Consider the following 52,953-nt stretch of genomic DNA (forward strand, 5'->3'; position numbering starts at 1 on the left):
AGACCCTGGAGCTGATGCGCGGCATGGTGGCCGCCGGCGAGGCCGATGCGCTGGTGGCGGAGCGGGTCTGGCAGGAGCTGGCGCGCGGCCTGATGGAGCACCGCCCCTCGCGCATGTTCGAGGTGCTGCGCGAATGCGGCGCGCTCGAGCGCCTGCTGCCGGAGGTCGACCGCCTCTGGGGCGTGCCGCAGCGGGCCGACTACCACCCGGAGGTGGACACCGGCGTGCACCTGATGATGGTGCTGGACATGAGCGCGCGCCTGCAGGCCCGGCTGCCCGTGCGTTTCGCCTGCCTCACGCACGACCTGGGCAAGGGCACCACGCCGGCGTCGGTGCTGCCCAGGCACATCGGCCACGAGGAACGCAGCGCCCGCCTGCTGAAGAAACTGGCGCAGCGCCTGCGCGTGCCCACCGAGTGCAGCGAACTGGCCGAGGTGGTCGCGCGCGAGCACGGCAACATCCACCGCAGCGGCGATTTCGGTGCGGCGGCCGTGGTGCGCCTGCTGGAGCGCTGCGACGCGTTCCGCAAGCCGCAGCGCTTTGCCGACGTGCTGCTGGCCTGCGAATGCGATGCCCGCGGGCGGCTGGGGCTGGAGGAAAGCGCCTATCCGCAGGCGCCGCGGCTGCAGGCCGCCCTGGACGCCGCCCTGGCGGTCAGCACGCGCGAGGTCGCCGAAGCCGCGCACGCGCAGGGGATCACCGGCGTGCAGGTCGGCGAGCGCATCCACAAGGCGCGCGTGCAGGCGGTCGGGGAGTTCCTGGCCGAAGCTCAGTCCAGCAACGCCAGCGCGGCGTAGTCGCCGACGCGGTCGCCCAGGCCGGCGGGCACCAGTTCGCAGCCGGCCGTCAGCGCCTTCAGGTGGCCGCCGACCTGCGCCTGCAGGCGCGGCAGCAGGTACTCGCGGTTGTGCCAGAACACGCTGCCGCCGAGGCTGATGCGCTGCAGGTCCAGCGCCGCCACCAGGTTGTAGAGGCCGCGCCCCATCACCCGGCACAGCTCGTCGACGCTGGCCACCGCCTGCACGTCACCCTCGCGCGCGCGCTGCATCAGCAGGGCCGCATCGAGGCCGAAGCGGCGCTCCACCGACGTGCCCGCCACCAGTGCCTCGAGGTCGCCCAGGTTGCCGCAGCCGCACAGGGCCTGGTTGTCGTCGCTGACGAACATGTGGCCGGCGTGGCCCGCGTTGCCGTTCTTGCCGCGCAGCACGCGGCCGCCGACGCACAGCCCGGTGCCGACGCCGGTGCTCCAGGTCACGTAGGCACAGTCGTCGACGCCCTGCAGCGCACCCCAGCGCCGCTCGGCCTCCAGCGCCGCGATGCCGTCGTTCTCGACCCGCAGGCGCGCGAAGCGGCCGGCCAGCGGCGCCTCCAGCAGGGCGGTCTTCCAGTCGTTCGGCAGGCCGCGCGCGGGACCCGCCAGTCCGCCGCAGATGTTGGGGGCCGCCAGCTCGACGCGGCCGTCCACCAGCACGAAGGGGCCGCAGGACGCGACGCCGGCGGCCTGCACCGACGCGGGCGCGACGCCGGCCTCGGCGCAGGCCTCGTCGACCAGGCGCAGGATCTGCCAGGCGAGCGCGTCATTGCGGCCGGTCTTTGCCGTGGGTTCGTACCGCAGGGCCAGCAGGTCGCGGCTGCGGCCGTCGTTCAGGCTGACCGAGACCTTGGTGCCGCCGACGTCGATGCAGGCTCTCATGCGCTCAGAACAGCCGGGAGATGCCCGCTGCCGCCATGCTCAGCAGCACCGTGGACGCGAGCGGAATGTTCCAGTCGCGGCCGAACAGCTTGAACCGCAGGTCGCCCGGCAGCCTGCCGAAGCCCAGCCGCTGCAGCAGCGGCGTGAGCCAGCTGATCAGCATCAGCGCGAGGAAGACGACGATGAACCACCGGATCATGCGGTCAGTGTAGGCCCGGCCCCGGCTGCGCGGGCGACCTCACAGGCGGCCCGTGCGGTCGCCGCGCGCGAAGCCCATCGCATCCCGGAAATCGCCGGCGGCCAGGCCGATCACCTTGAACAGCTCGCCCATCTCGTGCTCGTTCACCAGCTTCTGCATCGCGGCGTGCTGCGCCGGGCCGGCGTCCGCAGCCAGTTCGAGCAGGCCGCAGTTGAACAGGAAGCGGGCCTGGCTGGTGTAGCCCAGCACGCCCAGCCCGGCTTCCTGCGCAGCCAGCGCGATGCCGGTGAAATCCACGTGCGCCGTGATGTCCTTGGTGCCGACGTCCTGCAGCGGATCGGGGTCGGACCGGTGGCCGCGGTGGCACATGAGCGTGCCCATGTGCCGCTGCGGGTGCCAGTACTCGTGCTCGGGATAGCCGTAGTCGAGGAAGAAGGCCGCCCCGGCCTCCAGCCGGTCGGCCAGGGTGCGGATGAAGGCCTGGGCTTGCGGGTGGATTTCGGTCAGGTAGTCGTGCGTGCCTTCCACCGCGACCGGCGGGCGCAGCCCGGTGGGCCGGTCTTCGAACCGGAAGCCGCCCCCCGCGCCCCCGGCGGCCGCCACCCCCCTTTCCTGCCACGCGCCCTGCACGCGGTGCAGCAGCTTGACCGGCATCGCGTCCAGCACCTCGTTGCCGACCACCACGCCGCTGAAGCGCTGCGGCAGTTCGGACACCCAGCGCACCGTGCCGGCGTGGGCCTTCAGGCGTTCCTGCTGCCGCTCGCGCAGGCTGCCGGAGAGGTCGACGATGGTGTAGCAGGCCACCGCGGGCCCGAGCGCCTCCAGCAGCTGCTGCGCCAGCGCGCCGGAGCCGGCGCCGAACTCCCAGACCTGGTCGGTGCCGGTCGCCTGCAAGGCCTGCCCGACCTGCCGGCCCAGCGTCCGGCCGAACAGGGGCGTCAACTCCGGCGCGGTCACGAAATCGCTGCCGGTGGACGGCAGCGCACCGAACTTGCGCGAGGCGTTCGCGTAATAGCCCAGGCCGGGCGCGTACAGCGCCAGCGCCATGAAGCGATCGAAGGGCAGCCAGCCGCCGTCGCGGGCGATCGCCTTGGCGATCAGCGCCGCGAGGGCGCTCGTTACACTCGGCTCCTCGTCACTCATCAGTGACTATTCCTTGGAAGCGTGGCGGGAAGGCCGAGGTAGGGGTTGGCTGCATCTGAAGAATCCGGCTTGGCTGCATCGAACGAGCTCATCCGATGGTTGCGCCTGTTGGCGCTGCCCGTGTGGGCCCGGGCGGCCATTCTGCTCCTGGTGGTCATTGTCGTTCTTGGCGGCACCGCGCTTCTGTTCGGAGGCGCCTTGCGCCGTGACGCCGAGCAGGCATCCTCGGCCATTGCGCTGCTGACCGTCTCGATGCCCGTCCTGCTGCTGGTCGTCGCTCTTGTGTTCGGCCAGAACAGCGACAGTCGGCTGCGCCAGCTCACGGCGGGAGTCCTGACCCGGGACGTTCCGCGGGCGATGCGGGAGAACCTCGGCGCCATGGGCGCGCAGGACCCGGATGTCCGCCTGCGGGGCTGCTGCGCCGACTACACGCTTCGATTGTCCGGACCCGGTCCCGGCGAGACGCTGCGCTTCAGCCTCGAGCTGAACGTGTTCAAGGTCAACGTCTGCTTCTGGCTCGAGGGCATTTCGCTGCCCGGCAAGGCCGGCGTGGACAGCACGGAACTGGCCGCGTTCCGCCATGTATTCCTGGGCGCTGTTGCAGAGGGATACCAGCTGAACGAGGAGCCGGCGCACTATGCCGATTCGAACCATGGTATTGGTCTGATCTTCTTTCGGACCCTGGCCCCGGACTTCCTGTTGCATCCCGAGCAGCGCCTTTACTTCGTTCAGGACCTGTCCTTCTTCGTGCGTGGCGTGATCGAGGCGCAGCGTCGCGCGAGGCTTGCCCCATGACCCGGTGGGCCCTCGTCACCGGTGGCTCCCGCCGCCTCGGGCGCGAGATCTGCACGGTCTTCGCGCAACGGGGCTGGAGCATCGTCTGCCACTACCGCGATTCGGAAGCGCAAGCGCAGGAAGTGGTCGAACAGGCGAGGACGCTCGGGGTTCAGGCCCTGGCCCTGCAGGGACCGCTCGACAGCGGAAGCGACGCCGAGTCGCTGTTCCAGCGGGCCTGCGCCAGCATCGGCGAAGCGCCCTCCTGCATCGTCAACAACGCCTCGAGCTTTCTTCCCGACGCCGCCACCGATTTCGTCGCGCAGTCATTCCTGCGGCAGTTGCAGACCAATCTCCTGGTGCCGCTGGTGCTGGGAAAGCTCCTGCACGCCGGCTGGTCGCAGGCCGCCCACGCGAGCGGGGTCGCCAGCGTGGTCAACGTGCTCGACCAGAAGGTCTACAACCTGAATCCGGACTACTACTCGTACACCCTCTCCAAGCTGGCCCTGGAACGGGCCACGGTCCAGCAAGCCCAGGCCCTGGCCCCCACGCTGCGCATCAACTCGGTGGTTCCCGGGTTGATGTACCCGAGCGGCCCCCAGTCGGTCGAGAACTTCGAGCTCGCGGCGAACGCGAACCTGCTGCGGCGCCCGGTCGACCCCGCCCGTGTCGCGGAAGCCGTCTTCTTCCTGGCGGCCAACGAATGCGTCACCGGGACGAGCGTCTGCGTGGACAATGGGCAGCACCTCGTACCCCTGCCGCGCGACATCATGTTCGTCGTCGACGACCTGCTGCGAAAGAACGCATGAACCCGACCGAACGGCTTCTGGCCTGTCGTCGAATCTTCCTGCGCGGGCTCCAGGTCGATGCGGTGATCGGTGTGCACGAGTTCGAGAAGGACCGGGCGCAGCGGGTACTCGTCGACGTGGACCTGTACGTCTCCCCGGCATCGCCCGCCCGCGACTCGATCGAAGAGGTCGTCGATTACGACTTCGTTCGCGACCTGGTGCTGGAGCGGGTTGCGAGGGGCCCGATCGCTCTCCAGGAGACACTGTGCGACGACATCCTCCGCAGCGTGCTCGCGCATCCCGAGGTCGAAGCCGCCCGGGTCAGCACGCGCAAGCCGGACGTCTATCCGGATTGCGAGGCGGTCGGCGTCGAAGTGTTCCGGTTCAAGCCGATGGACCCATGAACCCTGACGGCGGCAAGGAAGTCCTCACCCTCACCGGGCTGCGCTTCGACGCCAACCTCGGCATCCTGGCGCACGAGAAGGCAAGCCCGCAGCCGATCCGGGTGGACGCCGAACTGAACCTGGGCACCCAGCCGCTGCTGCCGCGCGACGACGAGATCCTGCACGTGCTGGACTACCGCAAGGTGCGCAAGATCATCATCGAGGAGTGCACCGCCGAGCACGTCAACCTGCTGGAGAGCCTGATCGGCAAGCTCGCGCTGCGGCTGATGCAGTTGCCCGGCGTGCTGGGCGTGCGGGTGAAGATCGCCAAGCTGGCCATCTTCGACGACTGCGAGGTCGCGATCCGGATCGAGACCGGGCTCTGGTGAGCATCGCGGGCGGGCCGCGTGCCCAGCCCGGCCGATCCGTCGCTAGCGGCTGCGCTCGGGCGCCGGCGCCGGCGTGCCCATCACCTGCACGATCTTCACGCGCGTGCCGTCCTGCGCGCCGCGCTGGATCGCCAGGGCGGCGCCCTGGGCCGACTGCCGCCGGGTATCGAGGGCGAACGACATGGCAGACAGCTCGCGCGAAAAGCGCAGGCTGTCCGGGTCGATGCCGGGCGTCCTGCGCGCCGCTGCCTTCAGCCGGGCCGCGTCCCACGGCCCCGCAACCTCGCAGAACACCATCACGCGTCCCTGCCGGGCCGCGCGCTGCAGCAGGGCGTGGTCGTAGGTCGCGGCGACCTTGTCCTCGGCGCAGGTGCCGCACGCCCAGGCGACCGGCGCGGCCAGCGCCAGGGCCACGGCGCAGCAGGCAGCGCGCCGCATCACTTGTGCTCCGCGGGACCGGAAGCCGCCGGCGCCGGCCGGGCCGGCATCGGGACCGCCGAGCGCGTCTGCGACGGCGGCAGCGCCGCCCCCTCGGCCGCCGGCTGCGGCTGGCGCTTGCCCTCCTGCCGGATGTTGGCATCGGCCCACTTGAAGTACGCGATGTACTCCTTGACCTCGGCGTCGCTCAGGCCCTGGTTGGGCATCGGGACCTTGTACTTGTCCAGCATGGCCTTGGCGGTCGCATCGCTCTTGAGCATCTGGTCGGGCGACTTCAGCCAGCGCGCCAGCCAGGCCTCGTCGCGGCGCTGGGTGACCCCCAGCACGTCCGGGCCCATGCGGTCGCCGCCGCCGATGGTGTGGCAGGCCAGGCACTTCTGCTCGAAGTCCTGCTTGCCGCGCAAGGCGACCGGGTCGGTGGGCGCCCCGGTCGCCGGGATGTTGTGGTGCTCCGGATCGGTGCCCGGCGCCGTGCCGGCGTCGATGATGCCGACGGCACCCTGCGAGGCATTGGCGAAATGGTGGTCCACCATCGCGTAGCCGCCGGCCTCCGGCACGATGAACTCGACGATCGCGCCGCTGGACGAGCCCAGCAGCACGGTCTGCATGCCGCGGAACTGGTTGTCCGGGTTGCCGTCGATCCAGACGCGGTCGAAGATGGTGCCCACCACGTGGAAGCTGGAGGTGTTGGACGGGCCCACGTTCAGCACGAACAGGCGGATCTTCTCCAGCGGCTTGGCCGGCAGCGGCTTGTCGATCATGCCGTTGTAGCGGCCGTTGAACACGGTGTAGGTGGGGGCCTTGGAGCGCACCCGGTCGCCGTCCAGCACGTACAGCGGCGCGCCGTCGACCTTGCGACGCTCCGGATCGAGCTTGGTATAGAACTCGCTTTGCAGCACCGCGTACTCGCGGTCCACCTTCGTCGGGTAGCCGCCGCGCGGCTCGACGATCATCATCCCGTACATGCCCGAGGCGATGTGCTCCAGCACCATGGGCGTGCCGCAGTGGTACATGAAGACGCCGGGGTAGTTGGCGGTGAACTCGAAGGAGATGGTCTGCCCCGGGGCGATCGAGCGGTACTTGTCGTTGGGCGCCACCATCGCCGAGTGGAAGTCCATCGAGTGCATCATGGGCGCCGTGGTCACGCGCGGCCCCGGCATCGCCTCGTCCGACCGGTTGCTCATGACGAAGCGGATGCGGTCGCCGACCTTGGCGCGCACCACCGGCCCGGGAACCATGTCGCCGAAGGTCCAGGCGCTGTACTTCACGCCGGGCGCGATCTCGATGATCTTGTGCGTGATGTCCAGCCGGATCTCCTTGACCGGCGCCGGGTCCAGCGGCTTGAGCGCCGCTTCCATGCTGAGCGCGCTGCCGGCGGCGAAGGGCCCGGTGTGGCGCTCGCTCGTGACCACCGCGGTGGGCGAGCCGAAAGCCATGTGCTTGTGGTCGTAGGGGTCGCCGGAAGCTGCGGCGCCGTTGTCGGTTGCCCGGGCCGCGGCGGGCGCGGCGGCGCCGGACGCCGCCGTGTTGCGGTCGCAGCCGGCCAGCGCGAGGGCCAGCAAGGTGCAGAAGATGGCCCCGCGTAGCGAACGGCCCGTGACGAATGGCATGCGCTCTTCTCCTTGGTTTTCGAGTTGGTCTTGACCAAAGTCTAGGAGATTGCCACGGCGACGTGACGAAAGTCGCACCCGCCCGGTCGGGTGGGACGGAGTCGGCGCTCCGGCATCGCGAAGGACGGCAGGGCCCGCCCGGATCCGGCCGGGTGAGAAAATCGGCCGCACCATGTCCGCCGTCTGGATCGAACCCGAACCCGCCCCCGCCCCGTCGCGCGCCCTGAAGATCGAGCGCGAGGCGCACAAGCTGGAGAAGCGCCTGTGCCGCCAAGTCGGCCAGGCCATCGCCGACTACCGCATGATCGAGTCGGGCGACCGGGTCATGGTGTGCCTGTCCGGCGGCAAGGACAGCTACGGGCTGCTGGACATCCTGCTCAAGCTGCGCAGCCGCGCGCCGGTCTCCTTCGACATCGTCGCGGTCAACCTCGACCAGAAGCAGCCCGGCTTCCCGGAGCACGTGCTGCCGGACTACCTGGAGGCGCTCGGCATCCCCTTCCACATCGAGGAGCAGGACACCTACTCCATCGTCAAGGACAAGATCCCGGAGGGCCGGACGATGTGCAGCCTGTGCTCGCGGCTGCGCCGGGGCATCCTGTACCGGGTGGCCGACGAACTGGGCGCCACCAAGATCGCGCTGGGCCACCACCGCGACGACATGCTGCAGACCCTGTTCCTCAACATGTTCTTCGGCGGCAAGCTCAAGGGCATGCCGCCCAAGCTGGTGAGCGACAACGGGCGGCACGTCGTGATCCGCCCGCTCGCCTACGTGCCCGAGAAGGACCTGGTGCGCTGGGCCGCGCACCGGCAGTTCCCGCTCATTCCGTGCACGCTGTGCGGCAGCCAGGAGAACATGCAGCGCAAGCAGGTGGGCGCGATGCTGCGCGAATGGGACAAGCAGCACCCGGGCCGGCTGGAGAACATGGCCCATGCGTTACAGAATGTGGTGCCGTCCCACCTGGCCGATGGAACGCTCTACGATTTCCAGGGTCTGAAAGCGACCGGCGTGGCCAGCGAAGACGGCGACAAGGCCTTCGACCCCGAGGATTTCGGCCCGCTGCCCGCGCTGCCGGGCCTGTCGGTCGTCAAGTCCTGATCGCCTTTCTTCGCGAAGGTCCCCGCCATGCTGCGCTGCTGGCCGCGCTCGCTGTCCCTGGCCGTCCTGGCCGCCCTGCTGCTGGCCGGCTGCGCCTCCGGCTACCTGCTGGACAACCGGGTCCAGAGCTTCTCCGGCCTGCCGTCCGGCCTGCCCGCCCACCCCACCTACACCTTCGAGCGCCTGCCCTCGCAGGCCAACCAGCCGGCGCAGGCACAGCTCGAGGCGCTGGCCGACCCGGCGCTGTTCGCCGCCGGGTTCCGCCGCGACGATGCCTCCCCGCGCTATACCGTGCAGGTCACGGGCCGCGTGCAGCGGGTGATCTCGCCCTGGGCCGACCCCTGGGATCCCTGGTGGGGCTGGGGCGGCTTCGGCTACCACGGGCTGCACCCCGGCCTGGGCTACGGCTGGGCCGGTCCCTTCCCGCGGATGGAGCAGGCCTGGTTCGAGCGCGAGGTCGGCATCCTGGTGCGCGAGAAGGCCAGCGGCCGCGTGGTGTACGAAACCCGTGCCAGCAGCGACGGGCCCTGGCTCGACCCCTCGGTGGTGCTGCCGGCCATGTTCCAGGCCGCCCTGCAGGGCTTCCCCAACCCGCCGCCGGGGCCGCGCCGGGTCGACATCCAGATCGGCGGGCAGGCGCAGGCCGCGGCGGCGCCCGCCGCATCGGCCGCTCCGCAGGCCAGCCCATCGGCCGGCAGCGCGCCGGCCGCGCCGCCCGCGCGGTGACATTTGGCTACGGTTGGGGTGCTGGGCAGCCTCAGGGGGCATGCCTAGAATCTCGGCGATGGAATCCACCCGCATCATCGCCGTGCGCCACGGCGAGACGTCCTGGAACGTGGATGCGAGGATCCAGGGCCAGACCGACATCGGCCTGAACGACACCGGCCGCTGGCAGGCCCGCCGCGTCGGGCAGGCGCTGGCCGGCGAGGCCATCAGCGCCATCTATTCCAGCGACCTGGGCCGCGCCCGCGAAACCGCCGTCTCCATTGCCGAGGTGGCGGGCGCCGTTGTCATCGCGCACCAGGGCCTGCGCGAGCGCAGCTTCGGCATGTTCGAGGGCCGGACCTTCGACGAAATCCACCGCCAGTGGCCGGACGAGGCCCACAGCTGGCGCAAGCGCATCCCCGAGTGGCGGCCGCCCGAGGGCGGCGAATCGCTGCTGCAGTTGCGCGAGCGCGTCACCCGCACGCTGGAAACGCTGGCCTCGCGCCACCTCGGCCAGCAGATCGTGGTGGTCGCGCACGGCGGCGTGCTGGACGCGATCTACCGCGTGGCCACCGGCCAGGAAGTGAATTCACCACGCACCTGGGAGCTGCCCAACGGTGCGATCAACCGGCTGCTCTGGACTCCGCAAGGCTTCACGCTGGTGGGCTGGTCCGACACGCAGCACCTCGACGATGCCCATGCTCCGGCCGACGAAACGACCGCTTAGCGACACCCTCCGGCAACTGGTCGGCCGCCCCGCCGACGCCATCGATACCCCGGCCCTCGTGGTCGACCTCGATGCCATGCAGCGCAACCTGAACCGCATGGCCGAGTTCGCGAAGAAGCACGACATCCGCTGGCGCCCGCACGCCAAGATGCACAAGAGCTCGGCCATCGCCCGGCTGCAGATGCACGCCGGCGCCGCCGGCATCTGCGTGCAGAAGACCGCCGAGGCGGAAGCGATGGCCGTGGGCGGCCTGAAGGACATCTTCATCAGCAACGAGGTGATCGCGCCGCACAAGCTGGCGCGGGTGGCGAAGCTGGCCCACCGGCTGGCCGCCGACGACGGCCAGCTCGCCATCGCCGTGGACAGCCGCGAGGGCATCAGCCGGCTGGGCCACGCCATGAACGAGGCCCGGCGCAGCAGCGGCAGGGCGGCGGTGATCGACGTGTTCGTCGAGATCGACGTCGGCCAGGGCCGCTGCGGCGTGCCGCCCGGCCGCTGCGCCGTGGAGCTGGTCCACGAGATCCGCAAGCACCCGGCGCTGCGCTTCATGGGCCTGCAGGCCTACCACGGCCGGGCCCAGCACGTGCGCAGCGCGCACGAGCGGCGCGAGCTGATCGCCCAGGTGGCGCGCGACGCCGACGCCACCCGCAAGCTGATCCAGGACGAGGGCGTGGCGGTCAGCCTGGTCACCGGAGCCGGCACCGGCAGCATGGTGTGCGAGGCAGCCAGCGGCGTGTACGGCGAACTGCAGGCCGGCTCCTTCCTGTTCATGGATGCCGACTACGCGCAGAACGAGCGCGATCCGGCGCAGCCGCAGTTCGAGCATGCGCTGTTCGTCAAGACCCAGGTGATCAGCAGCGGCCTGGCGCATGCGGTCTGCGACGCCGGCCACAAGAGCCACGCGATCGACTCGGGCCTGCCCCGGGTGCACCGCTTCGGCAGCGAACCCGAGCTGGCGTACGCCAACGGCGGCGACGAGCACGGCATCCTGCGGCCGGTGGGCGGCGGCCCGCTGCCGGCGATCGGCGACATCCTCTGGCTGATCCCCGGCCATTGCGACCCGACTGTCAACCTGCACGACCACCTCATCGGCGTGAAGGGCGGCCTGCAGCACGGGCGCATCGACCGGGTGATCCGGGTGGACGCGCGCGGCGCGCTGACCTGAACCGGCTCAGGGTTCGCGCGGAAGCGGCCCGCGGCGGCGCTGCCGGACAATTTCCGGCATGTCCCCCAGCCAAGTCATCGTCCTCGCGACGCCCGTCTTCCTGCTGCTGATCGCGATCGAGTTCGCCTGGGGCTGGGCCAGGGGCCGCAACACCTACCGGCTGAACGACGCGGTCACCAGCATCGGGCTGGGCATGCTCAGCCAGATCAGCGCGGTCTTCACCCGCCTGTTCCGGGTCGGCATCTACACCGCGGTGTACGGCTACGTGTCCGTCTGGCACAACGACGCCTTCTGGATGTCGTGGTACGGCTGGCTGCTGGCGCTGCTGTTCTACGACTTGTGCTACTACTGGCTGCACCGCGCCGGCCACGAAAGCGCGATCTTCTGGGCCGCGCACGTGGTGCATCACCAGAGCCAGGACTACAACCTGTCCACGGCGCTGCGCCAGACCTCCAGCGGCGCGCTGCTCGGCTGGATCTTCTACCTGCCGATGGCCATCGCCGGCGTGCCGCCGCTGGTGTTCGGGGTGGTGGCGCTGATCGACCTGCTCTACCAGTTCTGGGTCCACACCGAGCACGTGCCGAAACTGGGCTGGTTCGACCGCTGGTTCTGCTCGCCCTCCAACCACCGGGTGCACCACGCGGTGAACGACCGCTACCTCGATCGCAACTACGGCGGCGTGCTGATCGTCTGGGACCGCCTGTTCGGCAGCTTCGAGGAAGAAGGCGAGCCGTGCATCTACGGCACCCGCAGCCCGCTGGACAGCTGGGATCCGCTGTGGTCCAACGCCGAGGTCTACTGGGCGCTGGCGCGCGACAGCTGGCATGCGAAGCACTGGGCCGACAAGCTGCGCGTGTGGTTCAAGCCGCCCGGCTGGCGGCCGGCCGACGTGGCGGCGCTCTTTCCCAAGGCGCCGTTCGACATCGCGAAGGTCGAGCGCTACCACCCGCCCATGGCACGGGCGGTCGCCGGGTTCGGCGCGCTGCAGTTCGTGGCGCTGCTGGCCGGCGTGTCGCTGTTCCTGTGGCAGGCCGATCGCACGCCGCTGTCCACCAGCGCGATCTGGCTGGCCGTGCTGGCCGCCGTGCTGTGGTGCACCGGGGCCGTGATGCAGGGCCGCATCACGATCCTCGCGGCACTGATGATCGAAGCCGGCGCGCTGGCCACGGCGACCTCGGCCCTGGGGATGGTCGAACTGCATCGCCTGTTCAAGCCGCTGGCCATGGCGCTGGCGATCGCCCTCGTGGTCCTGCGCGCCCGCGGCCAGGGTGGACTGCGCCGGTTCGATGCGCTGCTGGTCGCGGGCCTGGCGTTCTCGCTGGCGGGCGACGTGCTGCTGATGCTGCCGGGCCACTTCATCGCCGGCCTGGTCGCCTTCCTGCTGGCCCACCTCTGCTACATCGTGCTGTTCCGCCAGGACGTGGGCTGGCTGCCGCGTCCCTGGGCACTGGCCGCCACGCTGGGCGTGGGCGCCGCCCTGTACGCGGTGCTGTTCGGGGGCCTGGGCCCGGTGCTCAGGCCCGCCGTCGCTGCCTATGTGGTGGTGATCGGCTTCATGGCCGCGCAGGCGATCGGCCGCGCTGCGGCGCTGAAGGACAAGGCCTCGCTCGCGGTGGCGATCGGCAGCGTGTGCTTCATGCTCAGCGACTCGCTGCTGGCGCTGAACCGCTTCCACCAGCCGCTGCCGATGGCGCAGGCCTGGGTGCTGTCGACCTACTACGCGGCGCAGGCGCTGATCGCGCTGCATGCGCGGCCGGGCGTGCCGGCGGGCGCCCCCGCGACCCGCGCCGGCACCCTGCCCGCCGGGGCGGCCTGAACAGCAGTCAGCGCCCGGCCGGCGCGTGCGCGCGGACGCGCTCGTCGCGTGCGATCCGCCCGTCCACCAGCTCCACCTGCCGGTCGCAGCGCGCCGCCAGCCGCGCGTCGTGGGTCACGACGATGAAGGAGGTGCCGCGCTCGGCGTGGATGCGCCGCAGCAGGCCGAACACCTCGTCGGAGGTGGCGGTGTCCAGGTTGCCGGTGGGCTCGTCGGCCAGCACCAGCGCCGGCTGCAGCACCAGCGCACGGGCGATCGCCACCCGCTGCTGCATGCCGCCGGACAACTGCGCCGGCCGCTTGTCCATGGCGGCAGCCAGTCCCACGGCCGCCAGCAGCTCGCGCGCATGCGCCAGCCGCTCGCCCCCGACCCGGCCCTCGGCCATCAGCACCGGCAAGGTGACGTTCTCCAGCGCACTGAAGGCCGGCAGCAGGTGGTGGAACTGGAACACGAAGCCGAGCGTACGGCGGCGCCGCAGCGTCAGCGCCGCATCGTCGAGGCCGCCGACCTCCTCGCCTTGCAGCCGGTAGCTGCCGGAGGTCATGCGCTCCAGCAGGCCGACGATGTTCAGCAGCGTGCTCTTGCCGGAGCCCGAGGGGCCCACCAGCGCCACGAACTCGCCCGCGTCCAGGCGCAGGTCGAGGCCGTGCAGCACCTCGGCCTCGCTGGGCTGGCCGATGTTGTAGCTCTTGCGCACCCCGGCGAGTTGCAGCAGCGCGTCGGACATCGTCAGAGCCGGATCGCCTGGGCCGGGTCCATCTGGGCCGCGCGCCGCGCCGGCCAGATCGCCGCCAGCACGCCGCAGCTGGTGGCGATCAGCGCCACCCGCAGTGCGGTTGCCGGCGCCAGCCCGATGTAGAACAGCGGCAGGCCGTCGGAGCCGCGCACGAAGTGGGTGAACAGGAACACCATCACGAAGGCCAGCACGACCCCCAGCAGCGAACCGAGGGCACCGACCACCGCCCCCTGCACCAGGAACACGCGCAGCACCTGGCCGCGGGTGGCGCCCATGGCGCGCAGGATGCCGATCTCGCGCCGCTTCTGCACCACCGACACCACCAGCACGCTGGCGATGCCCAGCACCACCACCGCCAGCACCACGCCCCGGATCAGCGTGGTGCTCACGTTCTGCGCGTTGAGCGCCGACACCAGCTGGGCGTTGTTCTCCTGCCAGCTCTCGATCTGGTAGGGATAGCGCCGGCGCAGCTCCTCGGCCACCGGCTGCGCGCGCCAGACGTCGTGCAGCGTGAGGTCCAGCCCGGTCGCGCCGCCCGGCAGTTCCAGCAGGTTCTGGGCGGCGCGCAGCGGCACGATCACGGTGCGGCGGTTCAGGTCCTTGATGCCGAAGTCGACCAGCGCGGTCACGCGCAGCGAATCGCCGGTGCTGGCCCCGGTCCGCACGGTGAGCCGGTCGCCGATGCGGATGCCCAGGTCGGCCGCCAGTTCGCGGCCGATGATGGCCTCCTCGGGGCCTAGCCGCGCACGCCCGCTGACCACCTTGCCGCGCAGGCCCACCACCTGGTCGTAGCGGTCGAGGTCCACCCCCATCAGCGCGATCGCCGGGGCCGCCTCGCCGCGCAGCGCCAGTCCGCTGCCCGAGACCAGCGGCGACACCGCGGCCACCGCCGGGTGTCGCTCCAGCACCGGCACCAGCGCCTGCCAGTTGGCCACCGAGCGCGGGCGCTGCGCGCGCGGCTGGGTGTCGGACAGCGCGGTCGTGCCGTCCTGCGGCGGCAGCGCCGGCGTGACCACCTCCTGCGGCGCGCGCAGGGTGACATGGGCCTGCGCGCCCAGCGTCTTGGACAGCGTGTTGCCCTGCAGGCCGTCGATCAGCGCCGAGATGTAGGCGACCACCGCGACGCCCGCCGCGACGCCGACCACGATCAGCAGCGTCTGCATGCGCCCTTCGCGCAGGAAGCGCAGCGCCACCTGCACTTCGAAGCCGAGCCAGGGCCAGCGCATGGTTCAGCGCCCCATCAGGTTGCCCAGGGTGCCGCCGGGATCGTCGCGGCTGGTGCCGCCCGACCAGCTGGAACCCGGCTTCCAGTCGGTGGGCTGCGCGCTCACCCGGTCACCCGCCCTGACGTCGGGCCCGAGCAGGGCCAGTTCGCCCGCCGACAGCCCCTGCACCACCTCGGCCGCATCCAGCGTGCGCATGCCCAGTCGCACCGTCCGTTCGCGGGCGACACCCTCCTGCGCGACCAGCACCGTGGCGCCGCCCTCCGTGCGCGGCTCGCCGCGCAAGGCCGCCAGCGGCAGCACCAGCGCCTGCTCGCGCCGGCCGGTCACCACCTCCACCGACAGCGTCATGTCCTCGCGCAGGAAGTCCGGCGCCGGCGGCACCAGGGCGAACTTCACCTCCAGCGCGCCGCGCTGGGCATCGACCGAGGGCGCCAGCGACAGCACCCGGGCGGCGAAGCGCTGCCCGGGAAACGCATCCGCCACCGCCGCCGCCGGCTGGCCGACCGCCAGCTGGTCGAGGAAACGCTCGTCCACCTGCGCCACCAGCTGCGTCGGCCCCGCCAGCGCGAGGCTCAGCAGCGCCTTGCCCGGCTGGACGATCTGGCCCGGCTCCACCTGGCGCACCAGCACGCGGGCATCGGCCGGCGCCACGATGTCGGCCTGCTCCAGCCGGGCCCGCGCGGCCAGCGTGGCGGCGCGGGCCACCGCGAGCTGGGCCTGCGCTTGCGTCACCTCGGTGCCGCTGTCGGCGTTGGCGCGCCGTTGCGCCTGCGCCGCCTGGTGCTGGGCCTGCGCGACCGCCACCGCGCGCCGCGCCTCATCCAGGCGCGAGGCGCTGATGAAACCGTCGTCCACCAGCTTCTGCGCCCGCGCCAGTTCGGCCCGCGCGTTGCGCAGCGTGGCCTCCGCCTGCGACAAGGCCGCATCGGCGCTGACCCGGCCGGTGCTGCGCAGGCCGGCCAGCCGCGCCTGCGCCTGCCGCTCGCCGGCTTCGGCCTGCGCCAGCGCGGCGCGCAATTCCCCGGACTCCAGCCGCACCAGCGCCTGTCCGGCACGGACCGCGTCGCCTTCGCGCACCCGTACCTCGGCCACGCGGCCGGTGATGGTGGCCCCCACGTCCACCCGCGACCGCGTGGCAACCCGGGCGGAGAACTGCAGCGTGCGCACCAGCGGCGCCGCCTGCACCTGCACCGCCGGCACGGCGGGCGCCCGCAGGCGCATCCAGGCGACGGCGGCGCCCAGCACCAGCGCGATGAGGACCGCTGCGATCACCCAGGGCCGTTTCGCGAAGGAGGGCATGGGCGATCCGTGCTGCGCGGCAGTCAGGAACGGGGATCGAACAGGCCGCCGGCCGCCTGCGGCGGCGCGACACCCAGGTGCCGGTAGGCCGCCAGCGTCGCCACCCGCCCGCGCGGCGTGCGCTGCAGGTAGCCCTGCTGGATCAGGTAGGGCTCGATCACGTCCTCGATGGTGCCCGGCTCCTCGCCGATCGACGCGGCGATGTTGTCCAGCCCGACCGGGCCGCCGTCGAAGCGGTGGATCACGGCCTCCAGCAGCTTGCGGTCCATCACGTCGAAGCCCTGCGGGTCGACATCCAGCATGGCCAGCGCCTTGTGCGCGATGGCCTGGTCGATGTGCCCGGTGCCTTTCACATCGGCGTAGTCGCGCACCCGGCGCAGCAGCCGGTTGGCGATGCGCGGCGTGCCGCGCGAGCGGCGCGCGATCTCGCCCGCGCCGTCCTCGTCGATCGGCGCTTCCAGCAAGGCGGCGCTGCGCTTGACGATGCGCGCCAGTTCTTCGGCGTTGTAGAACTCCAGCCGGGCCACGATGCCGAAGCGGTCGCGCAGCGGGTTGGTCAGCATGCCGGCGCGGGTGGTGGCGCCCACCAGCGTGAAGGGCTGCAGGTCCAGCTTGATCGAGCGCGCGGCCGGGCCCTCGCCGATCATGATGTCGATCTGGTAGTCCTCCAGCGCCGGGTACAGGATCTCCTCGACCACCGGCGACAGGCGGTGGATCTCGTCGATGAAGAGCACGTCGTTCTTCTCGAGGTTGGTCAGCAGCGCCGCCAGGTCCTTGGGCTTTTCCAGCACCGGCCCGGAGGTCTGGCGCAGGTTCACGCCCAGTTCGTGGGCAATGATGTGCGACAGCGTGGTCTTGCCCAGGCCGGGCGGGCCGAACAGCAACACGTGGTCGAGCGCCTCGCCGCGCTTCTTCGCCGCGCCGATGAAGATCTCCAGCTGCTCGCGCGCCCTGGCCTGGCCCACGTACTCGGCCAGCAGCCTGGGCCGCAGGGCGCGCTCGATCGCCTCCTCGTTGGGCGAGGCCGGCGCGGCCGACACCACCCGCTGGGGGGGCGGCAGGCCGAAGTCGTCGGTCTTGATGGTCATCTGCGCCTCACCGCGCGAGCTGCTTCAGCGCCAGCTTGATGCCTTCGCTCACGCCGACATCCTTGGGCAGCGCCTTGAGCGAGGCCTGCGCTTCCTTGTCGCTGTAGCCCAGGGCCACCAGCGCCTGCAGGATGTCGGCCTGCGCATCGGTGGCTGCGGCGCCGCCGGCGGCTGCACCGATGTCGGCGCCGATCTTGCCCTTCAATTCGAGCAGCAGGCGCTCGGCGGTCTTCTTGCCGATGCCGGGCACCTTGACCAGCCGTGAAGCGTCCTGCGCCGTCACCGCCTGCGCGATGTCGGCCACGCTCATGCCGCTGAGCACCGACAGCGCGGTGCGCGGGCCGACACCGGAAATGCGGATCAACTGGCGGAAGGCCTCGCGTTCGGCGGCGCTGCCGAAACCGAACAGCACCTGCGCGTCCTCGCGCACCACGAAGTGCGTCAGCAGCGTGACCGGCTCGCCCAGGCCCGGCAGGTTGTAGAAGGTGCTCATCGGAACGTCGACCTCGTAGCCCACGCCGTGGCAGTCCACCAGCACCTGCGGCGGGTTCTTGTCGGCCAGCGTTCCGTTCAATCTGCCTATCATTGACGAGTCCCGGGCCTGCGGCCCTTCCTGAGCTTCACGGATTATCAGCTTGATCCTTCGCCACGCCTTCGCGCCGCCCAACAACACCCGCCTCGCGCACCTGTGCGGTCCCATGGACGAACACCTGAGAACCATCGAGACGGCGCTGCAGGTCAGGATCACCCGCCGCCAGGAGCAGTTCAAGGTCGAAGGGCCCAAGGCCAGGGCCCAGCGCGCCATGGACGTGCTGCAGGCGATGTACGAGATGGCCGCGCGCCCGATCGCCGCCGACAAGGTGCAGCTGATGGTGGCCGGCGAGCAGGCCATGGACGAGGACGAGTCCGGCGCGCTGGTGCTGCACACGCGCCGCTCCGACCTGAAGGCGCGCACGCCCAACCAGAGCGTGTACCTGGACAACATCGCCAACCACGACATCACCTTCGGCATCGGCCCGGCCGGCACCGGCAAGACCTACCTGGCCGTGGCCTGCGCCGTCGATGCACTGGAGCGCAGCGGCGTGCAGCGCATCGTGCTGACACGGCCGGCGGTGGAGGCCGGCGAAAAGCTCGGCTTCCTGCCGGGCGACCTGACGCAGAAGGTCGATCCCTACCTGCGGCCGCTGTACGACGCCCTGTACGACCTGATGGGGTTCGAGCGCGTGACCAAGGCGTTCGAGCGCAACGCCCTGGAGATCGCGCCGCTGGCCTTCATGCGCGGGCGCACGCTGAACAACGCGTTCGTGATCCTGGACGAGGCGCAGAACACCACGCCCGAGCAGATGAAGATGTTCCTCACCCGCATCGGCTTCGGCAGCAAGTGCGTGGTGACCGGCGACATCAGCCAGATCGACCTGCCCAAGGGGCAGATGTCGGGGCTGGTGGAAGCCGAGCGCATCCTCAAGCGGGTCAAGGGGATCGCCCACACGCGCTTCACCAGCGCCGACGTGGTGCGGCACCCGCTGGTGGCCAGGATCGTCGATGCCTACGATGCCGCCAGAAAGAGCGATGCCCGCTGAGCTGGCGCTCGACCTGCAGTTCGGCGAGTTTGCCGGTGCGGCCGGGCACCGGGGCCTGCTCAAGCCGGCCAAGGTCCGGCGCTGGATGGCGGCAGCGCTGTGCGGGCCTGCCGACATCACGGTGCGCATCGTCGGCGAGGAGGAAGGCCGGGCGCTCAACCGCCAATACCGGCGCAAGGACTACGCCACCAACGTGCTGACCTTCGACTATTCGCGCGAGCCGGTGGTCAGCGCCGACCTGGTGCTGTGCGCGCCGGTGGTCGAGCGCGAGGCGCGCGAACAGGGCAAGCCGCTGGAGGCGCACTACGCGCACCTGCTGGTGCACGGCACCCTGCATGCGCAGGGCTACGACCACGAGACGAACGATCGCGATGCGCTGGAGATGGAGGCGCTGGAGATCCTGCTGCTGGCGTCGCTGGGATTTCCGAATCCCTATTGAATGCGCAGCGGGATCGTCACCGGCCCGTCGTTCACCAGTTGCACCTTCATGTCGGCCGCGAACTCACCGGTCGCCACGACCGGATGCGCTGCGCGGGCGCGCTCGACGAAGTAGTCGTACAGCCGCCGTCCTTCTTCGGGCGGCGCGGCGTTGCCGAAGCTGGGCCGGTTGCCCCCGCTGGTGTCGGCCGCCAGCGTGAACTGGCTCACCACCAGCAACCCGCCAGCCGCGTCCTGCACGCTGCGGTTCATCTTGCCCTCCGCGTCGCCGAAGATGCGCAGCTTCAGCAGCTTGGCCAGCAACTTGTCGGCCTGCGCCTCGCCGTCGCCGCGCTCGGCGCACAGCAGCAGGAGCAGCCCGGCGCCGATCTCGCCGACCACGCGGCCGTCCACCACCACCCGGGCTTCGCTGACCCGCTGCACCAGTCCGATCAAATCAGGTCCTCCTCGTCCGCTGCGTGGGTCTCCACGTCGCTGGGCAGCAGCTCGATGGTGGCGCGCAGGCCCGGCACCGCGCTCATCAGCGCCTGCTCGACCGAGCCGCGCACCGCGGCCGCCCGCTGCAGCGACCAGTTGCCCGGCATGTGCATGTGCAGGTCGACGAAGCGGCGCTGGCCGGACCGGCGGGTCGTGATGTGGTCGAAGCGGATGGCCGGATGCTCGAACGACTTCAGCACCTTGTCGATCTCGGCCTGCACCCCGCGCTCGACCCGCTTGTCCATCAGGCCTTGCGAGGACCGCCAGACCAGGTTGCCGCCTTCGCGCAGGATGTTGAGTGCGACCCCGATGGCGACCAGCGGGTCCAGCCACAGCCAGCCGGTGACCGCCACCAGCCCGATGCCGACCACCACGCCGGCCGAGGTCCAGACGTCGGTGAACAGGTGGCGGGCGTCGGCCTCCAGCGCCATCGAGCGGTGCCGCCGGGCCGACTGCAGCATGGCCCAGGCCAGCAGCCCGTTGAACACCGAACTGAGCACCGACAGCCCCAGGCCCAGGCCGAGCTGCTGCAGCCCTTGCGGATCCAGCAGGCGCAGGACGGCGGCCCAGATGATGGCCGCGGCCGCCACCATGATCGCCAGCCCCTCGAAGGCCGAGGAGAAGTACTCCGCCTTGTGGTGGCCGTAGGGGTGCTCCGCGTCCGGCGGCTGGGCGGCCACGCGGACCATCAGCAGCGCGAACGCCGCGCTGGCCAGGTTGACCAGCGACTCCGTCGCATCCGACAGCAGGCCGACCGAGCCGGTCAGCCACCAGGCGAGCGTCTTCAGCACGATGGTCAGCACGGCCACGACGATGGACACGCGCAACCAGGCCTGGGGCGGCACGGTGCTGGCGCGGTCGGCGAGGGTCATGGCGGCATTGTCGGGCACTGCCGGAGGCAGAATGGCCGGCCATGGAACCCACCCCGTGCTCCCATGCCCGGGCCGCGCCGCGCCTGCGGCGCGCGCTGGCCCACCTGGCCCTTGCGATCGGCACCGCATGGCCTGCGGGCGCCGCCATGGCGCAGGTCGCACCCACAGCCGCCGAGGTGGCCCGCTACGCCGGCCTGCACCGGGCGGCGCACCGGGGCGACGTGAAGGCGATCCTGGCGCTCACCGCTGCCGGCGCCGCCCTGAACGCCACCGACGGCCATGGCCGCACGCCGCTGCACGTGGCGACCTTCGCCCGGCGGCGCGACTCCATCCAGGCGCTGGCCCAGGCCGGGGCCGACCTGGGCCGGCTGGAGAACGACCGCTACGACGCGGTCACCATTGCGGCCGTGGCGGACGACGAGGAGACCCTGGGCCTGCTCCTGTCGCTGGGGGCGAGTGCGAAACAGGTCACCAGCCGCTACGACGGCACGGCCCTGATCGCGGCGGCGCACCTGGGGCACGACGGCGTGGTGCGCCAGCTGATCCGGGCGGGAGCGCCGCTCGACCATGTCAACAACCTGCACTGGACGGCGGTGATCGAGGCCATCGTGCTGGGCGACGGCGGGCCGCGCCACCAGGCCACCCTGAAGGCGCTGATCGACGCCGGCGCCAACCTGCAGCTGGCCGACCGCGAGGGCCGCACGCCGCTGCAGCTGGCGCGCTCGCGCGGGTATGCGGCGATGGCCGAGATGCTGGAGCAGGCCGGCGCGCGCTGAGGCTCAGGCGGCCAGCGTCACCCGCGCGAACTTGCGCTTGCCCACCTGCACCACGTAGGCACCGGCGCCCAGCTTCAGGCCCTTGTCGCTGACCACGGCGGAATCCACGCGCACGCCGCCGCCGTCGATCAGCCGGTTGGCCTCGCTGGTCGACGGCGCCAGGCCGGCCTGCTTGAGCAGCGCGCCGATCTGCAGCGGCGCGCCGGCCAGCGTCACCTGCGGGATCTCGTCCGGAATGCCGCCCTTGCTGCGGTTGACGAAGTCCTGCTCGGCCGCATCGGCCGCCGCCGGGTCGTGGAAGCGCGCCGCGATCTCCTTGGCCAGCATCACCTTGGCGTCGCGCGGGTTGCGCCCGGCCGCCACTTCGCCCCTGAGCCGCTCGATCCCGGCTTCGCTGGTGAAGCTCAGCAGCGTGTACCAGCGCCACATCAGCTCGTCGGAGATCGACATCACCTTGGCGAACATGGTGTTGGCGTCCTCGGTGATGCCGATGTAGTTGTTCTTGCTCTTGCTCATCTTCTCGACGCCGTCGAGGCCCTCGAGCAGGGGCATGGTCAGGATGCACTGCGGCTCCTGCCCGTATTCCTGCTGCAGGTGGCGCCCCATCAGCAGGTTGAACTTCTGGTCGGTGCCGCCCAGCTCCAGGTCGCTGCGGAGCGCGACCGAGTCGTAGCCCTGCATCAGCGGGTACAGGAACTCGTGGATGGAGATCGAGGTGCCGGCCTTGAAGCGCTCGTGGAAGTCGTTGCGCTCCATCATCCGGGCCACCGTGTACCGGGCGGCGAGCTGGATCATGCCGCGCGCGCCCAGCGGGTCGCTCCACTCGCTGTTGTAGCGCAGCTCGGTCCGGGCCGGGTCGAGGATGCGGTAGGCCTGGGCCCGGTAGGTCTCGGCGTTGGCCTCGATCTGCTCGCGCGTCAGCGGCGGCCGGGTGGTGTTGCGGCCCGAAGGGTCGCCGATCATCGAGGTGAAGTCGCCGATCAGGAAGATCACCGTGTGCCCCAGGTCCTGCAGCTGGCGCAGCTTGTTCAGCACCACCGTGTGGCCGACGTGGATGTCCGGCGCGGTCGGGTCAAGCCCCAACTTGATACGAAGTGGTACGCCGGTCGCTTCCGAACGCGCCAGCTTCTGCTGCCATTCTTCACGCGGAATCAACTCCTCGCAGCCCCGCAGCGACACCGCCATGGCTTCCCGCACGCGCTCGGTGACCGGGAAAGGTTTGGTAACAAGTGGTTGATTCATCACGGTTTTTTACTGATCGGACGGGATGTCACCGTCGCTATACTGGCGCCCGGAAGAGGCGGGGTGATTCTAAAGAGATGCCCGAAGGAGGCATTTCGCCCACCCATGGACAAGGGGCACACTGCCGGCGCCGGGCCGGCAGATTGACAAGGATCCGAGGAATTGAAAAAGAACGGCTGGATCACCGCTGCTGAAAATGCCCTGTCGGCAGCGGCGCGCACGCTGGAACACCACCCCCGCAAGCTGACGGCGCTGCTCGCGGCCGTCCTGCTGGGCGGCGGCGGCGGTGCCTTCGCGGTGGCGTCGTTCGGCCCCGATCCCGCCAGCCTGCCGGTGCGGGAGGTGCTGGAGGCGGTGCAGCCGCAAGGCCTGAGCGAGCAGGCCGAGGCGCTGGACGCGCACGCCTTCAACCTGTATCGCAGCGACATGGTGCGTCCCAGCGACACCGTCGAATCGCTGCTGGGCCGGCTGGGCATCAGCGATCCCGAAGCCGCGGCCTACCTGCGCCAGGATCCGACCGTGCGCACCCAGATGCTGGGCCGCCCGGGCCGGGCGGTGCGCGCCGAGGCCAGCGAAACCCACAGCCTGTTCCGGCTGACGGCGCGCTGGGTGGCCGACGACTCCGGCCAGTTCCGCCGGCTGGTGGTCGAGCGCGCCCCCGACGGCCGCTTCGCCAGCCGGATCGAGGCCGCCCCGCTGACGGCCGCCGTCCGCCTGGGCAGCGGCACCATCCGCAGCTCGCTGTATGCCGCGGTCGACGAGTCGCACATCCCCGACGAAGTCGCCATGCAGGTGGCCGACATCTTCTCGGCCGAGATCGACTTCCACCGTGGCCTGCGCAAGGGCGACCGCTTCAGCGTCGTCTACGAGGCGCTGGAAGCCGACGGCGAGCCGCTGCGCACCGGCCGCGTGCTGTCGGTCGAATTCGTCAACGACGGCAAGAACCACCACGCGGTCTGGTTCCAGGAAGCGGGCACCAAGGGCAGCTACTTCACGCTGGACGGCAAGAGCCTGACCAGCTCGTACCTGGCTTCGCCGATGCAGTTCTCGCGCGTGACCAGCGGCTTCGCCATGCGCTTCCACCCCATCCTGCAGAAGTGGCGCGCCCACCTCGGCGTCGACTACGGCGCGCCCACCGGCACGCCGGTGCGCACGGTGGGCGACGGCATCGTGGAGTTCGCCGGCTGGCAGAACGGCTTCGGCAATGTGGTGATCGTCAGGCACAACGCCAGCGACCAGACTTTGTATGCGCACCTCAGCCGCGTCTTCGTGAAGCCGCGGCAGGGCGTCGAGCAGGGCCAGCGCATCGGCGCGGTCGGCTCCACCGGCTGGGCCACCGGGCCGCACCTGCACTTCGAGTTCCGCGTCAATGGCGCGCACCAGAACCCGATCCAGGTGGCCCGGCGCAGCCAGGCCTACACCCTCAGCGCGGCGGCACGGCCGGCCTTCGACAAGCTGGCGCGCTCCATGCGCGCGCAACTCGCCGCGGCGTCGCTCGCCACCGTCGCCAGCGCGGAGTAGGCGCCGCGAGCGCGGCGGCCCCGCCGCATGCCCGAGCTCTACATCGGCCTGATGTCCGGGACCTCGCTCGACGGGGTCGACGGCGTGCTGGCCGACCTGGCCGGCGGCCTGCGCGTGCTGGCCCACGCGAGCGCGCCCTTCGAGTCGGGCCTGAAGGCCGAACTGCTTGCGCTCAACCGCAGCGGGCCCGACGAGATCCACCGCAGCCACCTGGCCGCCAATGCGCTCATGCGCGTCTACGCGCACGTGGTCCGTGAGCTGCTCCACCGCTCGGGCGTGCAACCGACCGGTGTGCGTGCCATCGGCGCCCATGGCCAGACCGTGCGCCACCGGCCGCAGGCCTTCGACGGCACGGGCTACACCGTGCAGCTGGCCAACCCGGCGCTGCTGGCCGAACTGACCGGGATCGACGTCGTGGCCGATTTCCGCAGCCGCGACGTCGCGGCCGGCGGCCAGGGCGCGCCGCTGGCGCCGTTCTTCCACCGGGCGCTGTTCGCGCGCCGCGGCGAAGCGGTGGGCGTGCTCAACATCGGCGGCATGTCCAACCTGACGGTGCTGCGGGCCGACGGCTCCCAGCTCGGCTTCGACTGCGGTCCGGGCAATGCGCTGATGGACGCCTGGTGCCTGCGCCACACCGGCCAGCCTTACGACGCCGGGGGCGCCTGGGCCGCCGGCGCGCAACCCGACGCAGCGTTGTTGCACGCCCTGCTGGCCGAGCCCTTCTTCGCCGCGCCGCCGCCCAAGAGCACCGGACGCGACCTGTTCGATGCCGACTGGCTGGCGCAGCGCCTGCGCGCCTGCCCCCCGCTCGATCCGCGGCAGGTCCAGGCCACCCTCGCGGAGCTCACCGCCACGGCCTGCGCGCGGGACGTGCAACGGCATGCCGCCGGCCTGCCCCGCCTGATCGCCTGCGGTGGCGGCGCGCTCAACACGCACCTGATGCGCCGCCTGCAGGAGCTGCTGCCCGGCACCCGGGTGTTGTCCAGCGCCGAGGCCGGCCTGCCGCCGCTGCAGGTGGAGGCGGCCGCCTTCGCCTGGCTGGCGCGCCAGGCGGTGCGGCGCGAACCGCTGGCCCTGGAAAGCACCACGGGCGCCGCAGGCGCCCGTGTGCTGGGGGGAATCTGGCCCGCGTAGGGCCGCCGGCTCAAGTGGAGAAGCTCGAGCCGCAGCCGCAGGTGCTGTTGGCGTTGGGGTTCTTGATCACGAACTGGGCGCCCTGCAGGTCTTCCTTGTAGTCGATCTCGGCACCGACCAGGTACTGGTAGCTCATCGCATCGATCAGCAGCGAAACGCCGTTCTTGCTCATCACGGTGTCGTCGTCGTTGGCCACTTCGTCGAAGGTGAAGCCGTACTGGAAGCCCGAGCAACCGCCGCCCTGCACAAACACGCGCAGCTTGAGATCGGGGTTGCCTTCCTCGGCGATGAGGTCGGCCACCTTGGCCGCGGCGCTGTCGGTGAAGACGAGCGGATCGGGCATGTCGGTCTGGGCGGTTTCGCTTGCGGCGCTCATGGGGTGCTTCCGGTGGTCAGGGGGAATGCTACGACAGATCGCCCGCAGGCGCCCGTCTACTGGTTGTTTGCCGCCAGCTTGAGCAAGGGCTTTTCCTCGCCGATGGCGAGCGGCTTCAACTGCCCGGAGATGACGGCGCCCTGGTGCATCTCAAGGGTGCGGTAGGACACGTCGCCCTCGATGTGGGCCTTGGGCTGCAGTTCCAGCAGCTCCCGCGCGTGGATGGGGCCGCGCACCGTGCCGTTGACGATGACGTGGTCGGCGTGGATCTCGCCCTGCACCACCGCCGCCTCGGAAATGACCAGCATGCTGGGCTCGTCGGTCAGCGCGCGGACCTCGCCGACCACCTCGCCGTCGACCCGCAGGCCCTCGGTGAACTTGAGGTTGCCTTCCACGCGGCTGCCGTGCGCGATCAGGCTCTTGATCGGTGGCTGGGCCTTCTTGCCGAACATCCCTTGACTCCTCGAGGGTTGTGCTTCGTGTGTCCTTCAAGCCCCCAGCTTGATGCTCTGCACCGCGCGGGTGGCCGATCCTTCCACCACTTTGGCGGAGACGTTTTGTACCACGGCCTGTTCAGGCAGGTCGACCATTCCCTCCAGGCGGCGGTATTGCCTGAACCGCAGGTCCTGGGCGCCGCCGGGCAGGTCCATGGACCAGGGCTTGCCGTCGAGCGTGCCGGCCAGGGTGAGCTGGAGCTGGCCCCGGAATTCCGGCGCGTTCCGCACCGGCTGGATCACCAGCACCTGCCACTTGAGCTGGGCACCGCCCAGCACCTCGGCCTGCAGGGCCCGGATCGCCAGGGTGTTGCCGCTGGCCGGCATGAGCTTCTCGAAGAAGCCCAGGTCGTCGCGCAAGGAGCGGTTTTCGGCCTCCAGCTGCCGCACCTGCGCAGCCAGGCGCTCCTGCGCCGCGCGCTCGGCGGTGATCAGGCTGCTGGAGGTATTGAAGACGGACTGGGCCTTGTCCCGCTCCTGGCGCAGCCGGTCGACCTCGGCGCGCAGCTGGACCAGCTCTTCCTTCGCCCCCTTGTCGAGGCCGGCGAGGCCCTTGCCCAGTTCGAATGCCCACAGGCCGATGGCGCCACAAAAGCCGAGCACCACCGCTGCCACCACCCAGCGCAGCGGCCACGGCATGGCGCTGCGCACCGCCACCCGCGGGGCGCTGATGGTGAGCCGGCGGCGAAGCAGCTTCCAACGCATGAGCTAGGCGCGAAGCATGCCTCAAATGAAAAAGCCGCCCAAGGACTCACTTGTGCGGCTTTGTAACGGAGCGGCATCTGATAGATGCCGCTCTCGCGGATCGCGCGGAATAGCATGCAGCGCGATCCCCTTCGCGGCCAGGATCCGGCTTTGCCGGCCCTGCCCGCACTGACTGGAGAGCACCGAGAATTCGCGCAGCGATCTCTCGGTGCGTCCTTTAGCGCTTGCTGAACTGCTTGCGGCGGCGGGCCGAGTGCAGGCCGACCTTCTTGCGCTCGACCTCGCGGGCGTCGCGCGTGACGTAGCCCGCAGCCGACAGTTGCGGCTTGAGCGCCGCGTCGTAGTCGATCAGCGCGCGGGTGATGCCGTGGCGCACCGCGCCGGCCTGGCCGGACTCGCCGCCGCCATGCACGTTGACCTGGATGTCGAAGGCCTCGACGTTGCCGGTCAGCACCAGCGGCTGCTTGGCGATCATGATCGAGGTCTGGCGGCCGAAGAACTGTTCGATGTCCTTGCCGTTGACCGTGATCCTGCCGCTGCCCTTCTTGAGGAAGACACGGGCCACGCTGCTCTTGCGGCGGCCGGTGCCGTTGTTCCATTCACCAATCATCGTCGGCTCCTCAGATTTCCAGCGGCTTGGGTTGCTGGGCGCTGTGCGGATGCTCCGCGCCGCCGTACACCTTGAGCTTCTTGATCATGGCGTAGCCGAGCGGGCCCTTGGGCAGCATGCCCTTGACGGCCTTCTCCAGCGCGCGGCCGGGGTGCTTGGCCTGCATGTCGCGGAAGCTGGTGGCGTAGATGCCGCCGGGATAGCCCGAGTGGCGGTAGTACATCTTGTCCAGTTCCTTCGCGCCGGTGACGCGGAGCTTGCTGGCATTGATGACGACGATGTAGTCGCCCGTGTCGACGTGAGGCGTGTAGATGGCCTTGTGCTTGCCGCGCAAACGGGCTGCTGCTTCGCTGGCAACACGCCCGAGCACCTTGTCGGTGGCGTCAATCACAAACCACTCGTGCGTCACGTCAGCGGGTTTGGCGCTGAACGTTTTCATGAGTTCTCTCTCGAGGTCGGTGGCTTGGGTGGGCCCTTTTCCACGGTCGGTGTTCCTCTGCCGGGAACCTCTTAGGTGGGTGCCGCAGGGCCCCGCAGGGCCTTGCGTTTCCGTCGCGGGGCCACTGAGGCGCTGCGGAAAAGCCCAAGATTCTAAGCCAGATCAAGCACTTACCGCAAGGCTGGGCGGCCGGCGGGTAGGATGCGGGCATGTTCAGTTACCGACACGCCTTCCACGCCGGCAACCACGCCGACGTGTTCAAGCACCTGGTGCTGATCGCCGTGCTGCGGCACCTGACCGGCAAGGAGACGCCGTTGTGGGTGGTGGACACGCACGCCGGGGCCGGCCTGTACCGGCTGGACGGCGACTACGCCGGGACCTCGGGCGAGGCGCAGGACGGCATCCTGAAGCTCGCCGACGCAGTGGGCACTCACAACGGCATCGATGGCGAGGCACTGGTGCCCGCCCTGGCCGACTACCTGGACATGGTGCGGGGCTTCAACCGGCCGGGCGACTGGCGGGTGTATCCCGGCTCGCCCTTCATCGCGCAGAAACTGCTGCGCACCGAGGTGCGCGACAAGCTCAAGCTGTTCGAGCTGCACCCCAGCGACAGCAAGGCATTGGCCGGCAACGTGGCCCAGCTGGGCGCCGGCCGGCAGGTCTCCGTTGCCCGCGAGGACGGCTTCGAGGCGCTCAAGGCGCTGTTGCCGCCGCCCTCGCGGCGGGCCCTGGTACTGCTCGACCCCAGCTACGAGATCAAGAGCGACTACGGCAAGGTGCTGGCCACGGTGCGCGACAGCCTGCAGCGCTTCGCCACCGGCACCTACGCCGTCTGGTATCCGGTCATCCCGCGGCCGGAAGCGCACGAACTGCCGCGCAAGCTCCGGACCCTGGCCGGCCAGCTGCGCAAGCCCTGGCTGCACGCGACCTTCTCGATCGGCCAGAAGCCTGCCGCGCCGGGCGAGCCGGCCGACGCGAGGCAGGGGCTCACCGCCAGCGGCATGTTCCTGGTCAACCCGCCGCACACCCTGAAGCCGGCGCTGGAGGCCGCCTTGCCGCAGCTGCTGCAGGTGCTCGGCCGCGGACGCGGCAAGGGCCATTCGATCGAAGTCGGCGGCGCCTGAGTCGCACGCCCCTCGGGGACTCAGCCCGGATCGGGCTCCACCAGCGTCAGCGCGACCCGCTTGACCCCGGGGCCCAGCAGGCCGATGGCCCGCGCGGCCGCATGGCTCAGGTCGATGATGCGCCCGCGCGCGAACGGCCCGCGGTCGTTGATCCTCACGATCACCTCGCGTCCGTTGACCAGGCTGCGCACCTTGACCCGGGTGCCGAACGGCAGGGTGGGATGGGCGGCGGTCAGCGCGTTCATGTCGAAGCGCTCGCCGCTGGCGGTGCGCCGCCCATGGAAGGACAAGCCGTACCAGGAGGCGACGCCCCGCTGGAACGGCTCGCCCGCAGCCGGGGCGGCCGTCTCGGACCCGGGTTCCGGCCCTTGTGCCTCGGGCGCGGTGCCGAATGGGACGGCGCAGCCCTGCAGCACGGCCGCCGCCGACAGCAACAGGGCGGCCCTGCGCAGCCGCATCCTCACAGCCCCAGCCGCCGGCCGATCTCCAGCGTGGCGTTGGCCTGGTTCATGGTGTAGAAGTGCAGCCCCGGCGCGCCCTCGCGGCGCAGGCGCTCGCACAGCGCCGTGACCACGTCCAGCCCGAACGCCTTGATCGACTCGCCGTCGTCGCCGTAGCCCTGCAGGCGCAGCCGGATCCAGCGCGGGATCTCGGCGCCGCACGCGTCGGAGAAGCGCAGCAGCTGGGTCGAGCTGGTGATCGGCATGATCCCCGGCACCACCGGCACGTCGATGCCGCGCTTGCGCAGTTCCTCGACGTAGCGCAGGTAGGCGTCCGCATTGAAGAAGTACTGCGTGATGCCCGAGTCGGCGCCCGCTTCCACCTTGGCGATGAAGGCCGTGAGGTCGCCTTCCGGCGACCGGGCCTGCGGATGCACCTCCGGGTAGGCGGCGACCTCGATGCGGAACTGGCGGCCGGTCTCGCTGCGGATGAAGGCGACCAGGTCGCTGGCGTAGCGGAACTCGCCGCCCAGGCCGTAGCCGCTGGGCAGGTCGCCGCGCAGCGCGACGACGCGCCGGATGCCGGCGGCGGCGTAGGCGGACAGGCGTTCGCGGATGCTCTCGTGGGTCTGGCCGATGCACGACAGGTGCGGCGCCGCGGCGACACCCTCGGCCATGATCTCGCGCACGGACTGCAGCGTGCCCTCCTGGGTGGAGCCGCCGGCGCCGAAGGTGACCGAGCAGAACTCGGGCTCGAGCGCGTACAGCTTCTGCCGCGCGGCGCGCAGCCTGGCGGCCCCTTCGTCGGTCTTGGGCGGGAAGAATTCGAGGCTGATCGGGAAGGTCATGTCGGTTTCCTCAGCAAGAGGTCAGGGCGGGCTGGACCCGCAATCCACGGCCCGCCTGCCCACATGATCCGCGACGGCCTGCGGGCGGCGGGAGATGGATCCCGGCGTTCGCCGGGATGACATGGCAGCGTGTCATTGCGGGCCTGACCCGCAATCCATCACCCGACCGCCGACTCAGCCCGCGGCTGAGTGCGAACGGCGGGAGGTGGATCCCGGCGTTCGCCGGGACGACATGGCGGTAGGTCATCGCGGGCTCGACGGAAGCGAAGCGGACATGAAGAACTCGCGGTTGCCGTCGCCGCCGCGGATGGGGCTGTCGAACCAGTGCTGCACGGCAAGCCCGCATTCGGTACAGGCGGCGCGGATGCGCTGCTCGACGCTGGCGTAGAGCGAAGCATCGCGCACGATGCCGCCCTTGCCCAGCTGGCCGGGCTGCAGCTCGAACTGCGGCTTGACCAGCATCAGCAGGCGGCCGCCCGGCTTCAGCAGCGGCGCGATGGCCGGCAGCACCAGCGCCTGCGAGATGAACGACAGGTCGCCGACGACGAGGTCGAAGCCGGGCTCCACGCCGGCGGCGCGCAGGCGGGCGGCGTCCAGTTCACGGGCGTTGCATTTCTCGATGCAGCTCACGCGCGGGTCGCCGCGCAGCCGGGGGTGCAGCTGCCCGTGGCCGACGTCGACACCCACCACCTGCGCGGCGCCATGCTGCAGCAGGCAATCGGTGAAGCCGCCGGTGGACTGGCCCACGTCCAGGCAGCGCAACCCGGGCGGAGCGATACCCGCCGCTTGCAGCGCACCCGCCAGCTTGATCCCGCCGCGCGAGACGTAGCGGGCCTCGGCGTCGTCGGCCAGCTCGAGCTCGGCGGTCTGCGGCACCTCGTCGCCGTTCTTGGCCACGTCGTGCCAGCCGCGCGCGTCCTGCCAGCGCATGCCGGCGGCGATCAGGCGCTGCGCCTGCGAGCGGGTGACGGCAAGGCCGCGTTCGACGAGGAGCTGGTCGGCTCGCATGGCTCTCAGGGCAGCGGAGGCATTGTCATTGCGGGCTGGACCGCCGGGGTGTCATGCCGGGTTCGACCCGGCATCCGCCTCCCGCGGCATGCGACGACCGGGAGGTGGATTGCGGGTCAAGCCCGCAATGACACCCCTGCGCGGCGCGCGTTGGGCCTCATGCCATCTCAGTACCGGTACGTATCCGGCTTGTACGGCCCCTGCTTGGGGACGCCGATGTAGCCGGCCTGTTCTTCCGACAGCTCGGTCAGCTGGGCACCCAGCTTCCTGAGCTGCAGCCGCGCGACCTTCTCGTCCAGGTGCTTGGGCAGCACGTAGACCTTGCCCACGTCGTAGGCATCGCGGTGGGTGAACAGCTCGATCTGCGCAATGGTCTGGTTGGCGAACGAGGAGCTCATCACGTAGCTGGGGTGGCCGGTGCCGCAGCCCAGGTTCACCAGCCGGCCCTTGGCCAGCAGGATGATGCGCTTGCCGTCCTCGAAGATCACGTGGTCGACCTGCGGCTTGATCTCCTCCCACTGGCACTTCGCTTCCAGCGAGGCGACGTCGATCTCGTTGTCGAAGTGGCCGATGTTGCAGACGATCGCCTGGTCCTTCATCTTCGCCATGTGGGCGTAGGTGATGACCGACTTGTTGCCGGTGGCGGTGACGAAGATGTCCGCCTTGTCGGCGGCGTCCTCCATGGTGACCACGCGGTAGCCTTCCATCGCCGCCTGCAGCGCGCAGATCGGGTCGATCTCGGTCACCCACACCTGGGCCGACAGCGCGCGCAGCGCCTGGGCCGAGCCCTTGCCGACGTCGCCGTAGCCGGCCACCACGGCGATCTTGCCGGCCACCATCACGTCGGTGGCGCGCTTGATGCCGTCCACCAGCGACTCGCGGCAGCCGTACAGGTTGTCGAACTTGCTCTTGGTGACCGAGTCGTTGACGTTGATCGCGCGGAACATCAGCGTGCCCTTGGCCGACATCTCCTTCAGGCGATGCACGCCGGTGGTGGTCTCCTCGGTCACGCCGATGATCTGGGCGCTCTTGCGGCTGTACCACGACGGGTCCTGGGCCAGCTTGGCCTTGATCGCGGCGAACAGCACGCGCTCTTCCTCGCTGCCGGGGTTGGCCAGCACCGACGCATCCTTCTCGGCGCGCTTGCCCAGGTGCATCAGCAGCGTGGCGTCGCCGCCGTCGTCCAGGATCATGTTGGGGCCTTCGGCCTCGCTGCCCTTGGCGCCGAAGTCGAAGATGCGGTGGGTGTAGTCCCAGTAGTCGGCCAGGGTCTCGCCCTTGACCGCGAACACCGGGGTGCCGGCGGCGGCAATGGCGGCGGCCGCGTGGTCCTGGGTCGAGAAGATGTTGCAGGAGGCCCAGCGCACCTTCGCGCCGAGCGCCTGCAGCGTCTCGATCAGCACCGCCGTCTGGATCGTCATGTGCAGCGAGCCGGTGATGCGCGCGCCCTCGAGCGGCCGGGCCTTGGCGAATTCCTCGCGGATCGCCATCAGGCCGGGCATCTCGGTCTCGGCGATGCGGATTTCCTTGCGGCCCCAGCCGGCCAGCGAGAGGTCGGCGATGACGCAGTCTTGCGCAGTCGTGGGCTTGAGAACGGCGTTCATGGGTGCTCCAAAAGCTGGTTTGGGTTCACCACGGGCCTGGGGGAACTCACCGCACAGGACCAGTGGGTGAGCGTCGTTGCATGCAGGTTCCGAGCCTCGCACCGTGCGGTGCTGCAACGCTCCTCGGATGGGGCGCGATTATACGGGCGGGGCACGGCCGGGCTTGGGGTGCGGGCCCCAGCGGTAATGGCCCCTTCGCCCCGAACGGAAGTGCCCCCTGGATTCGCCTGGGGGGCGCAGAAGGATTGATGAGTCGGAAGGAGGCGCAGCGCCTGGCGGGGTGGGCAAGATCGCTGGACCCGCCCGCTGACCGGCGCCTCGTAGCCGTTCGGGTGGAAGGTGCAGACCCTAGATGCCGCCTTCGAAGACCCGCCGCCGCGCGTTCTCGATGTGCCTGTGCATGGCCTGCCGCGCCTTGGACTCGTCCGCCGAGGCAATGGCGTTGTAGATCGCCTCGTGCTCCTTCATCACGGTGGCCACCCGCTGCCTGGGGCGTATCAGGGACAGGCCCCGGTTGATGTGGATGCCGGCCAGGATCTGCTCGCGGATGCCGGCCAGCGTCGCGCTGAAGAAGTGATTGCCGGTCGCGTCGGCAATGGCGTGATGGAACTCGAAGTCCTCGGCTTCGGCCGGCCGGCCGGCGGTGGTGGCGGCCTCCAGCGCCTTCAAGCCTGCCGCGATCCGCGCGATCGCCTCCCGGTCCTGCTGCCGCGCAGCGAGGGCCGCCGCCTCGCCTTCGACCGCGTAGCGGAAGACGAAGCAGCGCTGCACGTCCGCGATGCTGCTGATGGGCGCGAACGTCGCGATGGCACTGTCCGGCCGGCGCAGGACGACGGTCCCCGACCCCTGCCTGGAGACCAGCAGGCCCTCGTCCCGCATCCGCTGCAGCGCATCGCGAACGACCGGTCGGGACACGCCCAGCCGCTGCCCCAGTTCGAGTTCGGTCGGAATCCTCGCGCCGACCGGAAACGCCCCCGACACCAGCCGCTCGAGGATGTGCTCGTAGACGCGGTCGCTGAGTTTCCCTGATGGCCGTTGTTGCATGCGCTGAGTAGGTTGACCCCTTTGTCGAGCCCGATTGTCCACGGCAGGTGACCCCCTTCCGGCTGGAAAGAGACCCTGTGCTCGTCCGAAGTTTACAAATTTGTTTCCGAAATGTCTGATTGAGCCTCATACTCTGGCCGCGATTTCTCCAAGTACCTGGAGCCGCCAGAGGGCCAGACCTCCGCAAAGCAAGGACAAATTTGTTCTAACAATCCACTCACAATCAGGAGACATATGCTCGACCACACGTTTCAAACAGGCGTTCGCATCCGGGAGGAAGTACTCGGCTCGGAGCATTACAACCGCACCGTGGAGGCGCGCAACGCCTTCGACGACGAATTCCACGAATTCGTCTCCGAGTACTGCTGGGGGGCCGCCTGGGGCCGCGGGATCCTCAGTCGCCAGAAACGCAGCATCCTGAACCTCGGCATGCTCGCGGCGCTGGGCCGCAACCGCGAATTCGAGATCCACTTCCGGGCCGCGCTGCTGCGCAACAAGGTTCCGCTGGAGGAGTTGCGCGAGGTCCTGATGCAGGTGGCCGTGTACTGCGGCGTCCCGGCCGCCGTCGAGGCGTTCTCGATCGCCAAGAAGGTGCTGGCCGAGGAGAACATCGACCTCTCCGGCCTGCACCGCGTCACGCCGGTGAAGCCGGCCTGACCCGCCGCCGTCCCGCTGGAACGACCCTGCCGCCATCCGCCGCGGCCGCTGCCGCCCCACCCCCCCTTCCGCTCCTCTTGCGCGCCATGAAAGGATTTCCCATGACTCCTGCACGCTACCTGAAGTGCCTGCTGCTGGCCTGCTCGTCCTTGCTGCCGCTGGCCGCGCCCGCACAGGCGCCCTTCCCCCACGAACCGCTGAAATTCATCATCCCGTTCTCCGCCGGCAGCTCGACCGATACGTTCGCGCGCGCCGCGGCCCGGCACCTCTCCACCCAGTTCGGCCTGCCGGTGGTGGTGGAGAACGTGCCGGGGGCCCAGGGGCAGATCGCCGCCGCCAAGGCCGCCAAGGCGGCCCCGGACGGCCACACGGTGTTCGTGACCTCGACCACGACCCACGCGGCCAACGCCAGCATGTACAAGAAGCTCAGCTACGACCCGGTCGCCGACTTCGAGCCGGTCGCCAAGCTGGCCACGCTCTCGCTGGCGATGATCGTGCACCCCTCGGTGCCGGCGCAGAACGTGAAGGAGTTCATCGCCTATGCCAAGGCCAACCCGGGCAAGGTGACCTTCGGCAGCGGCGCCAGTTCGTCGCGCATCGCCGGCGAGCTGCTGCGCATCCGCACCGGCATCGACATGCTGCACGTGCCCTACAAGAGCAACCCGGAGGCGGTGCTGGGTCTCGTTTCCGGGCAGCTCTCGCTGGTGATCTCGGACCTCACGGTGACGATGCCGCAGGCGCGCGCCGGCCGGGCCCGGGCGCTCGCCCTCGGCGGAGCCGTGCGCTCGCCACTCGCTCCGGAACTGCCGACCATGAAGGAAGCCGGCGTGGCGAACTACGAGCTCGACGCCTGGCTGGCCGCCTTCGTACCGGCCAAGACGCCGGCGGCGGTGATCGAGAAACTCAACCTGGCCTTCAAGAAGGCGCTGGACGATCCGGAGATCGTGGCGGTGCTGCATCGCGCCGGCATCGTCCCGGCCTACAGCTCGCCGCAAGAGCTGCGGGCCTTCGCCGCCGGGGAAACCGCCAAGTGGGCCGAGATCGTCAAAGCATCGGGAATGCAGCCTGAATGACCGACTCGAGCGTCGCGGCTCCACCGGCTCCGGCGGCCAACAGCCCGGCCTGGCCGATCCTGCAGTTCCCCCACCTGTCGCGCGTGCAGCTGCCGCCGATGCACCGCGTGCGGCTGTCCCATCCGAAGGCCGAGCCGATCGCCTCGGTCGAAGCGGCGGTGGCCGGGGCCTTGCGCAGCTCGCGGCGGCTGCAGGCGCTGCCGGCCGGCAGCGAAGTCGCCGTCGCGGTGGGCAGCCGGGGGATCAGCGGTATCGTGCCCGTGGTGCGCGCCACCATCCAATTCCTGCGCTCGCGCAGGCTGGAGCCCTTCATCGTTCCCGCGATGGGCAGCCACGGAGGCGCCACGGCCGAGGGCCAGGCGGCGCTGCTGGCGAGCCTGGGGATCACGCACGAACAGACCGGCGCGCCGGTGCGGGCGACCATGGACACGGTGGTGTACGGCCGCACCCCGGAAGGCATCGACTGCCATTTCGATGCGCATGCCGCCGGCGCCGCCGGCATCGTCGTCATCAACCGGGTGAAGTCGCACACCACCTTCGACCGGCCGAACGAAAGCGGGCTGGTCAAGATGGTGGCGGTCGGCCTGGGCAAGGAGCAGGGCGCCAGGAACGTGCACCGGCTCGGGCCGGCGGGTCTGTCGCAGGTGCTGCCCGCGCTCGCGCGGATCGCGCTGGAGAAGGCGCCCATCGCCGTTGGCATCGCCCTGGTGGAGGACGCCGCCAAGCAGCTGGTGGCCATCGAAGGCGTGGAGCCGCAAGCCTTCTTCCAGGCCGATGCGCGCCTGCTCGAGTTCGCCAAGTCGCTGCTGGCGCGCCTGCCGTTCGAGACGATCGACGCGCTGGTGGTGGAGATGATCGGCAAGGACATCAGCGGCGCCGGCATGGACCACGCGGTCACCGGGCGCGCCGACATCCGGGGGGTCCCCAACCCGACCCGCCTCCTGGTGTCGAAGATCGCCGTGCTCGGCGTCTCGCCACGCTCGCACGGCAACGGGCTGGGCATCGGGCTGGCCGACTTCACCACGGTCGACGTGGTGCGCGGGCTCGACCTGCGCACCATCTACATGAATTCGCTGACCTCGACGCTGTGCGAGAAGGCGCGCATCCCGATCGCGCTGCCGACCGAGAAGGATGCGGTGAGCGCCGCGGTCGCCACCTCGTGGGCCGCCGGCACGGACGCCGCCCGCGTGTGCTTCATCCACTCCACGCTGCACCTGGACGAGATCCTGGTCTCGCCGGCCCTGCTGCAGGCGCATGCGGATGACGCCAGGCTGGCCGACGCCGGACCGCCCTTGCCGATCGAATTCAGCCCGGGCGGCACGCTGCTGACCCGATGCCGCTGACGCCGCCCGCGCCTTGCGCACGCAGCGCCGCACGAACAGACTGACAAACCAAGGAGTCAAGACCCAATGAGCCAACCCAAAGGAATGAAGAAGAACCTGGCGAACTACGGAGACACCGGCTTCTCGGTGTTCCTGCGCAAGGTCTTCCTGCGATCGATGGGGTATTCGGACGAGGCGGTCGACCGGCCCGTCATCGGCATCACCGACACCTCCAGCGGGTTCAATGCCTGCCACCGGATGGTGCCCGACATCATCGAGGCGATCAGCCGCGGCATCACGCAGGCCGGCGGCCTGCCGGTTCCGTTCCCGGTGATGTCGCTGCAGGAGAGCTTCATCAGCCCCAACTCGATGTACCTGCGCAACATGATGGCGATGGACACCGAGGAGCTGATCCGGGCGCAGCCGATGGACGCCGTTGTGCTGATCGGCGGCTGCGACAAGACCGTCCCCGCGCTCCTGATGGGCGCCGCCAGCGCCGGCGTCCCGGCGATCCAGGTGGTGTCGGGGCCGATGCTGGCGGGCTCCCACCGCGGCGAGCGGCTGGGCGCCTGCACCGACTGCCGCCGGTTCTGGGGCCGCTACCGCGCCGAGGAGATCGACCAGGCCGAGATCGCCGCCGTCTCCAACGAGCTGGCCCCCACCGCGGGCACCTGCATGGTGATGGGCACCGCCAGCTCGATGGCGTGCATCGCCGAAACGCTGGGGATGATGCTGCCGGGCGGCGCCGCGATCCCGTCGGTCTACGCCGCCCGCTTGCTGCACGCCGAGCAGACCGGCACGCAAGCGGTGCGCCTGGCCGCGTCCGGCGTGACGCCGGCGCAGATCATGACGCCGAAGGCATTCGAGAACGCGATGCGCGTGCTGCTGGCCATCGGCGGCTCCACCAACGCGATCATCCACCTGGCCGCCATCGCCGGGCGGCTGGGCATCCGGATCGACCTGCGCGGCTTCGACCGCCTGTCGCGCGAGACCCCGATGCTGCTGGACCTGCGCCCCTCCGGCGAGCACTTCATGGAGGATCTCTACAAGGCCGGCGGGCTGACGGCCGTGCTGCGGGAGCTCAAGCCGCTGCTGCACCTGGACGTGATGACGATCAACGGGCGCACCCTGGGCGAGAACCTGGAGGCCGCCGCGCCCGCCTGGAAGCAGCACGTGGTGCGGCCGCTGGCCGAGCCGCTCTACCCGCAGGGAGGGATGGCGGTGCTGTGGGGCAACCTGGCGCCGACCGGCGCCATCATCAAGCAGTCGGCCTGCTCGCAGGAGCTGATGCAGCACACCGGGCGCGCCGTCGTGTTCAGCTCGCTGGAGGACCTGGCGCGGCGCATCGACGATCCCGACCTGGACGTGACCGCCGACGACGTGCTGGTGCTGCAGGGCGGCGGCCCCCGGGGCGCGCCGGGCATGCCCGAAGCCGGCTACCTGCCGATCCCGAAGAAGCTGGCGGTGCAGGGCGTCAAGGACATGGTGCGGCTGTCCGACGCGCGCATGAGCGGCACCGCCTTCGGGACCATCGTGGTGCACGTCACGCCCGAGTCCGCCATCGGCGGCCCGCTGGGCCTGGTGCGCAATGGCGACCGGATCCGCCTGGATGTCCCCGGCCGCCAGCTCGAGTTGCTGGTGGACGACGCCGAACTGGCCCGGCGCCGGGCCGAAGGCACTCCGCGCGCCGCGCCCGTGCCCGAGCGCGGCTACGGCGCCCTGTTCGCCAAGGCGGTGATGCAGGCCGGCGACGGCTGCGACTTCGACTTCCTGGTGCCGCCGGCCACCCACACGGTACCCCGGGCATGAGCGCCGCCGGGATGCACCGGGTGCTGGTCACCGGCGCGGCCGGGGCGATCGGCCGTGTCCTGCGCGACGGCCTGGCGGGCCGCTACGGCGTGCTGCGGCTGAGCGACCGGGTCGAGCTGGGCCGCCTGCGCCCGGGCGAGGAGCACGTGCGCGCCGAGCTCGGCCAGTTCGACGAGGTGGTGCAGGCCACGCGCGACTGCGACGCCGTCGTCCACCTGGGCGGGATTCCGGAAGAAGCGGCCTGGGAGGACATCCACGCCGCCAACCTGCTGGGCACCTACCACCTCTACGAAGCGGCCCGGATCAATGGCGTGCGGCGCGTGGTGTTCGCCAGTTCCAACCATGTGGTGGGCTTCTACCGGCGCACCCGGAAGGTGGATCACCGGGCGCCGATGCGGCCCGACACCCGTTACGGGCTGAGCAAGGCCTGCGGCGAGATGATCGCCCGCTTCTACGCCGACAAGTTCGGGCTGCAATCGGTCTGCCTGCGCATCGGCTCGTTCCGGCCCCAGCCGCTGGATGCGCGCATGCTCAGCACCTGGATCAGCCCGCGCGACACGGTGCAGCTGGTGGCCCGCGCGCTGGAAGCGCCCGGCTTGCACTACGAAGTGGTGTACGGCGTGTCCGGCAACGACCGCGGCTGGTGGCTCAATCCGGCCGCCGACCGCATCGGCTTCCGGCCCGAGGACAACGCCGAGGCGTTCGCCGCCGAGTTCGACCGGCACCGCCCGGCCGCCGGCGACGTGGGCGAGCTGTTCCACGGCGGGCACTTCTGCAGCCAGGAGTTCGCCGGCGACCCCGGCCGGGTCGACTGAAGGCGGGCGGCACCATGTTCGCTGCGCCGATCGACATCCCCGCCGAGGTGTTCGCGGCGTTGCCGCAGCGGCTGCACCGCACCGGGCAGGCCGCACCCTGGCTGCGCGACCACCTGCGCGGCGCGCAGCGCCACTCGCTGCTGGAAGGCCCGGCGTTCGACCGCGAGGGGCGTCTCTACCTCGTCGACATCCCGTACGGCCGGGTGTTCCGCCTCTCGGCCGCGGCCGAGTGGGAGGTCGTGGCCGAGTACGGGGGCGAGCCCAACGGGCTGCGGATCCATCGCGACGGCCGCATCTTCATCGCCGACAACAGCCGCGGGCTGATGCAGCTCGACCCGCGGTCGGGCACGGTGCACTGCCTGTTCGAGGGCTTCCGCCACGAGCGCTTCAAGGGCCTCAACGACCTGGCCTTCGCCCCCGATGGAACGCTCTACTTCACCGACCAGGGCCAGAGCGGCCTGGACGACCCGAGCGGCTGCCTGTACCGGTGCACGACGGCCGGAGCGCTCGAGCGCCTGCTGGACAACATCCCCAGTCCGAACGGCGTGGCGGTGTCGGCCGACGGCGCCACGGTGTTCGTGGCGGCCACCCGCGCCAACGCGGTCTGGCGCGTGCCGCTGATGCAGGACGGCCGGCCGCACAAGGCTGGCGTGTTCGTCCAGCTGTCCGGCGGCGTCGGCCCCGACGGCATCGCCTTGACCGAGGACGGCGGCCTCGCCGTCGCGCACATCGGGCTGGGCAGCATCTGGATCTTCGATGCGCAGGGCGAGCCCCTGTTCCGGGTCCGCTCGCCGCTGGGGCGCTCGACCACCAACATCGCCTTCGGCGGGCCCCAGCGCCGCGACCTCTACATCACCGAGGCGGAGAGCGGCAGCGTGCTGCGCGCCCAGCTGCCGGTGGCCGGCCTGCGGCCGTTCTCCCACAGCTGAGGAAAGGCCGCCCCGCCATGCCCGCGCGCAGAATCCACCTGGACCCGATCGGCGGCTTCGCGGGCGACATGTTCGCGGCAGCGGTCGTCGATGCCAGGCCCGCGCTCGCCCTTCCGCTGCTCGCCATGCTGCGCGGGCTGGGGCTGCCCGATGGCGTGTCGGCCCGGTTCGACGAGAGCCGTGCCGGCGGCTTGAAGGGCCTGCGCTTCGTCGTCGAAGGCGCGCAGGAACTGCCGCAGCCGGGCCGCGCGCACGCGCACCGGCCGCACGCGGCGATCCGCGACTGGCTGCAGGCGAGCCCGCTGCCCGCCGGGGTCCGGCAGCATGCGCTGGGGCTGTTCGCGGTGCTGGCCCGGGCCGAAGCCGCGGTCCACGGCATCGATCCCGGCCAGGTGGCGTTCCACGAGGTCGGCGGCTGGGATTCGGTCTGCGACTTCGTGGCGGCGGCGTTCCTCCTCGATGCCGCCGGCGACGCGCGCTGGAGCTGGTCGCCGCTGCCGCTGGGCGGCGGCCGGGTCCGCTGTGCGCATGGCATCCTGCCCGTCCCGGCGCCGGCCACCGCCCGCCTGCTGGAGGGGCTGCGTGTGATCGACGACGGCGTCCCGGGCGAGCGGGTGACCCCCACCGGCGCCACCATCCTGCGGTACCTGCTGGATCTCGGGCGCGGAGCGCCGGACGCAACACCCGATGCCGAGGTCCTGCGCGGCAGCGGCACCGGGCACGGCACCCGGCTCCTGCCGGGCCTCCCCAACATCGTGCGCTGCCTCGTGTTCGAGCCGGCGCAGCAGGCGCCGCAACCCGGGCCGATCGCGTCGCTCCAGTTCGAGATCGACGACCAGTCGCCGGAGGACCTGGCCGTCGCCATCGAGCACCTGCGCGCGGTGCCCGGCGTGCTGGAGATCTACCAGGCTCCGCTGTTCGCGAAAAAGGGCCGCATGGCCGTCCAGCTGCAGCTGCTGCTGCAGGCCTGGGCGCTGGATGAGGTCTGCAGCGCCTGCTTTGCCGAGACCACGACGCTCGGCATCCGGCTGTCCCACGTCCAGCGGCGCACGCTCGGGCGCCATCAGGTGGAAGTGGCCGGCGACCGTCGGGTGCGCGTGAAGCTGGCCAGCCGCCCCGGCGGCGCCGCCACGGCCAAGGCCGAGATGGACGACCTGGCCGCCATGACCGGCCATGCAAACCGCGAGCAGGCCCGGCGCCAGGCCGAGCAGCTTGCACTCGAGAAGGACTGCGAATGACCCAGGCACTGCGTTCGATCGACCGGCTCCAGGACATCCTGCTGCGGCACCCGGCGGTCGCCGTCGCGGTCAGCGGGGGCGTCGACAGCATGACGCTGGCGACCGTCGCCGCCAGCACGCTCGGCCGTCGCGCCACCATGTACCACGCCGTGTCCCCCGCCGTCCCGCCCGAGGCAACCGGGCGCGTCAAGGCGCTGGCGGCCTCGGAAGCGTGGGCGCTGGAGCTGATCGACGCCGGGGAGTTCAGTCGGGATGACTACCTCAGCAACCCGGTGAACCGCTGCTTCTTCTGCAAGGAGTCCCTGTACTCGACCATCCGGCGCCATGTCGGGGCGGGCGCGCAGATTCTCTCGGGCACCAATCGCGACGACCTGTCCGACTACCGGCCCGGGCTGATCGCCGCCAGCCAGGCCGGGGTGCAGCACCCCTTCGTCGAGGCCGGCCTGCGCAAGGGCGACATTCGCGCCATGGCTGCCGCGCTCGGGCTCGGCGAGATCGCCGAGCTGCCGGCTTCGCCTTGCCTGTCCAGCCGCGTCGAGACCGGCATCCCGGTGTTGCCCGAACTGCTCGGGCTGGTGCAGCGGACGGAAGCCGGGCTGCGCCAGTTGCTGAATGTGGGGACCGTGCGCTGCCGCTACCGTGCCCGCGGCATCGTGCTGGAACTGGACGAGGCCGAGCTCGCCCAGCTCTCGCCGCAGCAGTCGGCCGACGCCCTGGCGCATGCGCGCGCCGTTTTCTCCGGCTCCGCCTTCGAAGGCCCCGTCACGATCGCGCCGTACCGCCGCGGCAGCGCCTTCCTGCGGGACACGCATGCGCAACGACGTCCTGCTTGACGACGACCGCCGCGAGCGGATCGGCATCGACGAGGCCGTGTTCTCGCAGACCAAGTCGGACGACCAGCTGCTCGCCATCGCGCGCCAGGCCGCCGCCAGCGGCAGCGGGCGGCTGTTCACCCGCCTGGCCGCCGGCCAGTTCGCCGCCATCGATGCGCAGCTGGCCGGTGCCATGGACTACGACCCGGTGTCGCGCACCGGAATCATCGGCCCCGTGATGCCGCGCCGCAACGGCGGCCGGGTGGCGATCGTGACCGCCGGCAGCTCCGACCTTCCGGTGGCGCGCGAAGCGGCCCGCACCCTCCTCTACCACGGCCAGGCAGCCACGGAGCTGCACGACGTGGGCGTGGCCGGCCTGTGGCGGCTGATGTCCCGGCTGGGCGAACTGTCCGGCGCGAACGGCCTGATCGTCGTCGCCGGCATGGAGGGCGCGCTGCCCACCGTGCTGGGCGGCCTGCTGCCACTGCCGATCGTTGCCGTCCCCACCTCGGTCGGCTACGGCGTCTCGGGCGGCGGCCGGGTCGCGCTCGAGTCCGCGCTGGCCAGCTGCGCGCCCGGGCTGACGGTGGTCAATATCGACAACGGCTACGGGGCGGCCTGCGCCATGCTTCGCATCCTGCCTGCCGTGACCGCGGCCGCAACCGCGCGGGCGCGCCCGCATGGGTGAACTGGCCGCGGGCCTGCTCGCCGGGCTGCTGCACGTCTGGCTCGGCGCCGACCACCTGGCGGCGCTCGCGCCGGCCGCTGCAGCGGCGGCCCGAAGGCCGTGGGCGCCCGCGCTGCGCTGGGCACTGGCCCACGCCGCCGGGACGGTGCTGCCGCTGTCCCTGTTGCTCGCCGGCCCGCCGCTGGCGGCGCGCGCGGCGGCCGGCGGCTGGGCAGCCGAGGCCGCCGGGGGTGCGCTGCTGGCCAGCGTCGGCCTGCAGCATCTGTGGCGCCAGCGGCGCCGGCACCCGCACGCGCGCGCAGCGGGTGGCCTGCATGCCACCCTGGATCCCGCCTCGTCCAGGCCGCTGCCTGCCGTTTTCGGATTCATGCACGGCTTGGCCGGGGCCGGCACGCTGGCTCCGCTGCTTCTGGGGCTGGCAGTGGCCGATCCGATGCGACCGGCCCGGGTCCTGTCCGGGTTCGTGCTCGGCAGCACCGGCGCGATGCTGCTTTTCTGCTCCGGCGTGCATCGTTTCCACGCGTGCTGCCGGTCGCGCAGCGAACACCAGGCGCACCTGTTTCAGGCCAGCCTGGGAGTCCTCTCGCTGTCGGTCGGCGCGTACTGGCTCGCCGACTCGATCCGGCCCTTGCTGGCCGGCTAGGGTCCCTGCAGCGGGCCCGTAGGGCCGGAAGCGCCCGCCGGCAGCCACTGCAGAGTGCTGCTTCAGGTACAAAGCCCCATGTCCGCTCCTCCACTCTTCTCCGCCCCCATCGAACCCATGCTCGCCAGGATCGCCGACGAGCTGCCGGCTGGCGAGGGCTTCCTGTTCGAGCCCAAGTGGGACGGCTTCCGCGCGATCGTGTTCCGCGACGGCGACGGCGTGCGCATCCAGAGCCGCGATCTCAAGCCATTGAACCGTTACTTCCCCGAGCTGGAGAAGGTGCTGGCCGAGCAGTTGCCCAAGGGCTGCATCCTGGACGGCGAGGTCGTGGTCGCCGGTCCGGATGGGCTGGACTTCGACGCGCTGCAGCAGCGCATCCACCCGGCCGCCTCGCGCATCGCCCGCCTGGCCAAGGAGACGCCGGCCGGCTTCGTCGCCTTCGACCTGCTGGCCGCGGGCGGCAAGTCGATCCTGGAACTGCCCCAGCAGGAGCGCCGCACGCGGCTGGAGCGGCTGCTCGGTTCGGCCCGGCCGCCGCTGTACCTGACCCCGGTGACCACCGATCGCGAACAGGCGCAGGACTGGCTGCAGCGCTTCGAGGGCGCCGGGCTGGACGGCGTGATCGCCAAGCCGGCCAACGCACCCTACCAGCCGGCCCGGCGGGCGATGTTCAAGATCAAGCACGCCCGCACCGCCGATTGCGTGGTGGCGGGCTTTCGCTGGTACAAGGACACCGGCGACGCCATCGGTTCGCTGCTGCTCGGCCTGTTCGACGATGCGGGAATCCTGCAGCACGCGGGCGTGACCTCCTCCTTCACCCTGGACATGCGGCGGCAACTGGCGCAGGAGCTGGCGCCGCTGCGCGAGAACGCGATGGAGGGCCACCCCTGGCGCGACTGGGCCCAGGCCGCCGCCGGCGATGCCGACCGCATGCCCGGTGCGAAGAGCCGCTGGAGCGGCGGCAAGGACCTGGGCTGGGAGCCGCTGCGGCCCGAGCGCGTGTGCGAGGTGAAGTACGACCACCTGCAGGGCGACCGCTTCCGGCATGCCACCACCTTCCTGCGCTGGCGGCCGGACAAGCCGCCACAGGAGTGCCGGTACGACCAGCTGGAGGTGGCCACGCCCTTCGAGCTGGCCCAGGTCCTCACAGCGCGTTGACCGGGATCTTCAGGTAGGCGACGCCGTTCGCCTCCTTCGGCGGCAGCTCGCCGGCCCGGATGTTGACCTGCACGGCGGGCAGGATCAGCGTGGGCATCCCCAGGGTCGCGTCGCGCGCCGTCCGCATGGCCACGAACCCGTCTTCGGAAATGCCGTCGTGCACGTGGATGTTGCCGGCCCGCTGCTCGGCCACCGTGGTCTCCCAGGCCGGGCCACGCCCCTGCGGCGGGTAGTCGTGGCACATGAACAGGCGCGTGGCCGGCGGCAGGTCCAGCAGGCGGCGGATCGAGGCGTAGAGCGTGGCCGCATTGCCGCCGGGAAAGTCGCAGCGGGCGGTACCGGCGTCGGGCATGAACAGCGTGTCGCCGACGAACACCGCATCGCCGAAGCGGTAGGCGACGTCGGCCGGCGTGTGGCCCGGCACGTGCAGCACCTGGCCCACCAGCCGGCCGACCCGCAGCTCGTCGCCGTCGGCCAGCAGGCGGTCGAACTGCGAACCGTCGGGGCGGAAACCGGGCTCCAGGTTGAAGAGGGACTTGAACACGCCCTGCACCGTGGCGATGCGTTCGCCGATGGCGGTCCGGCCGCCGAGCCTGCCCTTGAGGTACGCGGTCGCCGTCAGGTGGTCGGCATGTGCGTGGGTTTCCAGGATCCACTCGACGTGCAGGCCCTGGCCCTGCACGAATGCGACCAGCCGGTCGGCCGAAGCGGTGGAGGTGCGGCCCGATTTCGGGTCGTAGTCCAGCACCGGATCGACGATGGCGCAGGCCGAGCCGGGGCCCTCGTGCACCACGTAGCTCACCGTCCCGGTGGACGGGTCGAAGTCGGCATGCACCAGGGCAGTCATGGTTGAAGGTTTTCGGTTAAGTTGGCAGGCGTCGGCGATGCGGTGCATGCCTTGTACCAGCAGCCGGCGCCTGCTTGAAGAAAAACCGACATGACGATCGACTGGCTCCATTTCACGCCCTGGCTGTCGCTGGCCGGCGGCCTCCTGATCGGCGGCGCCGCCGCCCTCTTCATCCTGCTCAACGGACGGGTGCTGGGCATCAGCGGCATCCTGGGCGGCCTGCTGGCGCCCCGGCCGGGCGATGCCGGCTGGCGCATCGCCTTCCTGCTGGGCCTGGCGGCCGCGCCGGCCACCTTCTGGCTGCTGGCACCGGCCGGCCTGCTGGCCGCGCCGCGCATCGATGCCGGCCTGGGCACGCTGGTGGTGGCCGGGCTGCTGGTCGGCTTCGGCACCCGCTACGGCTCGGGCTGCACCAGCGGCCACGGGGTGTGCGGCATTGCGCGCCTGTCGCCGCGATCGCTGGCCGCCACGGCGGCATTCATGGCCGCCGGCTTCGTGACGGTCTACCTGCTGCGCCACGCTTGAAGGGCTGGACCATGAACCGCATGATCGAATTCGGCGTCGGCCTGCTGTTCGGCTGGGGCCTGCTGCTGTCCGGCATGACCGACCCGGGCAAGGTGCAGGGCTTCCTCGACCTGGCCGGCGCCTGGGATCCCTCGCTCGCCTTCGTGATGGGCGGCGCCGTGCTGGTTGGCTGCCTCGCGTTCGCGCTGGCGGCCCGCCGCACCCGCAGCGTCCTGGGCCAACCCTTCCAGCTGCCGGCCACGCGCGAGATCGACCGGCCGCTGCTGCTGGGCTCGCTGATCTTCGGCGTGGGCTGGGGCCTGGCCGGCTTCTGCCCGGGCCCGGCGCTGGTGGCGATGGCGGCGGGCCACGGCAAGGCCCTGGTCTTCGTGGCGGCCATGCTGGTGGGCATGGCGGGCTTCGACTGGCTGGGCCGCCTCAGCGGCCGGGCACTCACCGCGGATCCTGCTTCCTGAGCCCCGGTCGCCGCGGGTCGGCAGCAGCGATCGGCTGCCGTTGCGCCTTGCGCGTGGACGGCGGCGCCCGCGGCGGCTCGCCGGCCTGCTTGCGGTAGTGCGGCGGCCAGGGGGCGTCGCCCTGCCCGTCGCGCTCCTGCCGGGCCGACAGCTCCAGCAGCGCGTCCAGTGATCCGGGCGCTTCGTCGATGCCCGCATGCGGGTCGCCGATCTCCTGCAAGCGCGCCGGCACCGTGCGCAGCGTGAAGTCCGCCGGGTCGCAGGCCTGCAGCTCGTCCCAGTCCACCGGCGTGGACACCCGCGCGTCCGGCCGCGGCCGCACCGAATAGGCCGAGGCCACGGTGCGGTCCTTGGCGTTCTGGTTGTAGTCGACGAACACGCCGTGGCGCTGCTCCTTCCACCACTGCGCCGTCGCCAGGTCTGGCGCGCGCCGCTCGACCTCCCGCGCCAGCGCCAGCGCGGCGCGCCGGACCTGGTCGAAGGACCAGCGCGGCTCGATCCGCACCAGCACATGGATGCCGCGCGAGCCGGAAGTCTTGGGCCAGCCCGCCAGCCCGTGCTCGTGCAGCACCTCGCGCGCGAGCGCCGCCACCTGGCGGATCTGCGGCCACTCGACGCCCGGCACCGGGTCCAGGTCCACCCGCAGCTCGTCGGGGTGCTCCAGGTCCTCGGCGCGCACCGGGTGCGGGTGCAGCTCGATGCAACCCAGGTTGGCCATCCAGGCCAGCGTGGCCGCATGGCGCGGCACCACCTCGTCGGCCGTGCGGCCGGAGGGAAAGCGGATGGTGGTCACTTCCACCCAGTCGGGCCGTCCGGCCGGCGCCCGCTTCTGGAAGAAGGATTCGCCGGCGATGCCGTCGGGGTAGCGCTTGAGCACGCAGGGTCGCCCACCGGCGCCGCGCAAGGCCGCCTCGGCCACGGCGACGTAGTAGCGCACGAGGTCCAGCTTGCTGATCCCTGCCTGCGGGAACAGCAGCTTGCCGGGATTGCTGATCGTGACTTCGTGCCCGCCGGCGGCGAGCACGGCGCCCGGAGATGCCGCAGCCATGCGCCCACCATAGACCCATCGGCGACAATACGGGTCCCGCCGAAACGCTTTGCAGCTCATCGGCCGCGCGCTTTCCGAGAGCCTCTCCCCCGTGTCCGAATCGACCCTTGCCGCCGAAACCCGGCGCCGCCGAACCTTCGCCATCATTTCCCACCCCGACGCGGGCAAGACCACGCTGACGGAAAAGCTGCTGCTGTTCTCCGGCGCGATCCAGATCGCCGGGGCGGTCAAGGGCCGCAAGGCGTCGCGCCACGCCACCAGCGACTGGATGGAGATCGAGAAGCAGCGCGGCATCTCTGTGGCCAGCTCGGTGATGCAGATGGTCTACCGCGACCACGTGATCAACCTGCTGGACACGCCCGGCCACAAGGACTTTTCGGAAGACACCTACCGGGTGCTGACCGCGGTCGATTCCGCGCTGATGGTGATCGACGCCGCCAACGGGGTGGAGGCGCAGACCCGCCGGCTGATCGAGGTCTGCCGCCAGCGCAACACGCCCATCATCACCTTCGTCAACAAGATGGACCGCGAGGTGCGCGAGCCGCTGGACATCCTGGACGAAGTCGAGCGCGAGCTGGGCATGCCCTGCGTGCCCATGACCTGGCCGGTCGGCAAGGGCAAGAGCTTCGGCGGCATCATGAACCTGCGCACCGACACCATGACGGTGTTCGAGGCCGGCAGCGAGCGCCGGCCGCAGGACTTCGAGACCCTCCCGCTGTCCGACGAGGACGCCCTGCGCCGGCGCTTCGGCGCCGAATACGACGCCGCCGCCGAAAGCATGGAGCTGGCCGCCGGCGCCTCGCCGGCGTGGGACCACCAGGCCTTCCTGGATGCGAAGCAGACCCCGGTGTTCTTCGGCTCCGGCGTCAACAACTTCGGCGTGATGGAGGTGCTCGACGCGCTGGTGGACCTGGCGCCGGCGCCGCAGCCGCGCACCAGCTCGCTCACCGTCAACCGGCAGGTCGTCGAGAAGACCGTGCGGCCGGACGAGCCCGGCTTCGCCGGCGTGGTGTTCAAGGTGCAGGCCAACATGGACGCCAACCACCGCGACCGCATCGCCTTCGTGCGCATGGCCTCCGGCCGGTACACGCCGGGCATGAAGCTCAAGGTGCAGCGCACCGGCAAGGAGCTGCGGCCGACCTCGGTGGTCACCTTCCTGTCGCAGCGGCGCGAGGCGGTCGACGAGGCCTATGCCGGCGACATCATCGGCTTCACCACCCACGGCGGGGTGCAGCTGGGCGACACCATCACCGACGGCGCCAGCCTGCAGTTCACCGGCCTGCCCTTCTTCGCGCCGGAGATGTTCATGACCGTGCTGCTGAAGAACCCGCTGCGCACCAAGCAGCTGCAGCAGGGCCTGGCCCAGCTGGGCGAGGAAGGCGCGATCCAGGTGTTCCGGCCGCAGGCCGGCGGCGCCATGCTGCTGGGCGCGGTCGGCCAGCTGCAGTTCGAGGTGGTGCAGCACCGCCTGAAGACCGAGTACGACGCCGACATCCGGCTGGAGGGCTGCCCCTACACCGGGGCGCGCTGGATCACGGCCGACACCCCGCAGGAGCTGCGCCAGTTCACCGACGCCTACCCGCAACGCATGGCGCTGGACGCCGCCAACGCCCTGGCATTTCTTTGCACTTCGCCCTACGACGTGCGGCTGGCCCAGGAACGATTCCCCAAAATCCACTTCCATCCGTTGCGCGAACACGCCGGATTGACGCTCCAGCACTGACCGGCCCGGCCAGCCCATCAATAATCGTCGGCTCTACCGTGGAGTCGACCCGTGTTCCGCCTGCCTCCGCTGCGCCGCGCAGCCGTCCTTGCCGCGGCGTCCCTGGCCGTCCTGCTGGCTTCCTGTGGCGGAGGCGGCGGCGGCGGCACTGACCTCGCCACGGCCTCGCTCTCGCGCGGGCTGCTCCCGGATTCGTCCTCGCTCGCCGGCCTGTGCTCGCTGCCCGAGCAGCAGAGCTGGCTGCGCAGCTACATGGACGAGAAGTACCTCTGGAACGACCAGATCCCGGACGTGCCGGCCGCCGGCTACGGCACCCTGCCGGCGTACTTCGACGCGCTGCTGGTGCGCACGCCCGACGCCGGCGGGCTGGCCCGCGACCGCTTCAGCACCACCATGAGCAGCCGCTCGGCCGACCTGATGCAGGGCGTCGCCAGCGCCAGCAGCGTCGTCGCCGACTACCCGGCCAGCAAGCCGGTGCCGCTGGTGCGCAAGCTGCTGAGCAACACGGGCCGCAAGGTCGGCTACGTGCTGTTCAACGAGCACTCCAGGGGGGCGCAGGACGCGCTGATCACCGCCTTCACCAGCCTGCGCGACGCGGCCGTGCAGGACCTGGTGCTGGACCTGCGCTACAACGGCGGCGGCTTCCTGTACGTCGCCCAGGCCGCGGCGGCGATGGTGGCAGGACCCTCGATCGAGGGCGAGGTGTTCGAGAGCGTGCGCTACAACGCCCGCCGCAGCGCCGAGAGCGCCGCCGGCACCTTCATCTTCAGCACCCGGGTGCTGAGCGCCGAGACCACCTACCCGCGCGACCACCCGCTGCCGCAGCTGAACCTGCCGCGCCTGTACGTGCTGACCTCGCAGCTGACCTGCTCGGCCAGCGAGTCCATCGTCAACAGCCTGCGCGGCATCGGCGTGCAGGTGATCCTGGTGGGCGACCGCACCTGCGGCAAGCCCTATGGCTTCCACCGCAAGGACAACTGCGGGCAGGCCTACTTCCCGATCGAGTTCCAGGTCTACAACGCGCAGGGCTACGGCGACTACACCGCCGGCTTCCCGGTGCAGTGCCCGGTGCAGGAGGACCCGCGCACCGCGCTGGGTGCGCCCGAGGAGCCGCTGCTGGCCGCCGCGCTGGCGCACATCGACACCGGCCGCTGCCCACCCGCGTCCACCCAGCTGGCCGCCGGCACGATGCTGCAACAATCGCCCGGTCCGTCGCCCCTGGACCGGCCCGAGGCGCCTCCTGCCGACTCGCCGATGTACCAGCCGGGCTGGAACGGGCGCGTGCTGCAGCCTTGACCCACTCGATCCCTCCCCTCGCCCACTGGCCCGAGGACGCCCGCCGCGGCGTCCTCGGCGTTTTCACCGACATCGACGACACCCTCACCACCGAGGGCGCGATCACCGGCGACGCGCTGGCCGCGCTGGCCGCGCTGCGTGCCGCCGGCCTGCACGTGATCCCGATCACCGGCCGGCCGGTGGGCTGGAGCGAGCCCTTCGCGCTGGCCTGGCCGGTCGACGCCATCGTGGCCGAGAACGGCGCCGTGGCGCTGGTGCGCGGCGCCGATGGCCGGCTGCGCAAGCTGTACCAGCAACCGAAGGCCGAGCGCGCCGCCAATTTCGCGCGCATGCAGCAGGTGCTGGCCCGCATCGAGCGCGAGATCCCCGGTGCCCGCCGCGCGCAGGACAGCCCCGGGCGCGAGACCGACATCGCGATCGACCACAGCGAGTTCGCCCGGCTGCCGCAGGCGCGCATAGCCGAAGTCGTGGCGCTGATGCAGGCCGAGGGGATGACCGCCACCGTCAGCTCCATCCACGTCAACGGCTGGTACGGCAGCCACTCCAAGCTGGAGGGCGCGCGCTGGATCGTGCGCGAGCTGCTGGGCACCGACCTGGAAACGCAGCTGGACCGCTGGGCCTACGTCGGCGATTCGACCAACGACGTGCTGATGTTCGCGCACTTCCCGCACAGCGTGGGCGTGGCCAACATCCAGCGCTTCCTGGACCAGCTGACGCATCCGCCCGCATACGTGACCGAAGGCGAGCGCGGGGCCGGCTTCGCCGAGGTGGCGCGGGCGCTGCTGGCGGTGCGCTAAGCCTGCTCCGTTGCGCTAGCCCTGCCCGCCATGGAAGCGGAAGTGCAGCTTGCGCACCTGCTCCGCCAGCCCGGGAAACGGACCCTCGACGGGCAAACCGGGAACGACCTCCTGGATCGGCAACGCGCGCACCGGCGGCGGCGCAACGTCCATGTCGGACAGCCACCCCGCCAGCTGCCCCGACGAACTGGCATACACGATCCGGCCCAGCCCCACCCACCCATGCGCCGCCGCGCACATCGGGCAATGCTCGCCCGAGGTGTAGACCGTCGCGGCTGCACGCTCGTCCGCCGCCAGGTTGGCCGCGGCCCAGCGCGCCAGCTCGAACTCGGGATGGCGGGTCGGGTCGCCGCTGCCGACGTGGTTGCGGGCCTCGGCGAGCACGGTGCCATCCGCGGCCACGAGCACGGAGCCGAACGGCTCGTCGCCCGCCTCCAGCGCCTCGGTCGCCAGCTCCAGGCAGCGGCGCAGGTGCCGCACGTCGGTGTCGCTGGTCATGGTTCACTCCGGCGGGCGTAACTCACGGTCAGGATCTCCCAGATGTGGCCGGCCGGCTCGTCCCAGTACACCAGCCGCCCGCCCCCGTGCGTGCCGACCTTCCGGTCGACCGGGCCCGCCGGCGAGCTGCGCCAGGGAATGCCGGCCGCCTGCAGCCGGCCCAGGATCTCGTCGAAGCGCTCGGGCGACACCTGGAACGCGAAATGGCCGACCGGGAACGGCCCGTCCATCTCGTCGAAGTCCAGCGTCAGGCTGTCGTTGACATAGACGGCGGAGAACGGCCCCGGCCCGCCGCCGGCCGACCAGGGAACGCCCAGCAGTTCGGCCAGGCGCCGGGCCGAGGCGACCCGGTCGTGCGCGTGCACGATGACGTGATCGAGCTGGACGGCCATCATGTCGTCAGGCGCTCCGGCTGCGCGGCCTTGCGCGTGACCGCCAGCGCCGGCGGATGCGCCAGCGTCTGGTAGACGACGCAGTAGCGTTCGGTCAGGCGCAGCAGCGTGGCGAGCTGCTCCTCCGGCGCGTCGGTGTCCAGCGTGAACTGCAGCCGGATCGCGCGAAAGCCGACCGGAACGTCCTTGGCCAGGCCCAGCGTGCCCCGGAAGTCCAGGTC

The 52,953-nt window shown here is 70.9% G+C and carries 60 protein-coding genes and 1 riboswitch (2 of these 61 cut by a window edge); of the genes, 32 read left to right on the forward strand and 28 right to left on the reverse strand.

The genetic code is table 11. The annotated features are described in order from the left end of the window. Positions 1-797: the 3' portion of a multifunctional CCA addition/repair protein gene (locus tag V6M57_RS06130; RefSeq protein WP_332814106.1), read on the forward strand. Its footprint begins 457 nt before the window's first position; 797 of the gene's 1,254 nt are visible here — the last part of the coding sequence; its start codon lies off the left edge, out of view; it ends in the stop codon at positions 795-797. On the opposite strand, the gene V6M57_RS06135 is transcribed toward V6M57_RS06130, so the two are convergent. Genes V6M57_RS06135 through V6M57_RS06145 form a run of 3 tightly spaced genes read right to left on the reverse strand, consistent with a single transcriptional unit; the run spans position 770 to position 3,035 of the window. Further along, the gene (locus tag V6M57_RS06135; protein ID WP_332814107.1) at positions 770-1,693 is read right to left on the reverse strand and encodes an ROK family protein; all 924 of its coding nucleotides are present in this window, start codon (positions 1,691-1,693) and stop codon (positions 770-772) included. The genes V6M57_RS06130 and V6M57_RS06135 overlap by 28 nt on opposite strands. Positions 1,694-1,697: 4 nt before the next feature. After that, the gene (locus V6M57_RS06140; protein ID WP_332814108.1) at positions 1,698-1,892 is read right to left on the reverse strand and encodes a DUF2905 domain-containing protein; all 195 of its coding nucleotides are present in this window, start codon (positions 1,890-1,892) and stop codon (positions 1,698-1,700) included. Positions 1,893-1,931: 39 nt separating this feature from the next. Further along, positions 1,932-3,035 carry a class I SAM-dependent methyltransferase gene (locus tag V6M57_RS06145; protein WP_332814109.1) on the reverse strand — a complete coding sequence of 368 codons (1,104 nt, stop codon included), beginning with the start codon at positions 3,033-3,035 and terminating at the stop codon, positions 1,932-1,934. A gap of 69 nt (positions 3,036-3,104) precedes the next feature. On the opposite strand from V6M57_RS06145, the gene V6M57_RS06150 reads away from it, so the two are divergent. The 4 genes from V6M57_RS06150 to V6M57_RS06165 are packed head-to-tail and all read left to right on the forward strand — an operon-like array spanning position 3,105 to position 5,369. After that, a complete protein-coding gene (locus V6M57_RS06150) occupies positions 3,105-3,830 on the forward strand; it encodes a hypothetical protein (protein WP_332814110.1) in 726 nt (241 codons plus the stop codon). After that, positions 3,827-4,618 carry an SDR family oxidoreductase gene (locus tag V6M57_RS06155; RefSeq protein ID WP_332814111.1) on the forward strand — a complete coding sequence of 264 codons (792 nt, stop codon included), beginning with the start codon at positions 3,827-3,829 and terminating at the stop codon, positions 4,616-4,618. The genes V6M57_RS06150 and V6M57_RS06155 overlap by 4 nt, the downstream gene beginning before the upstream one ends. Beyond that, entirely contained in the window at positions 4,615-5,001 is a 387-nt protein-coding gene (locus V6M57_RS06160) for a dihydroneopterin aldolase (RefSeq protein ID WP_332814112.1), read from the forward strand. Before V6M57_RS06155 ends, V6M57_RS06160 begins: the two co-directional genes overlap by 4 nt. Next, positions 4,998-5,369, forward strand: coding sequence for a dihydroneopterin aldolase (locus V6M57_RS06165; RefSeq protein WP_332814113.1), 372 nt, complete (start codon positions 4,998-5,000; stop codon positions 5,367-5,369). Before V6M57_RS06160 ends, V6M57_RS06165 begins: the two co-directional genes overlap by 4 nt. A 42-nt stretch (positions 5,370-5,411) precedes the next feature. On the opposite strand, the gene V6M57_RS06170 is transcribed toward V6M57_RS06165, so the two are convergent. Beyond that, a complete protein-coding gene (locus V6M57_RS06170; protein WP_332814114.1) occupies positions 5,412-5,807 on the reverse strand; it encodes a hypothetical protein in 396 nt (131 codons plus the stop codon). Then, a complete protein-coding gene (locus V6M57_RS06175; protein ID WP_332814115.1) occupies positions 5,807-7,417 on the reverse strand; it encodes a multicopper oxidase domain-containing protein in 1,611 nt (536 codons plus the stop codon). The genes V6M57_RS06170 and V6M57_RS06175 overlap by 1 nt, the downstream gene beginning before the upstream one ends. A gap of 172 nt (positions 7,418-7,589) precedes the next feature. On the opposite strand from V6M57_RS06175, the gene ttcA reads away from it, so the two are divergent. From ttcA to V6M57_RS06200, 5 genes are read left to right on the forward strand one after another with little or no spacing between them, the layout of a single operon-like run. Continuing rightward, entirely contained in the window at positions 7,590-8,513 is a 924-nt protein-coding gene (gene ttcA, locus V6M57_RS06180) for a tRNA 2-thiocytidine(32) synthetase TtcA (RefSeq protein ID WP_332814116.1), read from the forward strand. A 27-nt stretch (positions 8,514-8,540) separates the two neighbouring features. Beyond that, the gene (locus V6M57_RS06185) at positions 8,541-9,239 is read left to right on the forward strand and encodes a DUF4136 domain-containing protein (RefSeq protein WP_332814117.1); all 699 of its coding nucleotides are present in this window, start codon (positions 8,541-8,543) and stop codon (positions 9,237-9,239) included. A 58-nt stretch (positions 9,240-9,297) separates the two neighbouring features. After that, positions 9,298-9,945, forward strand: coding sequence for a histidine phosphatase family protein (locus V6M57_RS06190; RefSeq protein ID WP_332814118.1), 648 nt, complete (start codon positions 9,298-9,300; stop codon positions 9,943-9,945). Then, positions 9,911-11,110 (forward strand): DSD1 family PLP-dependent enzyme, encoded by a 1,200-nt coding sequence (locus V6M57_RS06195; protein WP_332814119.1) that lies wholly within the window; start codon positions 9,911-9,913, stop codon positions 11,108-11,110. The genes V6M57_RS06190 and V6M57_RS06195 overlap by 35 nt, the downstream gene beginning before the upstream one ends. A 58-nt stretch (positions 11,111-11,168) precedes the next feature. Continuing rightward, positions 11,169-12,926 carry a lysoplasmalogenase family protein gene (locus V6M57_RS06200; protein WP_332814120.1) on the forward strand — a complete coding sequence of 586 codons (1,758 nt, stop codon included), beginning with the start codon at positions 11,169-11,171 and terminating at the stop codon, positions 12,924-12,926. A gap of 7 nt (positions 12,927-12,933) precedes the next feature. Here V6M57_RS06200 and V6M57_RS06205 read toward each other — a convergent pair whose 3' ends face one another. From V6M57_RS06205 to ruvA, 5 genes are read right to left on the reverse strand one after another with little or no spacing between them, the layout of a single operon-like run. After that, on the reverse strand, positions 12,934-13,653 hold the full coding sequence (locus V6M57_RS06205) for an ABC transporter ATP-binding protein (RefSeq protein WP_332814121.1): 720 nt from the start codon (positions 13,651-13,653) through the stop codon (positions 12,934-12,936). A 2-nt stretch (positions 13,654-13,655) separates the two neighbouring features. Next, positions 13,656-14,888 (reverse strand): ABC transporter permease, encoded by a 1,233-nt coding sequence (locus tag V6M57_RS06210; RefSeq protein WP_332814122.1) that lies wholly within the window; start codon positions 14,886-14,888, stop codon positions 13,656-13,658. A gap of 3 nt (positions 14,889-14,891) precedes the next feature. Further along, positions 14,892-16,187, reverse strand: a complete 1,296-nt coding sequence (locus V6M57_RS06215) for an efflux RND transporter periplasmic adaptor subunit (RefSeq protein ID WP_332814123.1) — start codon at positions 16,185-16,187, stop codon at positions 14,892-14,894. A gap of 23 nt (positions 16,188-16,210) precedes the next feature. Further along, positions 16,211-17,275, reverse strand: coding sequence for a Holliday junction branch migration DNA helicase RuvB (ruvB, locus tag V6M57_RS06220; protein WP_332814124.1), 1,065 nt, complete (start codon positions 17,273-17,275; stop codon positions 16,211-16,213). Between the two features lie 7 nt (positions 17,276-17,282). Beyond that, on the reverse strand, positions 17,283-17,861 hold the full coding sequence (gene ruvA / locus V6M57_RS06225) for a Holliday junction branch migration protein RuvA (RefSeq protein WP_332814125.1): 579 nt from the start codon (positions 17,859-17,861) through the stop codon (positions 17,283-17,285). A 49-nt stretch (positions 17,862-17,910) separates the two neighbouring features. Here ruvA and V6M57_RS06230 point away from each other — a divergent pair, with 49 nt between their 5' ends. Together V6M57_RS06230 and ybeY are read left to right on the forward strand one after the other, a co-directional pair. Beyond that, positions 17,911-18,855: a PhoH family protein gene (locus tag V6M57_RS06230; RefSeq protein WP_332814126.1), complete on the forward strand. Its 945-nt coding sequence runs from the start codon at positions 17,911-17,913 to the stop codon at positions 18,853-18,855. Continuing rightward, positions 18,845-19,294 (forward strand): rRNA maturation RNase YbeY, encoded by a 450-nt coding sequence (gene ybeY, locus V6M57_RS06235; RefSeq protein WP_332814127.1) that lies wholly within the window; start codon positions 18,845-18,847, stop codon positions 19,292-19,294. The genes V6M57_RS06230 and ybeY overlap by 11 nt, the downstream gene beginning before the upstream one ends. Here the strand turns inward: ybeY and dtd are convergent. Further along, complete coding sequence (gene dtd / locus V6M57_RS06240; RefSeq protein WP_332814128.1) at positions 19,288-19,728, reverse strand: D-aminoacyl-tRNA deacylase; 441 nt, start codon at positions 19,726-19,728, stop codon at positions 19,288-19,290. The two genes, ybeY and dtd, sit on opposite strands and share 7 nt — an antisense overlap. Beyond that, positions 19,725-20,642: a cation diffusion facilitator family transporter gene (locus V6M57_RS06245; protein ID WP_332814129.1), complete on the reverse strand. Its 918-nt coding sequence runs from the start codon at positions 20,640-20,642 to the stop codon at positions 19,725-19,727. The genes dtd and V6M57_RS06245 overlap by 4 nt, the downstream gene beginning before the upstream one ends. A 146-nt stretch (positions 20,643-20,788) precedes the next feature. Here V6M57_RS06245 and V6M57_RS06250 point away from each other — a divergent pair, with 146 nt between their 5' ends. Then, positions 20,789-21,418, forward strand: a complete 630-nt coding sequence (locus V6M57_RS06250; protein ID WP_332814170.1) for an ankyrin repeat domain-containing protein — start codon at positions 20,789-20,791, stop codon at positions 21,416-21,418. A gap of 3 nt (positions 21,419-21,421) precedes the next feature. Here the strand turns inward: V6M57_RS06250 and tyrS are convergent, their stop codons facing one another. Continuing rightward, a complete protein-coding gene (gene tyrS / locus V6M57_RS06255) occupies positions 21,422-22,660 on the reverse strand; it encodes a tyrosine--tRNA ligase (protein ID WP_332814130.1) in 1,239 nt (412 codons plus the stop codon). A gap of 162 nt (positions 22,661-22,822) precedes the next feature. Here tyrS and V6M57_RS06260 point away from each other — a divergent pair, with 162 nt between their 5' ends. Then, positions 22,823-24,181: a M23 family metallopeptidase gene (locus V6M57_RS06260; RefSeq protein WP_332814131.1), complete on the forward strand. Its 1,359-nt coding sequence runs from the start codon at positions 22,823-22,825 to the stop codon at positions 24,179-24,181. A gap of 27 nt (positions 24,182-24,208) precedes the next feature. After that, entirely contained in the window at positions 24,209-25,315 is a 1,107-nt protein-coding gene (locus V6M57_RS06265) for an anhydro-N-acetylmuramic acid kinase (RefSeq protein ID WP_332814132.1), read from the forward strand. 10 nt (positions 25,316-25,325) lie between these two features. Here the strand turns inward: V6M57_RS06265 and erpA are convergent, their stop codons facing one another. The 5 genes from erpA to rplM all read right to left on the reverse strand — a co-directional run bounded on the left by erpA (position 25,326) and on the right by rplM (position 27,939). After that, the gene (gene erpA / locus V6M57_RS06270) at positions 25,326-25,691 is read right to left on the reverse strand and encodes an iron-sulfur cluster insertion protein ErpA (RefSeq protein WP_332814133.1); all 366 of its coding nucleotides are present in this window, start codon (positions 25,689-25,691) and stop codon (positions 25,326-25,328) included. 56 nt (positions 25,692-25,747) lie between these two features. Continuing rightward, positions 25,748-26,143, reverse strand: a complete 396-nt coding sequence (locus tag V6M57_RS06275; protein ID WP_332814134.1) for a bactofilin family protein — start codon at positions 26,141-26,143, stop codon at positions 25,748-25,750. A 36-nt stretch (positions 26,144-26,179) separates the two neighbouring features. Further along, positions 26,180-26,890, reverse strand: coding sequence for a DUF6776 family protein (locus tag V6M57_RS06280; RefSeq protein ID WP_332814135.1), 711 nt, complete (start codon positions 26,888-26,890; stop codon positions 26,180-26,182). 217 nt (positions 26,891-27,107) lie between these two features. Beyond that, on the reverse strand, positions 27,108-27,500 hold the full coding sequence (rpsI, locus tag V6M57_RS06285) for a 30S ribosomal protein S9 (protein WP_332814136.1): 393 nt from the start codon (positions 27,498-27,500) through the stop codon (positions 27,108-27,110). A gap of 10 nt (positions 27,501-27,510) precedes the next feature. Further along, entirely contained in the window at positions 27,511-27,939 is a 429-nt protein-coding gene (gene rplM / locus V6M57_RS06290; RefSeq protein ID WP_332814137.1) for a 50S ribosomal protein L13, read from the reverse strand. 209 nt (positions 27,940-28,148) lie between these two features. On the opposite strand from rplM, the gene V6M57_RS06295 reads away from it, so the two are divergent. Then, the gene (locus V6M57_RS06295; protein WP_332814138.1) at positions 28,149-29,063 is read left to right on the forward strand and encodes a 23S rRNA (adenine(2030)-N(6))-methyltransferase RlmJ; all 915 of its coding nucleotides are present in this window, start codon (positions 28,149-28,151) and stop codon (positions 29,061-29,063) included. A gap of 20 nt (positions 29,064-29,083) precedes the next feature. On the opposite strand, the gene V6M57_RS06300 is transcribed toward V6M57_RS06295, so the two are convergent. From V6M57_RS06300 to V6M57_RS06320, 5 genes are all read right to left on the reverse strand, one after another. Next, entirely contained in the window at positions 29,084-29,521 is a 438-nt protein-coding gene (locus V6M57_RS06300; RefSeq protein ID WP_442968786.1) for a septal ring lytic transglycosylase RlpA family protein, read from the reverse strand. A gap of 2 nt (positions 29,522-29,523) precedes the next feature. Next, positions 29,524-30,351 carry a methylenetetrahydrofolate reductase [NAD(P)H] gene (gene metF / locus V6M57_RS06305; RefSeq protein WP_332814139.1) on the reverse strand — a complete coding sequence of 276 codons (828 nt, stop codon included), beginning with the start codon at positions 30,349-30,351 and terminating at the stop codon, positions 29,524-29,526. A gap of 243 nt (positions 30,352-30,594) precedes the next feature. After that, positions 30,595-31,359 (reverse strand): TlyA family RNA methyltransferase, encoded by a 765-nt coding sequence (locus tag V6M57_RS06310; protein ID WP_332814140.1) that lies wholly within the window; start codon positions 31,357-31,359, stop codon positions 30,595-30,597. Positions 31,360-31,526: 167 nt separating this feature from the next. Then, positions 31,527-32,963 (reverse strand): adenosylhomocysteinase, encoded by a 1,437-nt coding sequence (gene ahcY / locus V6M57_RS06315; protein WP_332814141.1) that lies wholly within the window; start codon positions 32,961-32,963, stop codon positions 31,527-31,529. 61 nt (positions 32,964-33,024) lie between these two features. Next, a riboswitch (S-adenosyl-L-homocysteine riboswitch) is annotated at positions 33,025-33,094 on the reverse strand. A 217-nt stretch (positions 33,095-33,311) separates the two neighbouring features. After that, on the reverse strand, positions 33,312-34,007 hold the full coding sequence (locus V6M57_RS06320; protein ID WP_332814142.1) for a FadR/GntR family transcriptional regulator: 696 nt from the start codon (positions 34,005-34,007) through the stop codon (positions 33,312-33,314). A gap of 234 nt (positions 34,008-34,241) precedes the next feature. Between V6M57_RS06320 and V6M57_RS06325 the strand changes: the two genes are divergently transcribed. The 11 genes from V6M57_RS06325 (at position 34,242) to V6M57_RS06375 (ending at position 45,151) form a co-directional block, all read left to right on the forward strand. Next, the gene (locus V6M57_RS06325) at positions 34,242-34,664 is read left to right on the forward strand and encodes a carboxymuconolactone decarboxylase family protein (RefSeq protein WP_332814143.1); all 423 of its coding nucleotides are present in this window, start codon (positions 34,242-34,244) and stop codon (positions 34,662-34,664) included. Between the two features lie 101 nt (positions 34,665-34,765). Then, positions 34,766-35,737 carry a Bug family tripartite tricarboxylate transporter substrate binding protein gene (locus V6M57_RS06330; protein ID WP_332814144.1) on the forward strand — a complete coding sequence of 324 codons (972 nt, stop codon included), beginning with the start codon at positions 34,766-34,768 and terminating at the stop codon, positions 35,735-35,737. Next, positions 35,734-37,080: a hypothetical protein gene (locus V6M57_RS06335; RefSeq protein ID WP_332814145.1), complete on the forward strand. Its 1,347-nt coding sequence runs from the start codon at positions 35,734-35,736 to the stop codon at positions 37,078-37,080. The genes V6M57_RS06330 and V6M57_RS06335 overlap by 4 nt, the downstream gene beginning before the upstream one ends. Positions 37,081-37,146: 66 nt before the next feature. Continuing rightward, entirely contained in the window at positions 37,147-38,868 is a 1,722-nt protein-coding gene (locus tag V6M57_RS06340) for an IlvD/Edd family dehydratase (RefSeq protein WP_332814146.1), read from the forward strand. Beyond that, positions 38,865-39,683, forward strand: coding sequence for an NAD-dependent epimerase/dehydratase family protein (locus tag V6M57_RS06345; RefSeq protein WP_332814147.1), 819 nt, complete (start codon positions 38,865-38,867; stop codon positions 39,681-39,683). The genes V6M57_RS06340 and V6M57_RS06345 overlap by 4 nt, the downstream gene beginning before the upstream one ends. A gap of 14 nt (positions 39,684-39,697) precedes the next feature. Then, positions 39,698-40,612: an SMP-30/gluconolactonase/LRE family protein gene (locus V6M57_RS06350; protein ID WP_332814148.1), complete on the forward strand. Its 915-nt coding sequence runs from the start codon at positions 39,698-39,700 to the stop codon at positions 40,610-40,612. A gap of 17 nt (positions 40,613-40,629) precedes the next feature. Beyond that, positions 40,630-41,850 carry a LarC family nickel insertion protein gene (locus V6M57_RS06355; RefSeq protein ID WP_332814149.1) on the forward strand — a complete coding sequence of 407 codons (1,221 nt, stop codon included), beginning with the start codon at positions 40,630-40,632 and terminating at the stop codon, positions 41,848-41,850. Continuing rightward, positions 41,847-42,683 carry a hypothetical protein gene (locus V6M57_RS06360; RefSeq protein ID WP_332814150.1) on the forward strand — a complete coding sequence of 279 codons (837 nt, stop codon included), beginning with the start codon at positions 41,847-41,849 and terminating at the stop codon, positions 42,681-42,683. The genes V6M57_RS06355 and V6M57_RS06360 overlap by 4 nt, the downstream gene beginning before the upstream one ends. Then, a complete protein-coding gene (gene larB / locus V6M57_RS06365; protein ID WP_332814151.1) occupies positions 42,661-43,350 on the forward strand; it encodes a nickel pincer cofactor biosynthesis protein LarB in 690 nt (229 codons plus the stop codon). The genes V6M57_RS06360 and larB overlap by 23 nt, the downstream gene beginning before the upstream one ends. Next, entirely contained in the window at positions 43,343-43,993 is a 651-nt protein-coding gene (locus V6M57_RS06370; protein ID WP_332814152.1) for a hypothetical protein, read from the forward strand. Before larB ends, V6M57_RS06370 begins: the two co-directional genes overlap by 8 nt. Positions 43,994-44,110: 117 nt before the next feature. Further along, the gene (locus V6M57_RS06375) at positions 44,111-45,151 is read left to right on the forward strand and encodes an ATP-dependent DNA ligase (RefSeq protein ID WP_332814153.1); all 1,041 of its coding nucleotides are present in this window, start codon (positions 44,111-44,113) and stop codon (positions 45,149-45,151) included. On the opposite strand, the gene V6M57_RS06380 is transcribed toward V6M57_RS06375, so the two are convergent. Further along, complete coding sequence (locus V6M57_RS06380) at positions 45,138-45,998, reverse strand: MBL fold metallo-hydrolase (RefSeq protein WP_332814154.1); 861 nt, start codon at positions 45,996-45,998, stop codon at positions 45,138-45,140. The genes V6M57_RS06375 and V6M57_RS06380 overlap by 14 nt on opposite strands. A gap of 90 nt (positions 45,999-46,088) precedes the next feature. Between V6M57_RS06380 and V6M57_RS06385 the strand changes: the two genes are divergently transcribed. Together V6M57_RS06385 and V6M57_RS06390 are read left to right on the forward strand one after the other, a co-directional pair. Next, positions 46,089-46,523, forward strand: a complete 435-nt coding sequence (locus tag V6M57_RS06385) for a YeeE/YedE family protein (protein WP_332814155.1) — start codon at positions 46,089-46,091, stop codon at positions 46,521-46,523. Between the two features lie 11 nt (positions 46,524-46,534). Beyond that, positions 46,535-46,978, forward strand: a complete 444-nt coding sequence (locus V6M57_RS06390; protein WP_332814171.1) for a YeeE/YedE family protein — start codon at positions 46,535-46,537, stop codon at positions 46,976-46,978. On the opposite strand, the gene ligD is transcribed toward V6M57_RS06390, so the two are convergent. After that, a complete protein-coding gene (gene ligD, locus V6M57_RS06395) occupies positions 46,956-48,026 on the reverse strand; it encodes a non-homologous end-joining DNA ligase (RefSeq protein ID WP_332814156.1) in 1,071 nt (356 codons plus the stop codon). The genes V6M57_RS06390 and ligD overlap by 23 nt on opposite strands. A gap of 91 nt (positions 48,027-48,117) precedes the next feature. Between ligD and V6M57_RS06400 the strand changes: the two genes are divergently transcribed. From V6M57_RS06400 to V6M57_RS06410, 3 genes are read left to right on the forward strand one after another with little or no spacing between them, the layout of a single operon-like run. Continuing rightward, entirely contained in the window at positions 48,118-49,749 is a 1,632-nt protein-coding gene (locus V6M57_RS06400; protein WP_332814157.1) for a peptide chain release factor 3, read from the forward strand. Between the two features lie 51 nt (positions 49,750-49,800). Then, a complete protein-coding gene (locus V6M57_RS06405) occupies positions 49,801-51,045 on the forward strand; it encodes a S41 family peptidase (protein ID WP_332814158.1) in 1,245 nt (414 codons plus the stop codon). Between the two features lie 8 nt (positions 51,046-51,053). Next, a complete protein-coding gene (locus V6M57_RS06410) occupies positions 51,054-51,842 on the forward strand; it encodes an HAD-IIB family hydrolase (RefSeq protein WP_332814172.1) in 789 nt (262 codons plus the stop codon). Positions 51,843-51,857: 15 nt separating this feature from the next. Here V6M57_RS06410 and V6M57_RS06415 read toward each other — a convergent pair whose 3' ends face one another. The 3 genes in view from V6M57_RS06415 to V6M57_RS06425 are tightly spaced (each overlapping or abutting the next) and all read right to left on the reverse strand, a layout consistent with a single transcriptional unit that may run on beyond the window. Beyond that, a complete protein-coding gene (locus V6M57_RS06415) occupies positions 51,858-52,340 on the reverse strand; it encodes a nucleoside deaminase (RefSeq protein WP_332814159.1) in 483 nt (160 codons plus the stop codon). Further along, positions 52,337-52,735 carry a VOC family protein gene (locus tag V6M57_RS06420; RefSeq protein ID WP_332814160.1) on the reverse strand — a complete coding sequence of 133 codons (399 nt, stop codon included), beginning with the start codon at positions 52,733-52,735 and terminating at the stop codon, positions 52,337-52,339. The genes V6M57_RS06415 and V6M57_RS06420 overlap by 4 nt, the downstream gene beginning before the upstream one ends. Next, positions 52,732-52,953: the 3' end of an OsmC family protein gene (locus tag V6M57_RS06425; protein WP_332814161.1), read on the reverse strand. 306 nt of this gene lie beyond the right edge of the window; only the last 222 of its 528 coding nucleotides appear in the window; the start codon falls outside the window, past its right edge; the stop codon is at positions 52,732-52,734. The genes V6M57_RS06420 and V6M57_RS06425 overlap by 4 nt, the downstream gene beginning before the upstream one ends.

The organism is Ramlibacter sp. (genome assembly GCF_036676645.1).
Classification (GTDB): Bacteria; Pseudomonadota; Gammaproteobacteria; order Burkholderiales; family Burkholderiaceae_C; genus Ramlibacter.

Coding starts and splice junctions, on each gene's coding strand:
- V6M57_RS06195 (WP_332814119.1), top strand. CDS start 9,911: ATGCCCATGCTCCGGCCGACGAAACGACCGCTTAGCGACACCCTCCGG.
- V6M57_RS06250 (WP_332814170.1), top strand. CDS start 20,789: ATGGCGCAGGTCGCACCCACAGCCGCCGAGGTGGCCCGCTACGCCGGC.
- V6M57_RS06330 (WP_332814144.1), top strand. CDS start 34,766: ATGACTCCTGCACGCTACCTGAAGTGCCTGCTGCTGGCCTGCTCGTCC.
- V6M57_RS06420 (WP_332814160.1), bottom strand. CDS start 52,735: ATGATGGCCGTCCAGCTCGATCACGTCATCGTGCACGCGCACGACCGG.
- V6M57_RS06295 (WP_332814138.1), top strand. CDS start 28,149: ATGTTCAGTTACCGACACGCCTTCCACGCCGGCAACCACGCCGACGTG.
- V6M57_RS06205 (WP_332814121.1), bottom strand. CDS start 13,653: ATGTCCGACGCGCTGCTGCAACTCGCCGGGGTGCGCAAGAGCTACAAC.
- V6M57_RS06310 (WP_332814140.1), bottom strand. CDS start 31,359: ATGCGAGCCGACCAGCTCCTCGTCGAACGCGGCCTTGCCGTCACCCGC.
- V6M57_RS06145 (WP_332814109.1), bottom strand. CDS start 3,035: ATGAGTGACGAGGAGCCGAGTGTAACGAGCGCCCTCGCGGCGCTGATC.
- V6M57_RS06320 (WP_332814142.1), bottom strand. CDS start 34,007: ATGCAACAACGGCCATCAGGGAAACTCAGCGACCGCGTCTACGAGCAC.
- ttcA (WP_332814116.1), top strand. CDS start 7,590: ATGTCCGCCGTCTGGATCGAACCCGAACCCGCCCCCGCCCCGTCGCGC.
- V6M57_RS06245 (WP_332814129.1), bottom strand. CDS start 20,642: ATGACCCTCGCCGACCGCGCCAGCACCGTGCCGCCCCAGGCCTGGTTG.
- ruvB (WP_332814124.1), bottom strand. CDS start 17,275: ATGACCATCAAGACCGACGACTTCGGCCTGCCGCCCCCCCAGCGGGTG.
- tyrS (WP_332814130.1), bottom strand. CDS start 22,660: ATGAATCAACCACTTGTTACCAAACCTTTCCCGGTCACCGAGCGCGTG.
- V6M57_RS06170 (WP_332814114.1), bottom strand. CDS start 5,807: ATGCGGCGCGCTGCCTGCTGCGCCGTGGCCCTGGCGCTGGCCGCGCCG.
- ahcY (WP_332814141.1), bottom strand. CDS start 32,963: ATGAACGCCGTTCTCAAGCCCACGACTGCGCAAGACTGCGTCATCGCC.
- V6M57_RS06335 (WP_332814145.1), top strand. CDS start 35,734: ATGACCGACTCGAGCGTCGCGGCTCCACCGGCTCCGGCGGCCAACAGC.
- V6M57_RS06340 (WP_332814146.1), top strand. CDS start 37,147: ATGAGCCAACCCAAAGGAATGAAGAAGAACCTGGCGAACTACGGAGAC.
- V6M57_RS06355 (WP_332814149.1), top strand. CDS start 40,630: ATGCCCGCGCGCAGAATCCACCTGGACCCGATCGGCGGCTTCGCGGGC.
- V6M57_RS06200 (WP_332814120.1), top strand. CDS start 11,169: ATGTCCCCCAGCCAAGTCATCGTCCTCGCGACGCCCGTCTTCCTGCTG.
- V6M57_RS06375 (WP_332814153.1), top strand. CDS start 44,111: ATGCTCGCCAGGATCGCCGACGAGCTGCCGGCTGGCGAGGGCTTCCTG.
- V6M57_RS06300 (WP_442968786.1), bottom strand. CDS start 29,521: ATGCGGCTGCGCAGGGCCGCCCTGTTGCTGTCGGCGGCGGCCGTGCTG.
- V6M57_RS06390 (WP_332814171.1), top strand. CDS start 46,535: ATGAACCGCATGATCGAATTCGGCGTCGGCCTGCTGTTCGGCTGGGGC.
- V6M57_RS06215 (WP_332814123.1), bottom strand. CDS start 16,187: ATGCCCTCCTTCGCGAAACGGCCCTGGGTGATCGCAGCGGTCCTCATC.
- metF (WP_332814139.1), bottom strand. CDS start 30,351: ATGACCTTCCCGATCAGCCTCGAATTCTTCCCGCCCAAGACCGACGAA.
- V6M57_RS06265 (WP_332814132.1), top strand. CDS start 24,209: ATGCCCGAGCTCTACATCGGCCTGATGTCCGGGACCTCGCTCGACGGG.
- V6M57_RS06385 (WP_332814155.1), top strand. CDS start 46,089: ATGACGATCGACTGGCTCCATTTCACGCCCTGGCTGTCGCTGGCCGGC.
- rplM (WP_332814137.1), bottom strand. CDS start 27,939: ATGAAAACGTTCAGCGCCAAACCCGCTGACGTGACGCACGAGTGGTTT.
- V6M57_RS06175 (WP_332814115.1), bottom strand. CDS start 7,417: ATGCCATTCGTCACGGGCCGTTCGCTACGCGGGGCCATCTTCTGCACC.
- V6M57_RS06165 (WP_332814113.1), top strand. CDS start 4,998: ATGAACCCTGACGGCGGCAAGGAAGTCCTCACCCTCACCGGGCTGCGC.
- ybeY (WP_332814127.1), top strand. CDS start 18,845: ATGCCCGCTGAGCTGGCGCTCGACCTGCAGTTCGGCGAGTTTGCCGGT.
- V6M57_RS06380 (WP_332814154.1), bottom strand. CDS start 45,998: ATGACTGCCCTGGTGCATGCCGACTTCGACCCGTCCACCGGGACGGTG.
- erpA (WP_332814133.1), bottom strand. CDS start 25,691: ATGAGCGCCGCAAGCGAAACCGCCCAGACCGACATGCCCGATCCGCTC.
- rpsI (WP_332814136.1), bottom strand. CDS start 27,500: ATGATTGGTGAATGGAACAACGGCACCGGCCGCCGCAAGAGCAGCGTG.
- V6M57_RS06350 (WP_332814148.1), top strand. CDS start 39,698: ATGTTCGCTGCGCCGATCGACATCCCCGCCGAGGTGTTCGCGGCGTTG.
- V6M57_RS06135 (WP_332814107.1), bottom strand. CDS start 1,693: ATGAGAGCCTGCATCGACGTCGGCGGCACCAAGGTCTCGGTCAGCCTG.
- ruvA (WP_332814125.1), bottom strand. CDS start 17,861: ATGATAGGCAGATTGAACGGAACGCTGGCCGACAAGAACCCGCCGCAG.
- larB (WP_332814151.1), top strand. CDS start 42,661: ATGCGCAACGACGTCCTGCTTGACGACGACCGCCGCGAGCGGATCGGC.
- V6M57_RS06280 (WP_332814135.1), bottom strand. CDS start 26,890: ATGCGTTGGAAGCTGCTTCGCCGCCGGCTCACCATCAGCGCCCCGCGG.
- V6M57_RS06360 (WP_332814150.1), top strand. CDS start 41,847: ATGACCCAGGCACTGCGTTCGATCGACCGGCTCCAGGACATCCTGCTG.
- V6M57_RS06370 (WP_332814152.1), top strand. CDS start 43,343: ATGGGTGAACTGGCCGCGGGCCTGCTCGCCGGGCTGCTGCACGTCTGG.
- V6M57_RS06185 (WP_332814117.1), top strand. CDS start 8,541: ATGCTGCGCTGCTGGCCGCGCTCGCTGTCCCTGGCCGTCCTGGCCGCC.
- V6M57_RS06210 (WP_332814122.1), bottom strand. CDS start 14,888: ATGCGCTGGCCCTGGCTCGGCTTCGAAGTGCAGGTGGCGCTGCGCTTC.
- V6M57_RS06140 (WP_332814108.1), bottom strand. CDS start 1,892: ATGATCCGGTGGTTCATCGTCGTCTTCCTCGCGCTGATGCTGATCAGC.
- V6M57_RS06275 (WP_332814134.1), bottom strand. CDS start 26,143: ATGTTCGGCAAGAAGGCCCAGCCACCGATCAAGAGCCTGATCGCGCAC.
- V6M57_RS06345 (WP_332814147.1), top strand. CDS start 38,865: ATGAGCGCCGCCGGGATGCACCGGGTGCTGGTCACCGGCGCGGCCGGG.
- V6M57_RS06325 (WP_332814143.1), top strand. CDS start 34,242: ATGCTCGACCACACGTTTCAAACAGGCGTTCGCATCCGGGAGGAAGTA.
- V6M57_RS06155 (WP_332814111.1), top strand. CDS start 3,827: ATGACCCGGTGGGCCCTCGTCACCGGTGGCTCCCGCCGCCTCGGGCGC.
- ligD (WP_332814156.1), bottom strand. CDS start 48,026: ATGGCTGCGGCATCTCCGGGCGCCGTGCTCGCCGCCGGCGGGCACGAA.
- V6M57_RS06415 (WP_332814159.1), bottom strand. CDS start 52,340: ATGACCAGCGACACCGACGTGCGGCACCTGCGCCGCTGCCTGGAGCTG.
- V6M57_RS06190 (WP_332814118.1), top strand. CDS start 9,298: ATGGAATCCACCCGCATCATCGCCGTGCGCCACGGCGAGACGTCCTGG.
- V6M57_RS06160 (WP_332814112.1), top strand. CDS start 4,615: ATGAACCCGACCGAACGGCTTCTGGCCTGTCGTCGAATCTTCCTGCGC.